Raw genomic sequence first — 47,044 nt, forward strand, 5'->3', positions numbered from 1 at the left:
AGCAGCAGGGAGGTGACCATCGCGGCCCGCTCCAGGGTGCGTTGGTCGACGGGCCCGAGTTCGGGATGGCCGCGCAGGAGCAGCGCGCCCAGGAGTTCACCGCCCGCGGTGACGGCCGCGGCCCAGGTGCCGCCCTGGCGGACGGCACGGCCGTCCTTGCGGGAGCGCGCGACGGCGTCGGCCAGTTCGCCGGGGACGGGCTCGTGGTCGTGGCCCACCACGCGGACCGTTCCGGCGAGCACGTGGGAGACCGCGTCGGCGACGTCGTCGACGCCGCCGCCGCGCAGCACGAGTTCGGTCAGCCGGTCGTGCACCTCCGAGGCGCGCTCCAGCGCCGCGCTGTGGGTGCGGATGGTCTCGTTCGCCGCGCCGAGGTCCGCGAGGGCCGAACGGGTCTCCTCCAGGAGGTTGGCCGTGTCGATGGCGACGGCCGCGAGCGAGGCGAGCGAGGCCAGCAGGGCGATCTGCTCCCGCTCGAAGACCCGGGCCCGCCGGTCGGCCGCGTACAGCACGCCGATGACCCCTGTGCCCAGCACAAGGGGTACGCCGAGGATCGCGACCAGGCCCTCGTCGTGCACCGCCGAGTCGATCGAGGAGGTGTGGCAGAACCGCTCGTCGTCGAAGTAGGACTCGGTGACGTAGGGCATGGCGGTCTGCGCGACCAGCCCGCCGAGCCCCTCCCCCATGCCGAGCCGGACACGCTGGAAGCGCGCGGAGACCGAACCCTCGGTGACCCGCATGTAGGTGTCGCCGGCCTTGCGGTCGTTCAGGCTCAGATAGGCCACGTCCGTGCCGAGCAGGGAGCGCGCCCGGTGCACGATGGCCTGCAGCACGGAGTCCAGGTCGCGCAGCCCCGCGAGGTCGCCGGCCGTCTCGAAGAGCGCCGACAGCTCGGCCTCGCGCCTTCTTCGGCCCTCCAGTTCGGCCCGCACCCGCAACGCCAGCAGCTTGGCCCGCTCCAGCTCGGCGAGCACGGTGGGGCCGGCACCCTCGGCCCGGGCGGCCAGGACCGGGCGCTCGTACTCCTCCACCGGGGCACCACGGGCCAGCAGCCGCAGGTACGGCGCGTCGGCGGGTCCGTACGCAGGCATGGGGCCGCTGGTGTCCTCGTGGTCGTCCCGGGCGGAGGAGTCGTGGTGGCCGGAGGGGTCGTCGTGGTCGGGCACGGTGTCAGGGATACCGGCAGATCAATGTGCCGTCCATCCGCCGTCCATGGTCAATGAGGCGCCGGTGACGAAGGAGGCCTGCGGGGAGCAGAGGTAGGCGGCCATCTCGGCGACCTCCTCGGGCTCCACCAGCCGCTTCACGGCGGAGTCCGCGAGCAGGATCTCGCCGACCACCCGCTCGGGGGCGATGCCGTGCGCGGCCGCCTGGTCGGCGATCTGCCGCTCCACCAGCGGGGTGCGCACATAGCCGGGGCACACGCAGTTGGAGGTCACCCCATGTGCGGCGCCTTCGAGCGCGGCGGTCTTGGAGAGTCCTTCGAGACCGTGCTTGGCCGCGACATAGGCGCTCTTGAACGGCGAGGCGCGCAATCCGTGCACCGAGGAGATGTTCACGACGCGGCCCCAGCCCTGCCCGTACATGTGCGGCAGAGCACCGCGCAGGAGCCGGAACGGGGCCTCCAGCATCACCCGCAGCACGGTGGAGAAGACCTCCGGCGGGAAGTCCTCGATGGGCCGCACCAGTTGGAGCCCCGCGTTGTTGACGAGGATGTCGGTGCCGGCCGCGGCGTGCTCAGCGGCGTCGAGGTCGGTGAGGTCCAAGGTGAGCGCCTCGACCGCACCGGGGCGACCGTCGGCCGCGGCACGTTCGACGAGGGCGGCCAGGCCCTCGGCGTCGCGGTCCACGGCACGCACCTTGGCGCCCGCGGCGGCCAGCCGCAGCACACATGCGCGGCCGATGCCGCCCGCGGCGCCGGTGACGAGAGCGGTGCGGCCGCCCAGGTCGGGGACGCCCGGCTGGGGGGTGGAGTCCGTCATGGCCACGAGGCTAGGCAACGACGGCGCCCGCACCGATGTGGGCAACGCCCACAGTCGCGTACGGGCTGGTGGGCGCACCCCACACTCACTCTTCCGGCGGCCCCGCGGGCTCGAACCAGGTGGGCCCGTCGCTGCGCGCGTGCTTGAGGCGCAACTGGCCGTGCCCGCCGAGATCGGGCAGCCCGTCCACGTCGAACCAGCCGACCTCCAGCGACTCGTCGTCCGCCACGTGGGCCCGGCCGCCGACGGCACGGCAGCGCAGGGTGATGTCCACGTACTGGCAGCGGTCGCCGTTGGGGTAGCGCACCGGCTTGATCGTCTGCACCAGGACGACGCGTTCGGCGACCGCCAGGACGCCGGTCTCCTCCAGCACCTCCCGGACGGCGGTCTCGGCGGGCTGCTCACCGGGTTCGCTGATGCCGCCGATCAGGGACCAGCGTCCGTTGTCGGAACGACGGTTGAGCAGGACGCGGTTGTCGTCGTCGAAGACGACCGCCGTGACACCGGGCAGCAGCAGCTGCCGGTGGCCGACGAGGGCGCGCAGCTCGCGGAGGAATTCGGGAATCGGCACGCCTCGAGCCTACGTGCTCGCGTGGATCATGTCCGCCGTGCCGGCCCGGACGCCGCGGGCACCCCGGTGTTACCGCGCGACATATCCACACCACCACATCACAGCGGTTACCGTGACCCCCGGGGCCCGCGCGGGGTGGCGTCAGGGGGTTCGGGGATGAGGACGACAACGGGCGACGCGGCCGGCATCGCCGGCGACGACGCCCCGCCCGACAGCCCGCGACCGGGCAGGACCGACGCCGTCGGCGCGGCGCTCCTGGTCACGAGCACGGTGTGGGCGCTGGTCTCGGCGATCGGCCGTCCCGCGCGGCCCGAGGGTTTCCTGCTCGCGGTCCTCGCGGTCGCCGCCGGGTTCGCGGCCGGACGGATCGGCGGGGCCCTGCGGCCGGTCGCCGTGCCCGCCGCGGCGGCCGTGGGCGCGATCGCGCTCACCCTGCTGCCGCCCGGACGCCTGTCGCACGGACCGCACACCCCGCCGCTGGGGTACGCCAACGCCGATGCCGCGCTCATGGTGCTGGCGACCGGCGCCGTGTGCTGCGCCGCCTGGGCCTCCCGCCCGGGCGCCGTACGGCTCGCGCTGCGGCTGCTGGGCGCGCTGGCCGCCCTGGTCGCCCTCGGACTCGGCTCCGCCGCGGGCTTCGCCGCCTCGCTCGGCGTGCTCCTGTGCTCCCTGGCCGCCGACCGCACGCCGCGGCTGATCGGGCTCGCGGGACTGGCGCTGGCCACCTGCGTGGCCGTCGGCGGCACGTACGCGGTCGCCGTGGACGCCCTGCCGCCGGGCCTGTCCGCGTCCCTGTCCGGCCAGCTCACGCCCGCACGCGTCAGGCTCTGGCACGAGGCCCTGCACACCGCGGCGACCAGCCCGGTGCGCGGGATCGGTCCCGGACGGTTCGCGGAGGTGGAGGACGGCGGCGGGGAGCCGGGGACGGACATCCCGGCCGGCAAGGGCACACCCCAGTCCGCCCCGCTCCAACTCGCCGCGGAGCAGGGTGTCCCCGGCGTCGCGCTCCTCGCCGGCTGCTACGTCTGGTTGCTGTGGGCCCTGCGCCGCTCACCGCGCGGCACACCCGTCGTCCTTACGGCGGCCGCGGCGCTGACGGGCCTGGCCATGCAGTCCGCCGTCGACCACGTCCTCAGCTACGCCGCCGTCACCGCCGGTGCGGGCCTGCTCGCCGGGCTCGCCACTTCGCGTCCCACCCGCGACGGGCCCCCGGCGGTCCGCTGACGGCCCTCGACGCCGCCGCCCGCCGCGACCGGCACCGGCTCACGCCGACGACGGCCCCCGCGGCGGGCCGAAGAGCACGTCGCGGATCTCCTCGGCCTTCAGATGGCCGCTGAGCCGCAGCTCCGCACGGAGCGCCGCGACGAGTTCGGACAGGCGCCGCTGGGCCACGGGATCGGAGCCGACGAAGCCGCCGTCCCGCTCGATCGCGGCGAGTATCCGGCCTGCCTCGGCGTTGCCGTAGGTCGCCAGGCGGGCCTTGGCGGAGGAGACGAGCACGAGGGACTCGGTGATCCGGTCCTCCAGCTCGGCCGCCCGTGCCGCCGTCACAGCGGGTCCCGCTCCGTAGAGGCGCCCCCGGTACTGGGCGTTCTCCGCGATGCCGCGCATGAAGTCGACCAGTGCGTCGCCCGCGCGCTCGGCCCGCTGGCGGCGGCTCTCGTTGTGACGGGCATGGACCGCGTTGACCGAGGCGAGCACCACACCCGCGGCGAAGCCGATCAGCGCAATGACCGCTTCCGCCGCGATGTCCGTGTCCCCGGCCGCCGACCACATCATGATCCCGCCCCCCATGGCCCGATACGTCCCACCCTAGGCGGACGACGGCCCCACGGACAGACACTTGCCGCGGGTCGCCGTGGCGGCCTACCATCACGATGTTGTCGAATCGATTCGATTCATTCGACTTGGCCTCACTCGACCGATCCACCGATCCGCCGCCGGAAGGAACCGCATGGCCACGATCAAGGACGTCGCGGAGCGCGCGGGGGTCGCGCCGAGCACCGTGTCGTACGTCCTGAGCGGGTCCCGCAAGATCTCCGAGGACACGCGCCGCGCGGTGCGTCAGGCGATCGACGAACTGGGGTACCACCCGCGGGCGAGCGCGCGGACGCTGCGCAGCACGCGCACCCAGGTCCTGGCCCTCGCGCTGCCCCGGGTCGCCGGGGGGTACCGGGCCGTCGACGGGCGGTTCGCCATCGGCATCAGCGACGCGGCCCGGGCACACGGCTACGACGTCCTGCTGACGACAGCGCGGGAGGGCGTCCCCGGGCTGCGCCGGATCGCGGGCAGCCGGCAGGCCGACGCAGCGATCCTGATGGCGGTCGAGATGGAGGACCCCCGCATCGAGGCCCTGCGCGAACTCTCCTTCCCCACCGCCCTGCTGGGACGTTCGGCCGGCGACCGCGAGCCCTGGACCGATCTGGACTGGGAGGCCGCGACCGCCCTGGCGGTACGCACGGCCGTGGCGGCCGGCCACCGCGACGTGGCGTTCCTCGCCACCACCGACCACGAACTCCGGGCCCGGCGCGGCTACGCGGTCCGCGGCGTCGCCGGTGCCCGCCGGGCCGCGGCCGAGACCGGCGCGGACGTCGCGGTCCGCGAGTCGACCGGCGACATCCCGCGGCTGCCGCAGGTGCTCCGTGCCCTGCTCTGCGGCGAACGGCCGCCGACCGCGCTGGTCGTGCAGCACGTCGCGGCGCTGCCGCACCTCCTGGCCGCCGTCACCGCCGAGGGGCTGCGCGTCCCCGAGGACCTGTCGGTCGTGGCGGTCGGCAACCTCCCGGACGACGTCGGAGGACGCGAACTGCCCCGCGTCGAACTGCCCGTGGAGGAGATGTCCGCGGAGGTCGTCCGCCTGGCCGTGGAGGCGATCGACGCCCGTGCGCAGGGCGTCCCGCCCGGTGCCGCCGCCGCTTCGCGGCTGATCGCCCCCGTCCTGCTGGCGCCGGAGCGCGTCGCACCTCCCCGCCCGCGGCCGCGCCCCGCCCGGCACTGAACCGCACGCACCCCCATCCGCACCGAGCCGAGGGAGCCCCTTCCCATGCCCGCCGAACTCCCGTCCTTCCCTCTCGGATTCGTCTTCGGCGCCGCGACCGCGGCCTACCAGATCGAGGGAGCCCACGACGAGGACGGCCGCGGGCCGTCCATCTGGGACACCTTCAGCCACACCCCCGGCAACACCGCGGACGGCGCGACCGGCGACATCGCCTGCGACCACTACCACCGCCACGCCGAGGACGTCGCACTCCTCAAGGATCTGGGCGTCGGCTCCTACCGCTTCTCCGTCGCCTGGTCGCGCGTGCTGCCGGACGGCCGGGGCCCGGTCAATGCCAAGGGCCTCGACTTCTACGACCGCCTCACCGACGACCTGCTCTCGGCCGGCATCTCCCCTGCCGTCACGCTCTACCACTGGGACCTGCCCCAGGCCCTGGAGGACGGGGGCGGCTGGCGCAGCCGCGCGACCGCCGAGCACTTCGCCGCGTACGCCGCCGTCGTCGCCGAACGGCTCGGGGACCGCGTCGGCCGCTGGATCACCCTCAACGAGCCCTATTGCTCGGCGTTCGTCGGCTACGCCGAGGGGCGGCACGCACCCGGTGCCCGCGAGGGCACGGGCGCGCTCGCCGCCGCCCACCACCTGCTGCTCGGCCACGGCCTCGCGGTGCCGGCCCTGCGCGCGGCGGGAGCGCGCGAGATCGGCATCACCCTCAACCTCGACCGCATCGAGGCCGCGAGCGACTCCGCCGCCGACCGGGGCGCGCTGAGCCGGGCCGTCACGCTGCACAACGACACATGGACGGAGCCGCTGTTCGCCGGCCGCTACCCGGCGGGCGAGACCGGGACGTGGGGCGCGCTCGCCGACGGCTCGTACCGCCGCGAGGGCGACCTCCAGGTCATCGGCGCCCCCCTGGACTTCGTGGGCCTGAACTTCTACCGCCCGCTCACCGTCGAGGACGCCCCGCACCGCGAGGCCGACCCGGCACTGCGCACGGCGGTCGACATCGGCGTGCGGGAGACCGATCCGTACGGGACGCGGCACACCACCATGGGCTGGCCGGTCGTCCCGGAGGCGTTCACGGCGCTCCTGCTGGAACTGCGCGACCGCTACCCGTCGCTGCCGCCCGTCCTGATCACGGAGAACGGTTCCGCCGAGGCCGACGTCCGCTCCGCCGACGGCGGCGTCGACGACCCGGACCGGGTTGCGTACCTGCGCGACCACCTCCACGCGCTCGCCGCCGCGATCGACGCGGGTGTGGACGTGCGCGGCTACTACGTCTGGTCGCTGCTGGACAACTTCGAGTGGGCCCGGGGGTACGGTCAGCGCTTCGGCATCGTCCACGTCGACTACGGCAACGGGGCCGAGCGGACCCCCAAGTCGAGTTACGCCTGGTACCGCGACCTGATCGCCGCCCACCGCGCGGGGACCGGGCGGCAGCGGTCCTGACGGGCGGCGGCACGCGCTGGGCCACCCGGGTGAATCCGTGGGCGGGCGGCCGTCCGCCTACGGGCGCAGGCCCAGCCGGGTGCGGATGGCCCGGACGGCGCCCTCGGCGTCGTCCACGGTGACGGTGAAGTGCCGCCCGTTGCCCAGGTCGATCACGACACCGGGGCCGCGCCGGACGACCACCGCCGTGCCCTGCTCGGGGCGCCAGCGGTACCCCCAGCCGCCCCAGTGCCGCGGGCTCACCAGAGGCGCGAGGTGGGCGTCGTTGATCTCGTGCCACGGGATGCTGCGGCGCGGCACACCGATGTGGCCGCAGCGCACCTGGAGTCCGTCCCGGTCCACCTTCACCCGCACATGGGTGAAGGCGACGGTCCCGAACAGCACCAGGAGCCCGGCCGCGATGCAGCCCACCACCGACATGATCAGCGGCGCGACGCCCGAGGTGTAGGCGGAGTCCACGGCGAGTTCGATGCCCAGCGCCATGCAGGCAGCGCCCACGCCCGCCAGCAGCCACTGGAAACGGTTGCTGGCGTGGCCCGTCCACACCTGGGGTGTACGCGCGTCGTCACGCTGCGCGTCCGTCATGTGAGCAGGGTACTCATCCGCGGGGCGGATGGCAGCCGTGCGAACGGGACCGGTGGCGGTGGACCGTCAGTGGACCCTCATAGGACCGTCAGAGGACAGGAGCCGTGCCCGGGGCGGCGGACGCGGCGGTCTCCGCGAGGAAACGGCCCTCCGGGTAGGCCAGGGCCTGCGGCGTGATCGCGCCAGGCCGGCCGCTCAGAATGACCGCGAGGCCGCCGGTCGGTGCGTTGGCCGGGGCGGGCGCCGCTCCGATCCGCCGCAGGGTCTGCGCGGCGACGGCGTCCGCGGAACCGAGCAGCGGGGCCGTGGTGCCCAGCGCCGCCCGGATGCGGTCGGCGACGAGCTCGTAGTGGGTGCAGCCGAGCACGACGGCCTCGGCGTCGGCGGGGGTGAGCGCGGCCGCGGCGGCGATCGCGGCGGCCGTGGCGGCCTCGTCGGCCCGGTCGACGGCGTCGGCGAGACCGGGGCAGGGCACCTCGGTGACGGTCGCGCCGTTGCCGAAGTCCCGGATCAGGTCGCGCTGGTAGCGGCTGCCGGTGGTCGCCGGGGTCGCCCAGATCGCGACGGTGCGGGCCCCGGCGGCGGCCGGCTTGATCGCGGGCACGGTGCCGATGACCGGAATGGCGGGCTCCAGCTCGGCGCGGAGCGCGGGCAGCGCGTGGACGGTCGCGGTGTTGCAGGCGACGATCAGTGCCTCGGGGCCGTGCGCCGCGGCGGCGCGGGCGCAGGCCAGCGCGTGCTCGGTGACGTCCTCGGGGGTGCGCGGGCCCCAGGGCATGCCGTCGGGGTCGCAGGAGAGCACGAGGTCCGCGTCGGGCCGCATCCGGCGGAGCGCGGCGGCCGCTGCGAGCAGCCCGATTCCGGAGTCCATCAGCGCGATCTTCACGGGTCACCACTTTACGTGATCCGATTGTCTGCCCGGCCGGCCCGCCGCCCGCCGGGCTGCGGGGTGCGGAGTGCGGAGTGCGCCGGCGAAATCCCGCGCGGGCGGGGGCCGTGGCGGCAGACTGCCGGGGTGACGTGGCTGACGTGGGCGACCGTGGTGTCGCTGCTGGCATGGCTCTGGCTGCTGCTGGCGCAGGGGATGTTCTGGCGAACGGACGTACGGCTGCCCCCGCTCCCCCCGGCGGACACCGGCGGGCCCGAGGAGTGGCCGGACGTGGCCGTCGTCGTACCGGCACGGGACGAGGCCGGTGTGCTGCCGCTCAGCCTGCCCAGTGTGCTGGCGCAGCGGTATCCGGGCCGCGCCGAAGTGGTGCTCGTTGACGACGGCAGTACGGACGGCACCGGCGAGCTGGCGCGGCGGCTGGCGGAGGAGACGGGCGGACTGCCGCTGCGGGTGCTCTCGCCCGGACCGCCGCCGCACGGGTGGACGGGAAAGCTGTGGGCGGTGCGGCACGGCATCGAGGTGGCCGGGCAGTCCGCCGTGGCGCCGGAGTTCCTACTGCTCACGGACGCCGACATCGCCCATGCCCCGGATTCGCTGCGGCACTTGACGGCCGCGGCGCGGGCCCATGGGCTCGACATGGTGTCGCAAATGGCGCGGCTGCGGGTGGCCACCGCCTGGGAGCGGCTGATCGTGCCCGCCTTCGTCTATTTCTTCGCCCAGTTGTATCCGTTCCGTCGGGTCAACCGCGACCGGTCCAGGACCGCGGCGGCGGCCGGCGGCTGCGTGCTGATCCGGCGCTCGGCCGTCGAGCGGGCCGGTGTCCCGGAGTCCATCCGGCACGCGGTGATCGACGACGTGGCACTGGCCAGGGCGGTGAAGGGAAGCGGCGGCCGGATCTGGCTCGGGCTGGCCGACGGGGTCGACAGCGTCCGCCCCTACCCGGGGCTGTCCGAACTGTGGCGGATGGTCTCGCGGAGCGCGTACGCCCAACTGCGGCACAGCGTCGCCCTGCTGGCGGGCACGGTGCTGGGGCTGCTGCTGATCTACGTGCTGCCCCCGGTCGCCGCCGTCGGCGGGGCGGTTGCGGGAGCGTGGTGGCTGTGTGCCGCGGGAGCCGCAGCATGGGCGGTGATGTGCGGCACCTATGTGCCGATGGTGCGCTACTACCGGCAGCCGCTGTGGCTCGTCCCGCTGCTGCCGTTCACCGCCGTGCTCTATCTGCTGATGACGGTCGACTCCGCCGTGCAGCACTACCGCGGCCGCGGGGCGGCATGGAAAGGCCGCACCTATGCGCGGCCGGACGCCTCGGCGTAGGCGACGGCAAGGCGGGCGCCGACCGCGGCCGTGCCGAACCGGCGCAGGGTGCGGTCGGCGAGGGCCACCGGCTGGTGCCGGGGCAGTGCCGCGGCGGCCTCCACCAGAGCGTGCGCGAAGGCCGCGGGGTCGCCGGGCGGTACCAGGAAGCCCCCGTCGTGGCCGACGAGTTCGGGCAGGGCACCGGTCCGCGGGCCCACCACCAGGGTGCCGCACCCCAGCGCGTCCAGAGCCCGCAGGCAGAAGCTCTCGGCGTCACCGGCGACGGCGTACAGATCGGCGTGGGCAACCGCGTGCAGCGCCTCGGCACGTCCGCGCGCCCGGCGCACGGTGACGGCCGAGTCGGCCCCGCACCGCCTCAGCAGGCCGCGCAGTTCGGTGGGGACCTCGGCATGCCCCTCCGCGATGATGTCCAGCCGCAGCCGGGGGTCCTTCAACCGGGCGGCGGCGAAGGCGTGCACGAGCGTCTCCCATCCCTCGTGCGGCCCGAAGCTCCCCGTCGCGGCCACCCGCACCGGGTCCTGGCTGATCCGCGCACGGGCCGGGACGCGGGGCAGGGTGTCGGGGCCGACGGGATGCGGCACGACACGGTGGCGCCCCGGCATCCGCTGCTCGCCGAGGCGCAGCAGGAGGGCGTCGCTCACCGCGAGCACCGAGGCGGCCTCGCGGTAGGCGCGGGCCCGCCCGCGGCGCATGCGCGAAGGGCTCTCGAACCAGCGGGCGTCGTCCTCGCTGAGCACGTACGGCAGCCCCACGGCTCGCGCGACCCACGGCAGGAGGTCGTCGGCGCCGGGGACATGACCGTGCAGGACGTCGATGCGGCCGCACTCGGCCGTCTCGTACCGCAGGACGTCCCCGATCCTCCCGACGGTGACCCGCCGGGCGGCGAGGCCGCCGAGCGGAAGGGCCACCTGGTAGTGGTGAGGCCGCTCCGGATCGCGGCCGGCACAGGGGAGCCCGCGCACGGCGGGCAGGGTCAGCTCCCGGACCGCGACCACGTCCACGACCTCGGCGACGGAGGCCGCGGCCTTGTGCCACTCCTCCGGCCTGGCCGGACGTGCCTGCCCGAAGAACATGGCGACGCGCATGGCCCACTGTGGCACACCGGGCCCCGGGCCCGGGGGAGTTCGCCGGAGTCATCCCAAGGGCTTGACAGCTCCCTCGTGCGGGTGAGCTGTTGGATCGAATGAGTGGCCGTTCCGTCACACAGGGCAATGGATGGAAACGCTTCCGGAAATGCCGTGGAGGGCCGCCCGGACCGCCGCGCGGACAACCGGTAACACCCCAGGCCCAGGGCTTTTACGCGATCGAAACGGCGACCGCGGCCCGATTTTCTCCCTTTCGATCACAATCGGCTTCACTGGTCACTCACTGCACATGAAATGACCCGCTAATCGGTCTCCCCAACCAGCACATCGTGGGCTTAACTTATGGGCTATGACCTCCCCCCGCGGTTCTTACGGCGGTGGCTACTACACGTCGCCGTTCTTTCCCGACACGCCCATCTACGACAGTCTTGTCGCGGAGCGGGGCACCCCCCAGATCGCGCCGATCCGCGTTCCGTCGGCGTACGACGTCGGCAGCAGCGTCGGCAGCAATCTCCCGGCCCTGCCGGCGGCGCCCCTCGCGCTGCCCGCCGGACCGTCCTCGTACAACCAGGCCCCGAGCGCGCCGCCCCAGAGCACGTACGCGGGCTACCAGGCGCCCGGCGGCTACCAGCAGCAGCCCCCGCTGCAGCAGGCGCCCGCCCCGTACATCCCGCAGCAGGCCACCGCTCCGCGGCCCGCGGCGTTCAACGGCGGCTACCAGCAGCAGCCGCCGGCCCCGCAGCAGTACCAGGGCCCGGCCGGCTACGAGCAGGCCCGTCCCGTGGCACCGCGCCCCGTGCCCCCGCGCCAGATGGCGCCGGGCGGCTACGACGAGCAGCAGCCCTACCAGCAGCGGCGCAACCTCGGCCAGGGCTACTACCCGGGCTGATCGGGGCGCCGGACGGCCGGTCCCCCGCCGACGGGTGGGTGACCGCGCCGGCTGGCACGATGGCGGCATGACGACGCCGACGCCGCCACCACGCCTGAGCGCACTGCACGTCTACCCGGTCAAGTCGACCGGGGGCGTGCGGCTGTCCTGGGCGACGGTGGAGCCGTGGGGGCTCGCCGGGGACCGCCGGTGGATGCTCGTGGACGCTGCGGGGAAGTTCGTCACGCAGCGGGAGCAGCCCCGGCTGGCCCTGGCACGCGCGGAGTCGCTGCCGCAGGGCGGATTGCTGCTGCACGCGCCGGGGCGGGACCCGTTGACCGTGGACGTGCCCGGGCCGGGGGCGACCGCGCCGGTGACGATCTGGCGCGACAAGGTGGAGGCCGTGACCGCGGGGGCCGCGGCCGCCGCCTGGTTCGGCGCGTACCTGGGCATGGAGGTCACCCTTGTCCATCTCGACGATCCGGCCCGCCGGCGCCCGCTCGACCCGGACTTCGCCCGTCCCGGGGAAATGGTGAGTTTCGCGGACGGGTTTCCGCTGCTGCTCACCACCGAGGCGTCACTGGACGCTCTCAACACACTGATCGCCGCGGGCGATCACGCGGGCGAGGGGCCGGTCCCGATGAACCGGTTCCGCCCCAACGCCGTCCTTGCGGGTACGGAGGCATGGGCGGAGGACACATGGCGGCGTATCCGTATCGGGGAAGTCGAATTCCGCGTCGCGAAACCGTGCGGGCGCTGTGTGGTCACCACAACGGACCAGCGGACCGCGGAGCGCGGCAAGGAGCCCCTGCGGACGCTCGCCCGGCACCGCAGGGCCCCCACGGGCCTGCTGTTCGGACAGAATGTCGTACCCCTCGGGACCGGAACACTCCGGGTCGGCGACGCGTTGACCATCATGGAGTGATGCGCGTCACGTGCCCGTGGCGCGGTCCGGGCGTCCGAGCGGACGGGCAGGGCGTGAGATGGCTCTCTCCCGCCGGTTCGGCGCCACCCATGTCCTGTGCCGTGTGCGGTACTTGGACGGTGAAGGGGGTGCGTTGCGATGGCCGTGAGCATGCTGGCATGGCGCTGGCGGCGTAATCCACTGCGCCGCCGGTCGGATGTCGTCGAGGCCTGGGCGGCGCTCGCCTCCGCGTGCGTGATCGCACTGGGCGCACCCGCCGCGGGCTGGGCCGCGGGAACAGCCGTCGGCAGCACCTTGAGGGACACCGTGCGCAGCGAGCGCGCGCAGCGCACCCAGCTCCCCGCGGTGGTGCTCAGGGCCGGTCCCCGCGCGGTGTCCGACAGCGATCCGGAGTCCGGCCAGGTGCGCGAGGAACGCCGCCCCGCCGTCGTCCGCTGGACCGCCGCCGACGGCCGGGCCCGCACCGCGCACGTACTGATCGCGGCCGACCGCGGCAAGGGCGACCGGATCACCCTGTGGACCGACCGGGCCGGGCGCGCACCGGCTCAGGCCCCGCTGGACGCCGGTACCGCCGACACCCACGCGACGCTCGCCGGGATCGGTACCTTCATCGCCGCCTGCGTTCTGGGGCTCATGGCACGCCAGGCACTCCTGTGGCACCTGATGCGACGGCGCCTGGCGGAGTGGGAACGCGAGTGGGCCGCCGCCGGACAGAGCTGGGGACGGGCCGGCGCCGGCGGCTGACATGTCCGGCAGGTGATCCATCTCCATCTCGGTGCTGACGGGCACCCGGCGCACGCTACCGTGGAGGCCCCCAGGTCGGCGCAGCGCAAGAGGACGGGGCACAGCATCTCCATGGCACAAGGCGTGGTTCAGGTGACGCATACCAGCAGCTCACGGTGGCGCCGCCGCACGGGAGAGTACGAAAGCCTGGCCGCCGCCCTGGAAGCGGCCGCCGATGGTGACGTGCTGTCGATCAACCCCGGCACCTACCGGGAAAACCTCGTCGTGGAGAAGGCCATAACGCTGCGCGGAGCCGAGGGCGCGGGATCGGTGCGCATCGCCCCGCCCTCGGGGGTCGCGCTCACCGTCTGCGCGTCGGCGACCGTCCAGGACCTGTCCGTCGAGGGCCAGGACATCTCCGCGGCCGCCCTGCTGATCGAGGGCTCCGCCACTCCCGAACTGTCCGGACTGCGCGTCAGCACCCGCTCCGCCGTGGGCATAGAGGTCCGCGGCGGCGCACGGCCGACAGTGCGCCGCTGCACCGTGGACAACCCCGCGGGTCTCGGCATCAGCGTCCTGGAGCCGGCCTCGGGCGGCCTCTTCGAGGACTGCGAGGTCGTCGCGGCCGGGCAGAGCGGCGTGTCGGTGCGCGGCGGGGCGTCCCCCCGGCTGGAGCGCTGCAGAGTCCGCAACACCTCGGGCGCGGGTCTGGCCCTCACCGGTGAGGGGACCACCGCCGAGGCGATCGGGTGCGAGATCTACGAGGTGAAGGGCACCGGCGTGCAGGTCGCCTCCCGCGCCGCCGGGCACCTCACGGACTGCCAGGTGCACCGCACCACGGGCGACGGCATCACGCTGGACACCGACGCCGTGCTCACCCTCTCCGACTGCGACATCCACGACATCCCCGAGAACGCGATCGACCTGCGCTCGCGCTCGGTGCTCACGCTCACCCGCACCACGGTGCGCCGCTTCGGCCGCAACGGCCTGTCCGTCTGGGACCCCGGCACCCGCGCCGACGCCAACCAGTGCGAGATCCACGACAGCCAGGGCGACTACCCGGCGGTCTGGGTCAGTGACGGCGCCGCGGCCGTTCTCGAGTCGTGCCGCGTCCACGACGTGCCGGACGCGCTGTTCGTCCTGGACCGGGGCTCGCGCGCCGACGTTGTCGACAGCGACATCACCCAGGTCCGCAACACGGCCGTCTCGGTCAGCGACGGCGCCACCGTGCAGCTGGACGACTGCCGCATCCGCGAAGCCTCCACCGGCGCCTGGTTCCGCGACCACGGCAGCGGCGGCACCCTCTCCGGCTGCACCATCGACGACACCGCCACGGGCGTCATCGTCACCAAGGGCGCCGACCCCTCCATCGACCGATGTGTCGTCACCAACCCCGCCGAGGCGGGCTTCTACGTCTCCGCCGGCGGACGCGGCACCTTCACCGGGTGCCGCGTCACGGGCAGCCGCGGCTACGGCTTCCACATCATCGACGGGTGCCGCTCCCTCCTCACCCGCTGCCGCACCGAACGTTGCGCACGCGGCGGTTACGAGTTCGCCGAGCCCGGCCCGGTCACCGAGGACTGCACGGGCGACCAGAGCGGCGAACTCGGCACCCCCGCCGAGCCCGCCCCCTCCGCCGGCTCCCCCGCCGCCGAACGGCAGCCCGCCACGCAGTCCTTCGGGCTGCTGGGCGGTGTGCCGGTGCAGCCCACCCTCACCACGCCCGCGTCCTCGGCGCCCACAACACCGGCCCCCGACAGCCGCCCTTCCGAGGAGGTGCTGAGCGAACTCGACGCCCTGGTCGGTCTGGACAGCGTCAAGCGCGAGGTGCGCTCGCTCATCGACCTGATCGCCGTGGGCCGTCGCCGCCAGAAGGCCGGGCTCAAGGCGCCCTCCCCGCGCCGGCATCTGGTCTTCACCGGCTCCCCCGGCACCGGCAAGACCACCGTCGCCCGTCTCTACGGGGAGATCCTTGCCGCGCTCGGCGTCCTGGAGCGCGGGCACCTGGTCGAGGTCGCCCGTGTCGACCTGGTCGGCGAGCACATCGGCTCCACCGCGATCCGCACGCAGGAGGCCTTCGACCGGGCGCGCGGCGGCGTGCTGTTCATCGACGAGGCCTACGCCCTGGCCCCCGAGGACTCCGGGCGTGACTTCGGGCGCGAGGCCATCGACACCCTGGTCAAGCTGATGGAGGACCACCGGGACGCCGTGGTGGTGATCGTGGCCGGCTACACGGCGGAGATGGAGCACTTCCTGTCCGCCAACCCCGGTGTCGCCTCCCGCTTCTCCCGCACCATCACCTTTGACGACTACACGCCCGTCGAACTCCTGCGCATCGTGCAGGCGCAGGCCGAGGAGCACGAGTACCAGCTCGCCGACGACGCCGCCGAGGCCCTGTACAAGTACTTCACCGCCATCCCCAAGGGCCCGGCGTTCGGCAACGGACGCACCGCCCGGCAGACCTTCGAGGCCATGGTGGAACGCCACGCCGGCCGTCTCGCCCAGGTGAGCGAGCCGAGCCACGAGGAACTTCAGCTGCTCTACCCGGAGGATCTGCCGCCGCTGCCCTGAGCCTGCGCGGGCACCACCTCCTTCTGATGCTCCAAAACCCACGTGAGCAGGGCGCCGCGCTCCGCGGCAAAGGCGGGATCGGCCTGGTAGTCGAAGTGCGTCAGCAGCGGTGCGGGCAGCGGATGGTGCTCCGTGCGCCCGTACGCCGCCGGGTCCGGCAGCGGCCCGCGGTCGACCGGCGGCCCGGGTTCGTCCAAGTGCACCGGCCCGCCGATCGGGTCTGTAGTGCGCCACAGGTTCCGCCACGCCTGGAGGTCGCGGTGGAGCGCGGCAAGCGCCTCGGGGCCGAAGTAGGCGGGGAACCACCGCCCGTACAGCCGTGACAGGGGCGAGCCATACGTCAGCAGGGCTATCCGCCCCCTGGTCGCCGGGTCGAGCTGCCAGACCGCGGCCGCGGCCAGCACGCTGCCCTGCGAGTGCCCGGAGAGGATGATCGGGCCGCGGTGCGCCTCGGTCCAGGTCGTCATGCGCCAGGTGAGGTCGGGGACGGCCCGCTCGGCGTAGCAGGGCGGGGAGAAGGGGTGCGCCGCACGTGGCCAGAAGGTGCCGACGTCCCACAGGATGCCGATCGTCCGGCGCGCCCCTGCGTCGCGATACGCCCTGCGGCCCAGCGCGATCAGGGCGACCACGCCGGCGCCCACCAGCCAGGAGCCCAGGGCCTGGGCGGTCTGCGCCGCCGTGCGCACCACGTCCGGGGCGCCGTGGCTCGCCTGGCCCGGGACCGCGTCGCTCAGCCATGCCCCGGCGAGCGCGCCCGCGCCGAGCAGGAAGGACACCCCTCCCGTGACCCCGATGAAGACCGAGGCCTGATCGGTGAGTTCGGCCCGGGCCCGGGCCGTGGCGATCTGCCGGGTGCGCGCCGCCTCGTGCTCCTCGCCCGGGTAGTCCGCCTCGACGTGGGGCAGCAACTCCCGTACGCGATGCCACAGACGGCGTGCGGACAGCACGACGACCACGGCCAGCACAAGGAGCAGCACCGGGATGACGGCCGCCTGCCAGGACAGCACGACCGGGGGCCCCGCGACGATGCTGCCCGCGGCGCCGGGCATCCCGCCCCGGCCGAGCCAGTCCGCCACGCGCTGGGCGATGCCGCCGCTGAGCACTCCGCCGAGCGCGCAGGCCAGCAGCGCCACAACGGGGCCCGCGAGCCCGCTCAGTTCGGCCTGTCCGCCCCCGGCCCGGTGCATCCGGTGCGAGATCGTGCCGAGGACTGCCAGCAGCAGCATCTGGAGCAGCGCCAGCCAGGCGAAGGCGTCCCCGACGGGCAGTCTGCCGGTGGAGATCCAGCACGGACGGTGCCAGCAGGCGTACAGGGCGGCGGTGAGCACCGCGGCGGCCGTGCCGCCCAGCATCGCCCGGGCCAGCCGGGGGTCCAGCGCCTCGTCCGGCGCGTGCTCACTGCGGCCCATCCCGCAGGTCACCGCGACCACGGCCACCGTCAGCCCGGCCAGGCCCCCGGTGAGCAGCCACCCCAGAGCGGCGAGGACCGGCCCGCCCCGCGGTGCCATGTCGTACTGAAGGGCGGGCACCACGAGCGCGACCGCGACCGTCAGCAGTCCCGCCGCGGTGTGCGCGGCCCGCAACCGGGCCACCAGCCGCCGCCCGTACCAGAAGCCGCGCCGGGACAGCGGGGTGACATCGGCGTCCGCCGACGGCGCCTGGGCCGTCGTCGGGAGCGGCAGCGGGCGCTGGGACTCGTACGCGTACCAGGTGTGCCGGGACAGCCACCAGAGCAGAAGCGTGAGGCCGACCGGCAGTGCGGCACCCGCCGCGACGCGCCGCCCCGGTTCACCGCCCGCGAGGAAGGACAGCCAGCTCTTCCCGTCCACGCACGCCGCGTTGCCCGCGCACTGCCAGGCCACCAGGTCCATCGCGACCTCGCAGGCGGCGGCCACGAGCAGCACGGTCAGCGACAGGGCGAGCAGCCGCATCAGCACGTCGTAGGCGCGGTCCAGCCGGCCGTGGTCGACCGGTGGCCGCATCCAGTGGGCGAGATTGACGACCATGAAGGGGAGCAGCAGCAGCCACAGGGCGCGACTGCCGTCCCCCGAGGTCAGATTGCACCAGGAGTAGGCGTCGGGGACCGGGGCGCCCGCGTAGTCGCCCGGGCGGCTCTCGGCGTCTGCGTCGTCGGCGCGGCGGTAGATCCCGGCGGTGTCGTCACCGCAGACCCGCGTGATCCGCGGGTCGTTGAGCATCGTCTGCGGCGTCGTGCCTCCGACCCCGTGCACCAGCAGTTCGAGCGAGAGCTCGGCTTTTACCGCATCCGACCGCATCGCGATCGCCTCCCCGTGTTTTCACGTACTTTCCCGTACTTTCCCCGTTATGCGTGTACGGCAACGCGCGTACTCAGAATCGGGCACGCGTACGCGAATTGGACAGGGGTATGTCCCGGTCCCACCCGATCGAGTTACGCGCGTTGTGTGTGTGACCCGTCACGCCGCGCCACTCGCCCCCACGTACCGGTGCGCGGGCGTGGAAGGATGGCGAGTCCGCCGGTGCCCGGACAGGCCGGGTGCGGACGGCGTGGGACCTCGGAGGATGGGACGGGACCTGGGGTGAGCGACAACCAGAACCTGCTCGCGGAACAGCGGCGCGCGCTGATCCTGGACGAGGTCCGGCGGCGCGGCGGGGTCCGGGTCAACGAACTGACCCGGAGACTCAACGTCTCCGACATGACCGTCCGCCGCGATCTCGACGCGCTCGCCCGTCAGGGCGTGGTGGAGAAGGTGCACGGCGGCGCCGTTCCCGTCGCGCCCGCCAGCAGCCACGAGCCCGGCTTCGAGGTCAAGGCCGGACTGGAGCTCGGGGCCAAGGAGGCCATCGCGCGCGCGGCGGCCCGGCTGGTCGTGCCCGGCAGCGCGATCGCGCTCTCCGGCGGTACGACCACGTTCGCACTGGCCCATCATCTGCTCGACGTGCCCGACCTCACCGTCGTCACCAACTCGGTGCGCGTCGCGGACGTCTTCCACTCCGCGTCCCGGGGCGCCGGAACGGCAGGGGGCACCCGCGAGGGAGCAGCGACGGTCGTGCTCACCGGAGGCGTACGCACGCCCTCCGACTCACTGGTCGGCCCGGTGGCCGACCAGGCGATCGCCTCGCTCCACTTCGACCTGCTCTTCCTCGGGGTGCACGGCATCTCCGTCGAGGCCGGCCTGTCGACGCCCAATCTCGCGGAGGCCGAGACCAACCGGCGCTTCGTGCGCTCCGCGCGCCGCGTGGTGGTCATCGCCGACCACACCAAGTGGGGCACGGTGGGCCTGAGCTCGTTCGCCACCCTGGAGGACGTGAACACCCTGGTCACCGACGCGGGCATCCCCGAGGTGCTGCGCGCCGAGATCTCGGAGCATCTCTCGCATCTGATCGTGGCCGGGGACCCCGAGGTGGCCGGCCGCCCCGCGACGGACGGTCACGGCGAGAACGCCTGACGGACGGTCGACCGCCATGCCCTCGGGGGGGGCACGATCCCCGCCGCACCAGGTGCACAGCGCTCGGCCGGGGAACCGGTGAACGGCGCGTCGTGGCGCCCACCAGCGGCCGTTCGGACGGCAGCGCCGTGGGGCGTGCGGTCTCAGGTGGCAGCGGCCCCGGGCCGGAGAGTCCGCCCCCTCAGATGTGCAGCCACGACAGCGTCGCGCCCGGGTTGAGCAGAACGAGCAGCACGGCCACCGCGACCACCACGCCGAGGATGCCGAGCCCCCTGCGCCGCCTGGGCCTGCGCACTTCCTCCGTGAACGGATCGGGACCGGCGCGCCACGGCTCGGGCTGCGCCTGCCGCGCGGCGGACTTCGCGCCGCGGCCACGACGTTTGGCCTCCCGCGCGGCCAGGACGTCCTGCTGGCGCAGCCGCTCGGTGACCATCCGGGCGCGGGCTGACGGCTCCTTGGGCGCGGAAGCCCTGATGGACGCCTCCGTGTCACCGACGAACCGGTCCCACACGTCGTCGGGCACGGAGGGTATGTCGTCGGGGTTCGGCTGGGTGGCGTTCACCGGTGCTCTTCCAAACAAGAGAAGTCGAAAGGGTCAGCAGTTTGTACCAACGAACACACGTTCCCCACAACTGCCGATGGTGGTGTTCTCCCAGGCTTCACCTGTACTCCGCCAGTCGTGGACGGACGCCCGCCAGGACAAGCACCGCGGCGAGTCCCAGCGCCCCCAGTGGGATCGCGGGCCAGCCGTCCAGCTCCGCACGGGCCTGCGAGGTGCGGGTGACGAAGTCGGCCTGCTGCGCCTGCGTGAGCCGCTCCAGGGTGGTGGCGAAGTCCCAGAAGTCAAAGCCGACGGTGTTGCCCCCGACATTGGTGAGGACTTCCACGGCACGGGGGACCTTGTTGGCGGCCATCAGGGTCCGCAGTTCCCGGTCGTCCGCCCGGAAGTGGCCGTAGCGCGTGGCGACGTCGGCATAGGCGGGCCGTTCCGCGGCCGAGGCGTACGTGCCCGGCGCCAGCAGCCCGTCCAGGTTCTTCATGAGGGCGTCAAGTTCGGTGCGCCGCACGGGATCGGCGTCATTGACCACCCAGCGGCTCTGCGCGGCGGCCGACTCGGCCGCGACAGCCCGCGCCTCGGCCAGCCGGGACCAGGGCCGGAGCCCGTCCGACACACCTGCCTCCAGGTCGTCGACGGCGGACGTGAAGGACACCACTCCGGCGAGGGTGACGGCCAGGGCCGCCGCGGTGGCGACCACGAGCGCGGGGTTGAACAGACGGCGGTGGCGGCGGGCCAGGTCGCGCTGCCACCACACCAGGATCAGCACGGCGATCAGGCCCAGCCCGCCGACGGTGAGTGCCGAGCGCAACGCCGTGTCCTTGGCCGCCCGCGCGTCGTCCCCGGCCTGCTCGTCGTAGGCCTTCGCCAACGCGGCCGCCTCGGGGAGCAGCTGACTGTGCATGATCTCGCCGGCCTCGGCGGAGAAGTCCAACGCGTCCCGCGGAGGGTAGCCGGCCTGGCGATCGGGCTTCCTCTCGTCCAGGTAGGCGGCACGACCGCTGGCGTCGTCGTAGCGGCCGAGGGCGTTCAGGAGGTCCCGCACCTGGTTCGCGTGTGCGTCGTCGCCGCCGAGCTGCCGCAGCAGGTCGCTGATCTCGGCGCGGCGCTCATGGGCGGTGATGAGGGCCACCAGGCGGTTGCCGACCACGACCTCCTTGTCGTTGGGGTCGAAGCCGGGCACCAGCTGGTTGGCCCGCTGCGCGTCCAGGTCGGCCAGGCAGAAGCGCAGTTCGGCGGCGGCGGACGCGCGCTGCGCCGAAGCGTCGCGCAACTGCTCCGCGTCGGACCGCACGGCGAGGGCTCCGATCACCGTGGCCGCGCAGAGCGCGACGAGTGCGGCCAGCGACACGCAGGCCTGCACCACGAGTCGCACCGGAGGGGGCATACGACGCCGGCCGTCGCGGGTGGCCACCGCGGGAGCCGCCCCGGGGGCGGAGGACGCCGGGACGACCGCCGGAGGTGCCGCCTGAGAGATCGTCATACACGGAAACTAAGAGCGCACGGGGAAGGGAATACGGAACTCCGGCGGCGCTCAGGTGACCACGACGTCACAGAACGGAACGGACGTAAGCCTCAGCCCCGCCAGACGCCCGTGGCGAGGAACGCTTCCATGGTGGCGGAGTACGGCGCGATGTCGAGCCCCTGTTCGGCCAACCACGCGTCGGAATAGTACTTGTCCAGGTACCGGTCGCCCGGGTCGCAGATGAGCGTGACGACGCTGCCCGTGCGGCCGGCGGCGACCATCTCGGAAACGATCTTGAAGGCGCTCCACAGTCCGGTCCCGGTCGAACCGCCCGCCTTGCGCCCGATGGCCGCCGCCAGGGTGCGCACCGCCGCGACCGATGCGGCGTCGGGCACCTTCATCATCCGGTCGATGGCACCGGGAACGAAACTCGGCTCCACCCTGGGGCGGCCGATGCCCTCGATGCGGGAACCGCGTTCACAGGCAACGGAGTCGTCGCCGCTCACCCAGCCGTCGAAGAAGACCGAGTTCTCGGGGTCGGCCACGCACACAAGGGTGTCGAGTTGCATGTAGTGGACGTACCGCGCGATGGTCGCGGAGGTGCCGCCGGTACCCGCCGTGGCCACGATCCAGGCGGGGCACGGGTTCCGTTCCATCCGCAGTTGCTGGTAGATCGACTCCGCGATGTTGTTGTTGCCGCGCCAGTCCGTGGCGCGTTCGGCGTAGGTGAACTGGTCCATGTAGTGGCCGCCGGTCTCCTGCGCCAGGCGGGCGGACACCTCGTACACCGTGCGCGGATCGTCGACCAGGTGGCACTGCCCGCCGTGGAACTCGATGAGCCGCTGCTTCTCCCAGCTCGTGGTGCGCGGGATGACCGCGATGAAGGGCACCCCGATCAGCGCGGCGAAGTACGCCTCCGACACGGCGGTCGAGCCGCTGGACGCCTCGATGACCGGCTTGCCCGGCCGGACCCAGCCGTTGCAGAGGCCGTAGAGGAACAGGGAGCGGGCGAGCCGGTGCTTGAGGCTGCCGGTCGGGTGGGTCGACTCGTCCTTGAGGTACAGATCGATGCCCCACGCCTCGGGGAGCGGGAAGCGCAGCAGATGCGTGTCGGCCGAGCGGTTGGCGTCGGCCTGTACCTTGCGCACGGCGTCTTTCAGCCAGGCGCGGTACGCGGGATCGGTGCGGTCCACGTCCAGCGTGGACGCCACCGGCACGGCCGCCCCCGCGCCCGCGCCCGTCCCGTCGTCGCCCTGCTCGATGGTGCTCACCCGCTCGCCTTCCTTCCGTCCTGTGGTGCCGATCATAGGCAGCCCCTGGTGCGCGCCGGTCCGGGCCGGGCAGACTTCCTTCGGACCGAGGAGGGGATCACCGTGGCCGAGGCGGAGTTCACCGCGACAGGAGTGCGCATCGGACGGCGCCTGCGCTCGCTGACCCGCGGCGGGCAGGTCCTGATCCGCGACGGCCGGCTGGTGCTGCTCACCAGCCGCGGCCGGGAGATCGACAGCGCCCCGGTGGAGGACGTACGGGCGCTGACCACGCGCTTCGCCGTGAAGCGGCGGACCCTGGCCAGGCTGAACGGAACCGGATACCTGCTCACTCTGCGCCAGCAGGGCGCCACTTCGGCGAGCCGCTTCATGGAAGCACTGCACACGGCCCGACAAAAGGTCACCAATCACCACTGACCCGGAACGGAATGGGACTCTCCGCGTACACGGAGTTGCGGACCGCATCCATCGGGGTGACCCTGTAGGGGCATCACGGAGTCACTGCAGCAGTCACTCACAGCAATCCCGCAAAGGTGTTCCCATTCCATGCGGGGCGGGGCACGGCCCCGGTCAAAGGGGTCGCGCTCTCCCGCGGAGGGAGTCGCAGCCGTGATCAGCACCGAAGGAAACCACCGGCAGTGCGCTCTGGAGCTGGAGGCACTGCCATCCCGGATCCAGCAGGTCCGCCGTATCGTGGCCGCTCAGCTGCGGTACTGGCGGTTGCATCCCCTGATAGACCCCACCCTGGTGGGTATCACCGAACTGCTCGCGAACGTCCACCGGCACGCCCGGCCGGACAAGCGCTGTTCCGTCGAGCTGAGCTTTGCGTCGGGGTGGCTCACCGTCGCCGTCTCGGACAACGATCCGCGTCTGCCGCGCGTCCGTGACTTCGAACCGCTGGCCACCTGCGGCCGCGGCCTGGCCATGGTCGTCTCGATGAGTGACAGCTGGGGGACCGAGTCGCTGCCCGACGGCGGCAAGGTGGTGTGGTTCACCCTGCGCGCGGAGACCACGGTCCCGGCGCGGCAGCACGCCGAGCCGACGGCGATGGCCGCGCGCAAGCTCTCGCCGCGTGCGGAGACCGCCCTGCCGGAGCCGTCCGAGGGCTGGACCCCCGAGGCCGGGCGCGAGGCCGCGGACGCCGTACCGCTGCTGGTGTGACCCACGCGGCCGCCGCACCCCGGGTGGGGCACGGCGGCCGTGGACCACGAGGCCGTCGCCCGCGGAGTCACTCCGCGGCGATGGCCCGGAGTACGTCCAGACGGGCGGCCCGGCGGGCCGGACGCCAGCCGGCCAGGACGCCGGCCACCAACCCGACCAGGAGGACGACGGCGAGCTGCACCGGGGGCACCGCGAAGGCCCCGGTGCCGGCGCTGTCCGAGGCCCGCACCAGGGCCCAGCCGAGGAACGCGCCGAGGCCCAGTCCGCCCGCGGTGCCGAAGGCCGCGACGAGCACGCTCTCCCAGCGCACCATGGCGCGCAGTTGTGCCCGCGTCTGGCCCACCGCCCGCAACAGCCCGAGCTCACGGGTGCGTTCGTGGACGGCGAGGGTGAGCGTGTTGGCGATGCCGAGCAGGGCGATCAGCACCGCCAGCGCAAGCAGTGCGTAGACCAGGGTGAGCATGATGTCGACGCCCGAGGCGGCGGAGTCCGCGTACTCCGCTCGGGTCTGCACCCGCGGGTTGCCGTAGCGGGCGGCGGCCTTCGCGACCGCGGCCTTGCCCTCGTCCGTGGTGACGCCGTCCTTGAAGGCGACCGCGACGAGGTTGTCGGAATCCCGCACCTTGTGCGGCGCCCAAGCGGCGCGCGTGATGACGTAGTCGCCGGTGAGCCCTGCCTCCTGGTAGACCGCGCGCACGGTGAACGTCTGCCGGTCGCCGTCGGCGAACGCGAGCACCGTGGTGCTGCCCCGCGTCCAGCCGCGCCTGTCGGCCTCGTGACGGGAGACCGCGATGCCGTCGCGTCCCAGGGCACGAAGCGAGCCGTCGACAGCGCCGAGGTCCAGGACCCGGGAGAGCGCCCCCGGGTCGGTGACGGTCAGCTGCCGCCCACCGCCGTCGACTTCGGCGACACCCTTGCCGAGCCCGACCGCGGTCGCGACTTCGGGGAGCGCGGCCACCGCCGGGGCGAGCCCCGGGCTCAGACCGTTGGCCCCCGCTCCGAAGCCGGACGCCGTCACCGCGACATCGCCCGCGAAGGTGCGGGCGACGGTCTGGTCCATGGTCGCCTTGAGCGAGGCGCCGAACACGGTGAAGAGGGACACCACAGCGACGCCGATCATGAGCGCGGTCGCCGTGGCCGCCGTGCGCTTCGGACTGCGCAGGGCGTTGCGGCGTGCCAACGCGCCCGTCACCCCCCTCAGCCGGGCCACCGGCGCTCCCAGGACCCGTACGGCGTAGGAGGAGGCGACCGGGCCGAGCACCACGAACGCCACGACGACCGAGGCCGCGCCCGCGGCCGTGAGCCACACGTTCGGACCCGTCGCTCCCGCGACCGTCAGCGCGGCACCGGCGGCGCCGAGCAGTGCGCCCAGCACGGCCCGGCCCCGGGAAGCGCCGGAGTGGTCCACCGCGGTCTCCCGCAGTGCCGCGAGCGGGGCGGTGCGGCCCGCGCGGACGGCCGGCACCAGTGCCGAGCCGGCGCACACGACCAGCCCGACGGCGAACGGCACGGCCAGCGCGGCGGCGTGGACGACCAGCCCTCCGTCGGGGAACGGGAAGCCGACCGCGGGGAACAGCGCCTGAAGTCCGGCGGCGATGCCGATCCCCCCGAGCAGCCCGGCCAGGGAGGAGACACAGGCAACGGCGACGGCTTCCGTGAGCGTCGCGCCGACCACTTGGCGGCGGGAGGCCCCGAGCGCCCGCAGGAGGGCGTTCTCGCGGGTGCGCTGGGCCACGACGATCGCGAAGGTGTTGTGGATGCTGAAGGTCGCCACCAGGAGCGCGATACCGGCGAACACCGTGAGCAGCGTGGTGAACAGCGACAGGAAGCGGCCGGAGACCTGGTCGAGGTTCTCGTCGGTCGCCTGCTGTCCCGTGACGGCCTCCACCCCGGCGGGCAGCGAGCGCGTCACCCGGTCGGCGAGCTGCCGCTGGCCGACCCCCGGTCCGCCACGCACCTTGATGGCGGACGCCTTGCCGGGCCCGGGCATCAGATACCGCTCGGCGTCGGCCCGGGCGAGACCGGTGAAGGTGGTCTGCCCCATGCCGTCCTCACCGCCGAACGTCACCAGGCCCACGATCTTCACCCGAACGGGGTCCGGTGTGCGCAGCACCGTGGTGTCACCGATGTGCAGGCCGCCCGTCCTGGCGGCTCCGCGGTTGACCACGGCCTCCCCGGCCGCCCCGGGGGCCCTGCCCTCGGCCAGGGCGTACGGGTTGAGCTCCGGGTCGTCGATCCAGTTCCCGGCGAGGGTGGGCGGTCCCTGTCCCCCGATCGGCTCCCCGTCGCCCCCGATGAGCTGCCCCGCGCCCTCGATGTCGGGGGCGGCGGCCGCCACGCCGGGTACGCCGAGCAGCCGCGCGGTGAGGGAGGTGTCGACGGGCTCCCGGGTGCCCAGCCCCTCCCCCGGGACGGTCACGACGTCCGCGCTGCGCACGACGACGGAGACACCGGTGTTGGCATTCGTGAACAGGCTGTTGAAACTCGCCTTCAGGGTGTCGCCCATGACCATGGTGCCCGCCAGGAAGGCGACGCCGAGGAACACCGCCGCGAAGGTGCCCGCGAAGCGCCGTTTGTGGGCCCGCAGGGACGACAGGCTCAGGCGCAGCGAAGCGCGTGCGGAACCGCTCACGACCCCGCCCCCTGGGCCATGGGCAGGCGGGAGTCCGGGCTCCTGGTGCCGTCGAAGGCCTTCATCCGGTCCAGCACCTTCTGCGCGGTGGGGTCGGGCATCCGGTCCACCAGGCGCCCGTCCGCGAGGAAGACCACCTCGTCGGCGTGGCCCGCGGCGACCGGGTCGTGGGTGACCATGACGACCGTGCGGCCCATCTCGTGGACGGCGCGGCCCAACAGCCGCAGCACCTCCTCCCCGGAGCGCGAGTCGAGGTTCCCGGTCGGCTCGTCGGCGAAGACCACGTCGGGGCGGCCGGCCAGCGCCCTGGCGACGGCGACCCGCTGCTGCTGGCCGCCGGAGAGCTCGGCCGGGCGGTGGCGCAGGCGGTCGCCCAGGCCCACGACGTCGATGAGCGCGTCCACCCAGGCGCGGTCGGGCCGGGCACCGGCCAGGTCCAGTGGGAGCGTGATGTTCTCCGCGACGTCGAGCGTCGGCACCAGGTTGAACGCCTGGAAGACGAAGCCGATCCGTGCCCGGCGCAGCAACGTCAACTGCCGGTCGCCCAAGGTGCCGAGTTCCGTGTCACCGATGAAGGCGCTGCCGGAGCTGAGGGTGTCGAGCCCCGCCGCGCAGTGCATCAGCGTGGACTTGCCGGATCCGGACGGCCCCATGATTGCCGTAAAGCGCCCCGCGGGGAAGTCGACGGTGACGCCGTCGAGCGCCCGGACCTGCGCGTCGCCCGTTCCGTACGTCTTGACCGCGTCGACGACGCGGGCGGCGCTCATCGGTCGCCGCCCTTGGCTCCGCGGCCGAACTGCTCGTCCAGGACGGACAGACGGCGCCAGTACTCGTCCTCGTCGATCTCCCCGGAGGCGAACCGGCGGCCCAGGATCGCGATGGGCGAGTGCTCGGTGAGTGCGGCGCGGGTGTGCCACGGGCCGCTCCCGCGCCCGGCCGTGCGCCAGAGGGTACGGCGCAGCAGGATGACCCCCGCGATGACGGCGGCCCAGATCAGCGGGAAGAACAGGATCCAGGGGCCGGGGCCGCCGCCGTCCCAGTGGTCGGCGAGCGTGATCAGTGCGGTGGTGTCCATGCGGACTCATCTCCTTGGTGACGGCGGATCGTGTGCCGTCACCGAGCCTGGTCGCCGGGGGCCGCCGGGTCGTCGTACGGCCAGCGGCACCGGGGCTACCCCCTGGGGAGTACGCGGGCTGTCAGTGGCTGCGCCTAGCATGCGGATCATGTGGCGGTGCACTGGTCTGCGATGGCGGTCCGACGGCCCGGCCTGGGCATGGTGGCACCCCGGGCACGGCGACCGGAGCAGTCCCGTGCGCCTGGGCGAGCCGCTGGCCCTCGCCGTGGAACCGGACGCGGAACGGCTGTGCCTGGGGGTGTGGCGGTCCGGCCGGTGGACGCCGTGCCCGCGGGCACGGACGCTGCCGCCGCAGGCCCGGCGCGACCAGTGCGAGGAGTGCGCGGCCCTGGACCGCTCGCGGTCGGTGGCGGCCGACACCCGGCTGGACGACCCGCGGCCCTATGCGCTGTATCTGGCCTGGTTCGGGTCCGGGTTGTGCAAGGTCGGCATCACCGCCGCCGAGCGCGGCTCCGCCCGCCTGCTCGAACAGGCCGCCGTGTGCTTCTCGTTCCTCGGCCGGGGACCGCTGATCGCTGCCCGGCGCGCGGAGTCCGTACTCGGCACGGCCCTCGGCGTGCCCGACCGGGTGAGCACCGCCGCGAAGCGCGCTGCCCGTGACACGCCGTCACCGCCGGACGTACGGCACGCGGAGCTGCGCGCGGTGCGCGACGCCGCCTTCGCCGTGCCCGACTGGCGCGACACACTGGCCCCGTGCCCGTTCGAAGTAGTTGACCACGCCGCCGTGTTCGGGCTGGAACCACGTCCACCGCGCGCCTCAGCCGCGGTGTCCGGCCTCCGCCCCGGCACCGCCCTCGGCGGCACCGTGGAGGCGGTGGCGGGGGCCGACCTCTACGTACGGCTGCCGGAAGCCGCCGGTGACGTGGTGCTCCTGGACGCCCACTTGGCCGCGGGCTGGCCCCTCACGGCCGCGGCCCAGGGTCGTCCCACGCCGCCTATGCGGCCCTTGAGCCGGACGGACACGCCCCCTGAGCCGCTCTTCTGACGGCTGCTCCGGCGGGACTAGACGCCCAGAGCCGTCAGCGGGTCGTCGAGAACCGGCTGCCAGGCCAGTTCCGCCGCGCCGACAAGGCTGTTGTGGTCCAGGGCGCACGCGAGCACCGGCACGCTGCCGCTGCGTCCCCACAGGCTGCGGTCGGCGATGACGGCCCGCAGCCGTTCCGGGTCGGCGTCGAGCAGCGAGCGGTGGAGGCCGCCCAGCAGGATCCGGTCGGGGTTGAGGACGTTGACCAGTCCGGCCAGGCCCAGGCCCAGACGGTCGATCAGAATGTGCGCGGCCCGGCGGACGGCCGGGTGCTCGTACTCCTCGCGGAGCAGCGTGACCGACTGCTCGAGGAGCGAGACCTCCGGCCCGGGAGCACGGCCGGCCTCCTCCAGGAAGGCCAGCGGGTCGACCTCGACGTCGAGGCAGCCCCGGCTGCCGCAATGGCAGGCGCGCCCTTCGGGGTTGACCGTGAGGTGACCGACCTCCAAGGCGAGCCCCGAACTGCCGGTGTGCAGTTTGCCGTGCAGCACCAGGGCGCCGCCGACGCCGCGGTGCCCGGTGGCGACCACCAGAAGGTGCTCGGCGCCGCTCCCCGCTCCATGGCGGTGCTCGGCAAGGGCGGCGACGTTGACGTCGTTGCCGACGAAGCAGAGTGGCGGCGTGCCCGTCGGCGCCGTGATGCCGCCGCGGGCGACCTGCTCCCGGAAGATTTCCAGCACCGGGGCGCCGGCCGGCCACTCCAGGTGCAGCGGGTTGAGCGCGGTGCCTTCGGGCTCGGCGACCGCCGAGGGCACGGCGAGGCCGGCCCCGACGCAGACCCGCCCGTGTTCGCTCAACAGCCGTGCGCCGGCCGCGACCACGTCGGCGAGCACATGGGCGGGATCGGCGGGCACGGCCATGGTGACCGGCGCCGTCGCGACGATGTGACCACCCAGCCCGACGAGCGCGGCCCGGAAGCCATCGGTGTGGATCTGCGCGGCGAGCACGACCGGGCCCTCGGGATTGACCGCCAATCGGTGCGAGGGACGCCCCTGGGCACCCACCGGGCCGCCCGGCCGGGTATCGACCTGGATCAGCCGCAGTGCCTCGAGTTCGGAGGCGACGGCACCCGCGGTCGCCCGGGTCACGCCGAGTTCGGCGGTGAGCACGGCGCGGGTGGGCGCGCGTCCCGTGTGCACGAGCGCCAGCGCGGGGCCGAGCGCGCCCCGGCCTCTCTCCAACCTTGTCCGAGTCTGGGTCACAGTCCTATTCTCACTTTGTGCCGAGCGTAAACAAAATACGGAGCGTACTCGCCGGGCAAGATCACATATCCACCCCGGCCCCTCTTCGGCGGCTGCGCATCGCGCTGACGGCCTTCTTCGCCCTCGACGGCTTCGTCTTCGCCGGCTGGGTGGTGCGCATCCCGGCGGTCAAGGAGCAGGTGGGCGCGTCCGCGGGCGCGCTCGGACTGGCGCTGCTCGGCGTGTCGGCGGGCGCCCTGGGCACGATGATCCCTAGTGGGCGGCTGTGCCGGCGCTTCGGCGCGGGCCCGGTCACGATCGCCACGGCCGTCGTTCTGTCACTGAGCGTGGCGCTGCCCCCGATGACCCACTCCCCTCTGGCCCTGGGCCTGGTGCTGCTGCTCCTCGGCGTGGGCTTCGGCGGCATGAATGTGGCGATGAACAGCCTCGCGGTCGACGTGGTGGCCGCGTTGCGGCGCCCCATCATGCCCGGTTTCCACGCGGCGTACAGCCTGGGCGGGTTGATCGGCGCCTCCGTGGGCGGCCCGCTGGCCACTCATCTGACGCCGACGCAGCACCTGTACGCGGTCGCGGCGTTCGGCTTGGTGGCGACGGTGATCCTCGGTCGGGCGCTGCTCGCGTACACCCCGGTGGGACCTGCGGACACCCCCGCGGGCGGAACGGGGACGGGCACACGCGACACTCCTGGCGAGAAGGGGTCCCGCGCACGCACGGCGTGGCCGGTCGCGGTGTTCGGGCTGATCGCCCTCTGCACGGCCTACGGCGAGGGCGCGCTCGCCGAGTGGGGCCCGCTGCACCTTCAGGACGATCTGCACACCGGACCCGCCCTGGCCGCGGCGGGCTACGCGGCGGTGACGCTCGCCATGACGGTCGGCCGCCTGTCGGGAACGGCCCTGCTGATGCGTCTCGGACCGACGCGCGCGGTCGTCATGGGCGGGCTGACGGCCTGCGCCGGCATGCTGGTTGCGGCGCTGGCACCGGCGGTGTGGCTGGTGCTGACGGGGTTCGCGCTGACCGGTCTCGGCCTGGCCAACATCTTCCCCGTGGCGATCGCCCGGGCAGGCGCCCTGGGCGGCCCGAGCGGCGTGGCGACGGCCTCGACCCTGGGGTACGGCGGTTTTCTGCTGGGGCCGCCGGCGATCGGCTTCCTCACCGACGCCTTCGGTCTGCCCGTCGCGCTGACCACGGTCGCCGCGCTCGCCGCGGCGGCCGCCGCCATCGCGGGCGCGGCACGGCACCTCGCGGGATCCGACGGGAACTGACGCATCGTCTCCACCCACGGGCCCGGTGACAGGGCCATGGTGGTGGGCGGCTCTGTGGATCGCGCGCAGCCGCTGGAGGAGACATGTCGATTCCTCACCGGCTCCGGGCAGCGGCCCGGTCGGTGTACCGAGAGCGCCTCTCGCGTGTGTACCTGGGCCTGGTGACCGCGGCCCTGGTGTTCCTGCTGGTCGACACGGCCTTCGTCTCGCACGAGGACGCGACGCTGTCCGGCGTCTGGCTCGTGCTGCTGACCCTGCCCTGGATGCCCATGTTCTGGCGGTTGCTCGCCGCCGCCGGCGGGCAGGACGCGGCCGACGCGGCGTACGGCTGGGGCGGTTGGTGGACCGCCGTCCTCGCCGCGCTGCTCGCGGCCGTGCTGAACGCCGCGGTGCTGGGGATGGTCGCGCGGGCCAGGAGGCGACGTCCGCAGCCGCGCTGACCGCCCTGCGGCGCCCGGTTGTCCGACCCCGGTGCCACAATCGCGTCATGGAGACTGCCGAGTTCATCGAGACGCTCCGGCGGAACGGCACGCTGCTGGCGGACGCGGCCGAGCGGGCCGGTCTGGACGCCGCCGTGCCGCCGTGCCCGGACTGGCGGGTGCGCGACCTGGTCCGCCATCAGGGGACCGTGCACCGCTGGGCGACCCGGTTCGTCGCCGAGGGACGGATGCGGCCGGAGCCGATCACGGCCGAGACCCCGGCGGACGACCGGGAGTTGCTCGGCTGGTTCCGGGACGGGCACGAGCGGCTCGTGAACGCGCTGGAGACCGCCCCGGAGGACCTGGAGTGCTGGTACTTCCTGCGGGCCGATTCCCCGCTCGGCTTCTGGGCGCGGCGGCAGGCGCACGAGACGGCCGTGCACCGCGTCGACGCGGAGATCGCGGCGGGCCGCGGCCCCTCCCCCGTCGACCCCGCCTTCGCGGCGGACGGCATCGACGAGTTGCTGTCGGGCTTCCACACGCGGCCGAAGAGCCGGGTACGCACCGAGGCCCCGGGGACGCTCCGGGTCCGCGCCGTCGACCTGCCGGCCGGGCGAGCGGACTGGCTGGCCCGCCTCTCCGCGGATCCCCTGGTGGTCGAGCACGCGGGCGAGGGGGCCGCGGACTGCACGGTGAGCGGCACCGCCGGCGACCTGTATCTCGCCCTGTGGAACCGGGCTCCGTACGAGAAGCTCCAGGTCAGCGGCGACATTTCGCTGGTGGAGCTGTGGCGGCGCACGGGGGCCGTCACCTGACCGACGTCGGCGGGCGTCGCATTACCGGTGAGTAACTTCGCGTACTACCGTCACCCTCATGGCACGACGCCCCCTCGCACCCGGGACCCTTCGCCGCGCGATCAACTGGTGGCCGCCCTATCTCTTCGCGGGCATCCGGGTGCTCGACATCGCCGACGACTGGAGTTCGGCCCGGGTGCGCCTGCGCCTGCACCGGTTCAACCGCAACTACGTGGGCACCCATTTCGGCGGCTCGCTCTTCTCGATGGCCGACCCGTTCTGGATGCTGCTGACGATGAACCGCCTCGGCCGGGACTACCTGGTGTGGGACCGCGCCGCCGAGATCGACTTCCTCTCACCCGGGCGCGGTGACGTGTTCGCCGACTTCAAGCTCACCGAGGGCCGGCTGGAGGAGATGCGCGCCCTCACCGCGGGAGGCGACAAGGCGCTGGTGTGGTTCGAGAACGACGTCGTCGCCGCCGACGGCACGACCGTCGCCAAGGTGCGCAAGCAGCTTTACGTACGCCGCAAGCCCGCCGCCCGCTGAGCGCCGGGCAACAGCCCCGGCAGACCCCGCCGAAGGTCAGGACGCGCCGAGGATCCGCTCCAGGACGGCACGCTGGAGAGGCCTGGCCTCTTCGTGGCGCACGCGCCCGGCGTCCGTCAGCCCGACCCGGACGCCCCGCCGGTCCTCACTGCAGATCCCCCGGCTGACCAGCCCTTCCTTCTCCAGCCGGCCGACCAGGCGGGACAGTGCGCTCTGGCTCAGGTGAACGCGGTCGGCGAGCTCCTGGACGCGGAAAGTGCAGTCCTCCTCCGGGCCGCCCTCCGCGAGGATGTCGAGCACCTCGAAATCGCTCGCGCCGAGGCCGAGCTGGTGCAGTTCGCGGTCGAGCTCGCACGCGGTCCGCGCGTGCAGGGCAAGGACCTCCCGCCACCGCTCCACGAGCACATGCTCACTTTTCACGCCGGTCATGCGCGCAGGATAGCAGAATTCCATCATTTGATGTACACACATTAAATGCATTTGCATTTGATGCACGTGCATGTAGTCTCCTCGGCATGACCTCTCCCGACACCACCGTCCCCGGTACGGAAGGCCGCTGGAGCGCTCGTCAGTGGGGCACCCTGCTCGTGCTCTGCGCCGCGCTCTTCCTCGACGCCCTGGACGTCTCGATGGTCGGCGTGGCGCTGCCGTCGATCGCCAAGGACCTCGACCTGACCACCTCGTCCCTGCAGTGGGTCGTCAGCGGCTACATCCTCGGCTACGGGGGCCTGCTGCTCCTCGGCGGCCGTGCCGCCGACCTGCTCGGCCGGCGCCGGGTCTTCCTGATCGCGCTGGGCGTCTTCGCCGCCGCCTCACTGCTGGGCGGCCTCGTCGACTCCGGCGAACTGCTCATCGCCACCCGGTTCATCAAGGGCCTGAGCGCCGCGTTCACCGCCCCCGCCGGACTGTCGATCATCACCACGACGTTCCCGGAGGGCCCCGTCCGCAACCGGGCCCTCAGCATCTACACCACCTGCGGCGCGACCGGCTTCTCGATGGGCCTGGTGCTCTCCGGGCTGCTCACCGAGGTGGGCTGGCGCTGGACCATGCTGCTGCCCGCCCCCGTCGCGATCCTGGCGCTGGTCGCGGGACTGCGCCTGATCCCGTCGAGTCCGCGCGAGAAGGGCGCGGGCCGGGGATACGACCTGCCCGGCGCTCTCACCGGCACCACCTCGATGCTGCTCCTCGTCTACACGGTCGTGTCCGCCCCCGAGGCGGGCTGGGGTTCGGCGCGCACCCTGTTGTCCTTCGCCGCCGTCGCCGTCCTGCTCACCGCGTTCGCCGTCATCGAGCACCGCAGCAGCCACCCGCTGATCCGGCTGGGCGTCCTGCGCTCGCCCCAGCAGATCCGCGCCAACCTCGGAGGCGCCGCGTTCTTCGGCTCCTACGTGGGCTTCCAGTTCCTCGTCACGCAGTACATGCAGTCGCTGCTCGGATGGTCCGCGCTGCAGACGGCGCTCGCCTTCCTTCCCGCGGGCGGCCTCGTCGCTCTCGCCTCGACGCGCATCGGGCCGCTGGTGGACCGCTTCGGCACGCCCCGCGTGATCGCCACGGGGTTCACCCTGCTGTTCGTCGGCTACGTGCTCTTCCTGCGGATCGACCTGTCGCCGGACTACGCCGCCGTCATCCTGCCCTCGATGCTGCTGCTCGGCGCGGCCTGCGCCCTGGTCTTCCCGTCGCTCAACATCCAGGCCACCAACGGCGTGCGCGACGAGGAGCAGGGCATGGTCTCCGGACTGCTCAACACCTCGTTCCAGGTGGGTGGCGCGATCTTCCTGGCCGTCGTGACGGCGGCGATCACCGCGGGCGGCGGGCACGACCCCGCCACTCCGCAGGCGGTGCTCGACAGCTTCCGGCCCGGACTGGTCGTCGTCAGCGTCATCGCGCTGGCCGGTCTGCTGATCACGCTGACCGGGCTGCGCCGCCGGGCCTCGTACGGGTTCGTCGTCGCCTCCTCCGACGGCTCGCGGAAGGCCGCCGAGGCCGAGCGGGTCTCCGTGGGCGACTGAGGCCCGGACCGCCGTCCGGACCCGCGCGGCGAACGGGGGGCGCGGGTCCGGACGGCCTAACCGAGCCAGCCGGGCCGCACCAGGCCGGACTCGTAGGCCAGGACCACCAGTTGGGCCCGGTCGCGGGCGCCGAGCTTGACCATGGTCCGGCTGACGTGCGTCTTGGCGGTCAGCGGGCTGACCACCAGGCGGCGGGCGATCTCCTCGTTCGACAGCCCGATCCCCACCAGGGCCATCACCTCGCGTTCGCGCTCGGTGAGCCGTTCCAGCTCCGTCGCGGCCGCGGGTGCCTTGGAGCGGGCCGCGAACTCCGCGATCAGGCGTCGGGTCACGCCCGGCGAGAGCAGGGCGTCGCCGTCCACCACTGCCCGGACCGCGCGCACCAGTTCCTCGGGCTCGGTGTCCTTGACCAGGAAGCCCGAGGCACCGGCGCGGATGGCCTCGAAGACGTACTCGTCCAGCTCGAAGGTGGTGAGGATGACCACCTTGACCCCCGCGAGCGCCCGGTCCTCGGTGATCCGGCGGGTGGCCTCCAGACCGTCCATGACCGGCATGCGGATGTCCATCAGCACCGCATCCGGGGCCAGTTCGCGCACCAGGCGTACGGCCTCCGATCCGTCGGGGGCCTCCCCGACGACCTCGATGTCGGGCTGGGCGTCCAGCAGCGCGGCGAATCCGGCGCGCACCAGCACCTGGTCGTCGGCGAGCACCACCCGGATCATCGGATCTCCTTGTCGGGGACGGCCGTCGCCGCGACGGTGTCGAAGGGCAGCCGGGCCAGCACCCGGAAGCCACCGCCCGGACGCGGGCCCGCCACCACGTGGCCGCCCAGCGCGGCGGCGCGTTCCCGCATCCCGAGCAGCCCGTTGCCACCGTCGGCATCCGGGGACTGCGCGGCGGTCGCCGTGGCGGGGCCCTCGTCGTCGACGCACAGTTCGATCTCCCGCGCGCGATGGACGATCCTCAGGCTCGCCCTGCGCGACCCCGAGTGCCGGATGATGTTGGTCAGCGCCTCCTGCACGATACGGAAGGCCGCGAGGTCGACGCCGGGAGGCAGGGGGACGGCGGTTCCCTCGCGGGTCACCTCGACGCCGAGTCCGGCGCCGGCGGCCTGTTCGAGCAGTTCCGGCAGGCGGTCCAGGCCCGGCGCCGGCGACCGGGGCGCCTCGCCCGGTGCCCGGAGCGTGCCGAGGACCTGGCGGACCTCGCCGAGCGCCTCCTTGCTGGCGGCCTTGATGGTCGTGAGAGCCTGCCGGGCCTGTTCGGGACGTTCGTCCATGAGCGCGAGGGCGACACCCGCCTGCACATTGATCACCGAGATGCTGTGCGCGAGGACGTCGTGCAGTTCGCGCGCGATCCGCAACCGCTCCTCGTCGGCCCGCCGGCGCGCCTCCTCGGCCCGCTCCCGCCGCTCGCGCACATAGCTCTCGCGACGCAGCCGCCACAGTTCGGCCACGGCGAGGATGGCCAGCAGCCATGCCGCCGCGCCGGACACCTGCGCCCATGAGGCCCGGTGGTCCCCAGTGGGCGGGAGATAGCGGTAGAGCCACAACGTGACCAGCACGTAGGCCGTGTACAGGCAGGCCGCCACGACGAAGACGGACCGGCGCCGCCCTGCGGCCACAGCGGAGAAGTAGGCGGCGACGACGCTGAGAAAGACCGGACCGTAGGCGTAGCCCGCGGCGAGATAGACCAGTGTCACCGCGGACACCACGGCGGCGACCACGACGGGCGCGCGCCGGCGCCACAGCAGGGCGACAGGGCCCGCGAGGAGCAGCAGGTAGCCGAAGTGGTCGAGCGGGACATGACCGGTGCCGTTGTGCGAAGCAGCGGTCGTGCCCACCACCTGGACGAACGCGAGGACGACCGAAGCGATCCAGGGGCGGCGCGGCAGGCCGTCCCCGCCGCCGCGCCCCGGCTCGTCGTGGCGGGCCCACGGCGGACGCCGGCGGAGGCTGCCGCCGGACGGCGCGAGTCCGGCTTCGTCGTCGCTCATGACGCCACGCTAGAACGGCGGGCCGGGAGCCTGCGTCCGATCACGGCGGTGACCTCGCCTACTCCCCCGGGAGTACGGGGTCGCTGCACAGACCGGCCTGGTGGGCCAGAGCCGCCATCGCGTGGTCGAAGAACTCGTCCCGGGCCTCCACCACATTGTTGAACTGGCCGAAGAGCTCGAAGCCGATGAGGCCGAAGAGCTGGGCCCATGCGGCGATCAGCGCCGGGAGCGCCTGCGGTGGCAGGTCCTGGTCCAGGTCCTTGACGAGCCGCCAGGCGTCGGCGCGCACCCCTTCGCTGATCGGCGCGTCCGGCGCGGGCAGGGCGAGCCGGCCGGTGGCGTGCGCCCTTTCCGCCACCGTGAGGAGCACGAGCGCGACCCGGGAGGCCGGGCCGATGGTGTCGAGCGGGGCGCTGTAGCCGGGCACCGGCGAGCCGTAGATCAGGGCGTACTCATGGGGATGTTCCAGTGCCCAGCCGCGCACGGCACGGCCGACGACGGCCCAGCTCGTGACGGGGTCGGCGTCCCCCACGCCCTCGAACGCGGTCTCGGCGGCAGCGCCGACGGCGTCGTAGGCGTCGACGATCAGCGCGGTGAGCAGCACGTCCCGATTGGGGAAGTAGCGGTAGAGGGCCGAGGAGACCATGCCCAGCTCCCGGGCCACCGAGCGGAGCGACAGACGCGCGGCCCCTTCGTCGGCGAGTTGCCGGCGCGCTTCTTCCTTGATGGCGGCGGTCACTTCGCCGCGAGCCCGTTCCCTGGCCGTTTTGATCACACCCATGCGGATCAGTGTAAACGGATCGGAGAGATCGACCAAGATTCAGAGCAGTGCTCTTGCTTTTGCCTCACCGACTGCTGCACACTGTTCTCAGACGAGAGCACCGCTCACACTTTTCGGAGGAGTCACCGTGTCCGAGCACGTCATGAAGCCGGGTTGGTTCACCGTCCACGTCTTCAACCGCTTCGTCGCCTGGCTCACCCGGCGCGGTCTGAGCGTGTGGGGCTCGCGCGTGCTGGCGGTCAAGGGGCGCAAGAGCGGGGAATGGCGCCGTACGCCGGTGAACCTGCTCACTGTGGACGGGGAGCGCTTCCTCGTCGCTCCCCGCGGCCACGTCCAGTGGACCCACAACATGCGGGCCGCCGGTGGCGGTCAACTCCTGCTGGGCAAGCGCGTGGAGGAGTTCACCGCCACCGAGGTGGCCGACGATGTCAAGCCCGAGGTGCTGCGTGCCTACCTCAAGCGCTGGAAGGCGGAGGTCGGCGTGTTCTTCGGAGGCGTCGGACCCGATTCCACCGACGAGGAGCTGCGCGCGATAGCCCCGAAACACCCCGTCTTCCGGATCACGGCCGTCAGCTGAACCGGACCTCCACCTTCTCGAAGCCGAGCGAGATCAGCAGACGCTCCAGCATGGCGCGGGTGTTGGTCTCTGCCCGCTTCGCCAGCTCCGTCTGCTTGGCCGCGTCCTGGATCTTCTTCGCTGCCAGCTGCTGGATCTGCTGCTCGTCGTTGGGGTGCGAGGAGAAGAAGTCGCCGAGCCGGTCGAAGAAGCCCCGCTCCTCGGCGACGATGTAGGAGCGGTCGGGGTCGAGCGAGGTGCGCTCCAGCTGGGCGTGCGGCAGGGTCAGCACTGCCGACTTGCGGTCGTCGGTGATCTCGACGCCCTTCGGGCCCACATCCCCGAGGTCCACATAGGCGTCGACGCTGCCGGCGCCGACGTAGAGCGTGCGCCGGCCGCGCACCGCGTCGGGGAGGAACTTGGCGTCCTTCTCCAGGTCGACGACGACCTGGAAGTCGCCGCTGGCTCCCTCGAAGCGGTTCATGTCCTGGATCGCCTTGAGCACCACGGGGCCGGTCCGGTCGTGGGTCTCCTCGGCGAAGGGGTTGGGCAGGCCGGGTATCAGGTCGGCTTTGGCGACCAGCAGCAGCAGGCCCGCCACCACTATGAGCCCGGTCAACCACCGGGCCCACCAGGGCAGTCGGCCATCTTCACTTTTCAACGGCATGTCAGGGCTACCTCCAAGAAGGTGTCTGCCCCTCAACACCCTCTTTAAGGCAGGCAGTAGATGGACAGATGAAGATCAGGAGCGGTCGAAAGACTCTAGCGCACGACGGGCCAGCGGATGGGTGCGAACGATCTCGGCGAGCGAGGTCGAACCTCGGGTGATCCGGGCGAAGGTGTTCCACGCCGGCGGAAGGGTGGTGAGGGCGGCATGCAGCAGACCGGGGCGCTTCTCGAAGATGCCGAGCATGCGGCGGCCCACCCCCATCTCCACCCCGAGTCCGGCCTTGACCGCGAACGCGTAGTTGAGCGCCTGGCGCCGGGCGTCGACCGCGTCGTGCGACTCGGAGATGCGCACCGCCCACTCGCCCGCGAGGCGACCCGACCGCAGGGCGAAGGAAATGCCCTCACGGGTCCACGGCTCCAGCAGGCCCGCGGCGTCGCCGCAGACCACCACCCGGCCGCGGGAGAGCGGGGAGTCGTCGGCACGGCAGCGCGTCAGATGCCCGGAGGAGATGCTCGGTTCGAACCCGGCCAGACCGAGCCGGCCGATGAAGTCCTCGAGATAGCGCTTGGTGGCACCGCCGTCACCGCGCGCGGAGATCACACCGACCGTCAGGGTCTCGCCCTTCGGGAAGACCCAGCCGTAACTGCCGGGCAGCGGGCCCCAGTCGATCAGCACCCGGCCCGCCCAGTCCTCGGCAACCTCCGGAGGGACCGGGATCTCGGCCTCGAGGCCCAGGTCGACCTGGTCCATCTTGACGCCGACATGGGCGCCTATGCGGCTGGCGGAGCCGTCGGCGCCGACGACCGCCCGCGCGAGCACCGTCTCGCCGCCTGCGAGCACCACCGCGACCGTGCGCCGGTCGGGGACGGAGGTGCCGTGCTGCTCGACCCGCGAGACGGCGGCACCGGTGCGCAGCTCGGCGCCCGCGGCGACCGCCGCCTCGACGAGCTGGGCGTCGAACTCGGGCCGGTTGATCAGCCCGAAGAGCATGTGCCGGGACCGGCGGGTCCGGGTCAGGCGGCCGTTGAGGCTGAAGGTGACCGCGTGCACACGATCCTGCAGCGGAAGTTCGAAGCCCGGCGGAAGAGCGTCGCGCGAGGGCCCGATGATGCCGCCACCGCAGGTCTTGTAGCGGGGCAGTTCGGCCTTCTCCAACAGCAGGACGCGGCGTCCGGCCGTGGCCGCGGCATAGGCCGCGGACGCCCCGGCGGGCCCCGCCCCGACCACGACGACGTCCCACACCGATGCGTCCTCGGCGCCGTCCGCCGAACCGCCGTCCTGCGCCTGGTACTCGCTGCTCACGTGCTCCCGCTCCCGTCCGACCCGCAGGCTGCTGTCACCCCTGCTCAGCGCATCCTAATCCGCGGGTGCCCGGGCACGACTGTGGCACCATCGATCCCGAGCACCTGTACACGATCCACGCGTTCGACCGAACACGCACCCACAAGGAGCGCCCATGTCCGCCGCACCACTCGCCGCAACCGTCGCCGCCCTCATGCCGCGGGCCCGGACCGAGCTGGCCGAGCTGGTGGCGTTCCGCTCGGTGGCCGACCCGAGGCAGTTCCCGAAGAGCGAGTGCGAGCGGGCCGCGCAGTGGATCGCGGACGCCCTGACCGAGGACGGTTTCCAGGACGTCGCGCTGCTGGACACCCCCGACGGCACGCAGTCGGTCTACGGCTACCTGCCCGGCCCCGAGGGCGCGCCCACCGTGCTGCTCTACGCGCACTACGACGTGCAGCCGCCGCTGGACGAGGCCGGCTGGCTGTCCCCGCCGTTCGAGCTGACCGAGCGCGACGGCAGGTGGTACGGGCGCGGCGCGGCCGACTGCAAGGGCGGCCTGATCATGCACCTCATGGCCCTGCGCGCGCTGCGCGACAACGGCGGGGTGCCGGTCGGCGTGAAGATCATCGCCGAGGGGTCCGAGGAGCAGGGCACGGGCGGCCTCGAGCGCTACGCGGAGGAGCACCCCGAGCTGCTCGCCGCCGACGCGATCGTCATCGGCGACACCGGCAACTTCCGCTGCGGACTGCCCACCGTCACGGCCACGCTGCGCGGTATGGCGCTCGTCGAGGTCAAGGTCAGCACGCTCAAGGGCAACCTGCACTCCGGTCAGTTCGGCGGCGCCGCGCCCGACGCACTCAGCGCCCTGATCCGCATCCTGCACACCCTGCACGACGAGACCGGTGCCGCGACGGTCCAGGGGCTCGCCATGGACGCCTCGTGGGACGGGCTGCAGTACCCGGAGGAGGACTTCCGCGGCGACGCCAAGGTCCTCGACGGTGTCTCCCTCGTGGGCGGCGGCACGGTCGCCGACCGCGTCTGGGCCCGCCCCTCGGTCACCGTGCTCGGCATCGACGCCCCGCCCGTCGTGGGTGCCACCCCGTCCGTCCAGGCCACGGCGGCGGCCAAGGTCAGCCTGCGGGTTCCGCCGGGCGTGGACGCCCAGGAGGCCGCCGACCTCCTCATCGCCCACCTCAAGGCGGCCGCCCCCTGGGGCGCCCACGTCGAGGTCACGCAGACCGGCAGCGGTCAGGCGTTCAGCGCGGACACCTCCAGCCCGGCGTACTCGGCCATGGCCGAGGCCATGCGCACCGCCTACGGCAAGGACCTCGAGATCGCCGGCATGGGCGGCTCCATCCCGCTGTGCAACACCCTCGCCACGCTCTACCCCGAGGCGGAGATGCTGCTCATCGGTCTCAGCGAGCCCGAGGCGCAGATCCACGCGGTCAACGAGAGCGTCTCCCCGGAGGAGCTGGAGAAGCTCTCGCTCGCCGAGGCGCTGTTCCTGCGCGGCTACGCCGAGAGCAAGGCCGTCTGACAACCGTCCCGGTCAGGTCCGGCCGGGCACCGGCGCGCTCTCGCGTCGGGTGCCCGGCCGGACCTCGGGCGGCAGGTCGGCAGGTCGGCCCCCCGCCGTCCCGGGTCAGGCACCCACGGGCACTCCCGCCTCCAGGTTGAGCACGGTGGCCCGCTCACGGGCCCGCAGTGCCCAGCGAAGACGCGTCAGGCGGACGGGCGGGAGCATGGCGGCGGCCTCGTCCTCGGTGGCGAAGCGCCAGCCGCGCAGTTCCGCCCCCGGCAGAAGCAGCCGTTCGGCCTCGGCCGCGCCGAGGCGACCGCCGTCGAAGAGCAGCCGCAGGCCCCCGTAGCCGGGCGGCAGGGGCGGTTCCCAGTCGACCACGAGCAGGCGGGGAACCGTGGGCAGGTGCAGGCCGAGCTCCTCCGCGACCTCGCGCATCCCGGCCCGGGCGGGGGCCTCGCCGGGCTCGACGACACCACCGGGGAACTCCCAGCCGGGCTTGTAGGTGGGGTCGACCAGCAGCACGCGGTCCTGCTCGTCGAAGAGGAGCACGCCCGCGGCGAGCGTCTCCGACGTGGGCTCCGGGGTCTGCACGATGTCGCAGACGCCCTCGCCCTCGCGTATCGCCTCGGCGACGCGCTCCGCGGTGCTCCGCGGGTTCAGGCCGTCGGTGTCGACGACATGGGCGTCCGCGGTGAGCCAGGGCAGCGCCTCTCGATAGGCGGCGAGCTGGTCCAGGCACCAGACGCGCACCTCGGCGCTCGCCCCGGGGTCGCCGGGGATCTCCGCGCGTTGCTCGATGCGCTCGCGCAGAACCGTTTCCTCAGCATCGAGCACAAAGTGCCGCACCTCGATTCTGCGGGCGGCCAGGCCCCCGAAGATCTCGTCCCGGTACTCCTGCCGCAGCAGCGTCATCGGGACGACCAGCGGCCCGCCGCCGATCTCGCTCAGCAGCGCGGCGGCCGTGTCGACCACCAGCCGCCGCCAGCAGGGCAGGTCCTGGTAGTCGGAGACCTCGCCCAACCGCTTCTCGGGGAGCATGAGCCGCAGCCCTGTGCCGATGAGTTCCGGGTCGTAGAGCACGCTTCCCGGCAGCAGATCGAGCAGTTCGCGTGCCGCAGTGGTCTTGCCCGCGCCGAACGTGCCGTTGAGCCAGACGATCACGGTGCCCCCTCTTCCGTAGCCCGGTAGCCCCCTACGAATTGCCCGGATCATCGGCGTCGGCAAACGCGCAGACCCGGCCATCGGCGCATACCGGCGGCCTCAGAACCCGCGTACCCCGAGCTCAGCCCTTGTCGGCCTCCAGGTCGAATCGGGCCATGAACCGCCGACGCGGTGCCAGAAGACCGCGGGGCGGCGAACGGCAGTGCAGGGAACGCCCCTGCGGGTGGCGGATGCGCGCGCCTCGCCCTCAGCCTGCCTCGGAACTCGCACGGGCCTCCCCCGCGAAGGGACGGCGCCCCTGGCACCCCGGACGAACCGCCGCCGGGAGGGGGTCGGCGTCCGCCCGTTCATCGGCCCGGTGGCGGGCACGAGCCGACAACTGGGGCTGCGCGTGCGCGCGGCGGGATGCCCCCAGCGGGGGCACCTCCTGGCCACAACTGGCGGACGGTACTAGCGCACCGCGCCGAACGCCTCCAGTCCCAGCGCCTCGCCGGCCGCCGCGGCGGCGCCCACCAGGCCCGCGTCCGTGCCGAGCACCGCGGGGACGACCTTCACGCCGGCCGCGAACGAGAGCGTGGCGTACCGGCGCAGATGGGTGCGCAGGGGGTCGAACAGCAGCGCCCCCGAGCCGGCGACGCCTCCGCCGATCACGGCGATGTCGATCTCCACCAGGGTCGCGGTCGCGGCGATGCCGGCCGCCAGCGCCTGTGCGGCGCGGTCGAAGGACGCCAGCGCCACCGCGTCCCCGGCGCGGGCGGCACGGGCCACGGCGGCGGCGTCGGCCGCCTCTCCCGCCGCCGGGAGCCAGCCGGCCTCCTGGGCGCGGCGCACGATGTTGGGCCCGCTCGCCAGCCGCTCGACACAGCCACGGCCGCCGCAGGGGCACAGGTCGCCGTCGAGATCGACGCTGATGTGACCGATGTGGCCCGCGTTGCCGGTCGGGCCGGGGTGCAGCGCCCCACCGAGGACCAGGCCGCCGCCGACCCCGGTGGAGACCACCATGCACAGGGCGTTGTCGTGGCCGCGCGCCGCACCCTGCCAGTGCTCGGCGGCGGTGATCGCCATGCCGTCGCCGGTCAGCACGACCGGCAGCCCGTCCACGCGCGCGGCGACCTCCGCCACCAGCGGGTAGTCGCGCCAGGAGCCGATGTTGACCGGGCTGACCGTCCCGCGTGAGGCGTCGATCGGGCCGGCGCTGCCGATGCCGACGGCGACGACGCGCGGCCACTCGGCGGCCGCGCGCAGCTCGTCCAGCACCTCGGCGACCGATCCCATCACGGTCTCCGCGTCCCGGTCGGCTCTCGTCGGACGCAGGGCGCGCAGCAGCAGCCGCCCATGGGGATCCACCAGGGCGCCCGCGATCTTCGTGCCCCCGACGTCGACGGCGGCGACCAGCGGACCCCGGTCGGCGGCGTGCAACGGCGGTGCGGTGGGTTCAGCTGTGCTCTCGAACGGCATGGGCGTAGTGTCGCCCTTTGTTGACAACGTTGTCCAGCCCATAGGATCCGGGCGTGACCGATATTCCGCGAACCGCCCGGCCCACCATGAAGGACGTCGCCGCTCGGGCCGGTGTCGGCCTGAAGACCGTCTCCCGCGTCGTCAACGAGGAGCCGGGGGTCACCGACGACACGATCGCCCGCGTGCAGGCCGCCATCGACGCCCTCGGCTTCCGCCGCAACGACAGCGCGCGCCTGCTGCGCAAGGGCCGGACCGCCAGTATCGGTCTCGTCCTGGAAGACCTCGCGGACCCCTTCTACTCGCCGCTCAGCCGCGCCGTCGAGGACCTCGCCCGCGCGCACGGGACGCTGCTGTTCACGGGGTCCAGCGCGGAGGACGCCGAACGCGAGCAGGAACTGGTGCTGGCGTTCTGCGCCCGGCGCGTCGACGGGCTGGTCATCGTCCCGGCGAGCGAGGACCACCGCTACCTGGAGCCGGAGATAGCGGCAGGCGTCGCCACGGTCTTCGTCGACCGGCCCGCCGGCGGCATCAACGCGGACGTGGTCGTCAGCGACAACGCCGGGGGCACCCGCGAAGGCGTCGCGCACCTCATCGCCCACGGGCACCGGCGCATCGGCTTCATCGGCGACCTCCCCCGTATCCACACGGCCGCGGAGCGCCTGCGCGGCTACCGCGAGGCCATGGCGGACGCCGGGCTCCCCGTCCACGACGGCTGGGTCTCCTGCGGCACGACGGCGCCGGAGCGCGTGCGCTCGGAACTCGACCGGATGCTGGCCGGGCCGGAGCCCGTCACGGCGATCTTCGCGGGCAACAACCGGATCACCGTGACCGCGGTACGCGTGCTGGCCGACCGCCCGCAGCTCGTCGCGCTCGTCGGCTTCGACGACTTCGAGCTCGCGGACCTCCTCCGGCCCGCGATCACCGTCATCGCCCAGGACCCTGCACAACTCGGCCGCACGGCCGCACGGTTGCTCTTCCAGCGGCTCGACGGCGCCGCGGGGGCGCCCGACCGCCTGGAACTCCCCTGCCGGCTCATCGCCCGCGGCTCGGGCGAACTCCCGCCCATGGTCTGACGGGGTCCGCCCCGCCCCGGCGGCTGTCCGGGGCGGCACGGCCACCGTGCCGCTCACCGGCCTGCGCGGCTCAGGATCCTGCGCCGCCGTCAGCGCGCGCGTCCCGCCAGTACGTCGAGGTCGCGCCGCGAGAGTCGCGCGGCGGCGGTGACCTCGTCCGGGTCGACGGCGCCGCAGTCGAGGCCGCGGAGGAGGTAGCCGCTCAGGGCCCTGGCGGTGGCGGGCTCGTCCATGATGTCGCCGCCGGCCCGGGCCACGTACGCCGCGAGGCGGGCGGCCGCCGCGGGGAGGCCCTCGCGGTAGAAGGCGTAGACGGCGGCGTAACGGGTGGGAAGGTGCCCAGGGTGCATGTCCCAGCCCTGGTAGTAGGCGCGGGCGAGGGAGCGGCGGACGAGTCCGTAGTGCAGGCGCCAGGCGTCGTGGACCTGCGCGGTGGGCCCGACCGGGAGGACGTTCGTCGCGCCGTCGGAGAGCCGGACGCCTGTCCCCGCGGCGGCCACCTGCATGACGGCCTTGGCGTGGTCCGCGACCGGGTGGTCCAGCGACTGGTGGGCGGCGCTGACCCCGCAGGCGGCGCTGTAGTCGAAGGTGCCGTAGTGCAGTCCGGTGAGCCGGCCCTCGGCCGCGTCGATGAACCGGGCGACGGTGGCGGTGCCGTCGGGGCCCAGGACGGACTGCGTCGTCTCGATCTGGATCTCGAAGCGGATCCGCCCCGCTTCGAGCCCGCGGGCCTTCTCGAACTCCTCCACCAGCCGCACCATCGCCGTGACCTGCTGAGGGAACGTCACCTTCGGCAGGGTGAGCACGAGCCCCCGCGGCAGTTCCCCGGCGTCCATGAGGCCGGTGAGGAAGACGTCCAGGGTGCGGATCCCCCGGTCCCGTACGGCCGCCTCCAGGCACTTCATACGGATGCCGACGTACGGGGGCGCGCTGCCGTCCGCCACGGCGGCGTTGACGAGGCGTGCCGCGGCGGCCGCGTCGGCGTCCTCCTCCGCGTCGGGCCGGGGGCCGTAGCCGTCCTCGAAGTCGATGCGCAGATCCTCGACGGGTTCGCGCCGCAGCTTGGCGCGGACGCGGTCGTGCACGTCGGCAGCGGACTCGGGCGGCAGGGCGAGGACCGCGGCGAAGGAGTCCGCGTCCGGCGCGTGCTCGTCGAGGGCGGCGACGGCGCGGTCCCCCCAGGTCCGCACGGTGTCCGCGGCGAAGACGTCGGCGGGGACGTAGACGGTGTGCACGGGCTGCCGGGTGCCCGGGTCCCCGGGGTAGCGGCGGGCGAGTTCGGCGTCGACACCGGCCAGGGACGCGCCGATGTCCTGGCGTACCGCGTCGCCGAGCGAGGTGCGGACCGTCCCGTCCTGCGTCATCTGCCGCCCTCCAACGCTTCAACAATTCGTTGAAACAACGCTAGGTGTGCCTCGCCGGGCCGTCAATGACATGCGGAGCCCCGTGGTGCCGGGTGGCGCCACGGGGCCCGGTCGCGGGGGCCGTGAGGGAGCCACCCGCGGGGAAACGAAGATCAGCCCTTACGGGCAGTGACCTCCTCGGTCAACTGCGGCACCACCTGGAACAGGTCACCCACCACCCCGAAATCCACCAACTCGAAGATCGGCGCCTCCGGATCCTTGTTCACCGCCACGATCGTCTTCGACGTCTGCATCCCCGCACGATGCTGAATCGCACCCGA

44 protein-coding genes and 1 pseudogene (1 of these 45 cut by a window edge) are annotated in these 47,044 nt (G+C 73.3%); 20 read left to right on the forward strand and 25 right to left on the reverse strand.

Annotated features, from left to right (window positions below; all coding sequences use genetic code 11):
* The 3 genes from ABZ883_RS30605 to ABZ883_RS30615 form a co-directional block, all read right to left on the reverse strand.
* On the reverse strand, positions 1–1,091 hold the 5' portion of the coding sequence (locus tag ABZ883_RS30605; protein WP_360911893.1) for a helix-turn-helix domain-containing protein. The gene continues 826 nt to the left of window position 1, outside the view; only the first 1,091 of its 1,917 coding nucleotides appear in the window; its start codon is at positions 1,089–1,091; its stop codon lies beyond the left edge, outside the window.
* Between the two features lie 96 nt (positions 1,092–1,187).
* Complete coding sequence (locus ABZ883_RS30610; protein WP_360911804.1) at positions 1,188–1,982, reverse strand: 3-hydroxybutyrate dehydrogenase; 795 nt, start codon at positions 1,980–1,982, stop codon at positions 1,188–1,190.
* Positions 1,983–2,067: 85 nt separating this feature from the next.
* Positions 2,068–2,553, reverse strand: coding sequence for an NUDIX domain-containing protein (locus tag ABZ883_RS30615; RefSeq protein ID WP_360911806.1), 486 nt, complete (start codon positions 2,551–2,553; stop codon positions 2,068–2,070).
* Between the two features lie 156 nt (positions 2,554–2,709).
* Between ABZ883_RS30615 and ABZ883_RS30620 the strand changes: the two genes are divergently transcribed.
* On the forward strand, positions 2,710–3,777 hold the full coding sequence (locus ABZ883_RS30620; RefSeq protein WP_360911808.1) for an O-antigen ligase family protein: 1,068 nt from the start codon (positions 2,710–2,712) through the stop codon (positions 3,775–3,777).
* Between the two features lie 39 nt (positions 3,778–3,816).
* Here the strand turns inward: ABZ883_RS30620 and ABZ883_RS30625 are convergent, their stop codons facing one another.
* Entirely contained in the window at positions 3,817–4,347 is a 531-nt protein-coding gene (locus ABZ883_RS30625) for a hypothetical protein (protein ID WP_360911810.1), read from the reverse strand.
* A gap of 160 nt (positions 4,348–4,507) precedes the next feature.
* On the opposite strand from ABZ883_RS30625, the gene ABZ883_RS30630 reads away from it, so the two are divergent.
* Positions 4,508–5,551, forward strand: coding sequence for a LacI family DNA-binding transcriptional regulator (locus ABZ883_RS30630; protein ID WP_360911812.1), 1,044 nt, complete (start codon positions 4,508–4,510; stop codon positions 5,549–5,551).
* A 45-nt stretch (positions 5,552–5,596) separates the two neighbouring features.
* Positions 5,597–6,997, forward strand: coding sequence for a GH1 family beta-glucosidase (locus ABZ883_RS30635; RefSeq protein ID WP_360911814.1), 1,401 nt, complete (start codon positions 5,597–5,599; stop codon positions 6,995–6,997).
* Positions 6,998–7,054: 57 nt separating this feature from the next.
* Here the strand turns inward: ABZ883_RS30635 and ABZ883_RS30640 are convergent, their stop codons facing one another.
* Positions 7,055–7,582 (reverse strand): hypothetical protein, encoded by a 528-nt coding sequence (locus tag ABZ883_RS30640; RefSeq protein WP_360911816.1) that lies wholly within the window; start codon positions 7,580–7,582, stop codon positions 7,055–7,057.
* An 88-nt stretch (positions 7,583–7,670) separates the two neighbouring features.
* Complete coding sequence (locus tag ABZ883_RS30645) at positions 7,671–8,468, reverse strand: aspartate/glutamate racemase family protein (protein WP_360911818.1); 798 nt, start codon at positions 8,466–8,468, stop codon at positions 7,671–7,673.
* Positions 8,469–8,666: 198 nt separating this feature from the next.
* Here ABZ883_RS30645 and ABZ883_RS30650 point away from each other — a divergent pair, with 198 nt between their 5' ends.
* Positions 8,667–9,785 (forward strand): glycosyltransferase, encoded by a 1,119-nt coding sequence (locus tag ABZ883_RS30650; protein ID WP_360911895.1) that lies wholly within the window; start codon positions 8,667–8,669, stop codon positions 9,783–9,785.
* Here the strand turns inward: ABZ883_RS30650 and ABZ883_RS30655 are convergent.
* The gene (locus tag ABZ883_RS30655) at positions 9,758–10,873 is read right to left on the reverse strand and encodes a glycosyltransferase (protein ID WP_360911820.1); all 1,116 of its coding nucleotides are present in this window, start codon (positions 10,871–10,873) and stop codon (positions 9,758–9,760) included. The two genes, ABZ883_RS30650 and ABZ883_RS30655, sit on opposite strands and share 28 nt — an antisense overlap.
* 349 nt (positions 10,874–11,222) lie before the next feature.
* On the opposite strand from ABZ883_RS30655, the gene ABZ883_RS30660 reads away from it, so the two are divergent.
* The 4 genes from ABZ883_RS30660 (at position 11,223) to ABZ883_RS30675 (ending at position 15,960) form a co-directional block, all read left to right on the forward strand.
* Positions 11,223–11,762 carry a DUF6643 family protein gene (locus ABZ883_RS30660; RefSeq protein WP_360911822.1) on the forward strand — a complete coding sequence of 180 codons (540 nt, stop codon included), beginning with the start codon at positions 11,223–11,225 and terminating at the stop codon, positions 11,760–11,762.
* 67 nt (positions 11,763–11,829) lie between these two features.
* A complete protein-coding gene (locus tag ABZ883_RS30665; RefSeq protein WP_360911824.1) occupies positions 11,830–12,666 on the forward strand; it encodes an MOSC N-terminal beta barrel domain-containing protein in 837 nt (278 codons plus the stop codon).
* A gap of 138 nt (positions 12,667–12,804) precedes the next feature.
* A complete protein-coding gene (locus ABZ883_RS30670; protein WP_360911826.1) occupies positions 12,805–13,410 on the forward strand; it encodes a hypothetical protein in 606 nt (201 codons plus the stop codon).
* Positions 13,411–13,521: 111 nt separating this feature from the next.
* Positions 13,522–15,960, forward strand: a complete 2,439-nt coding sequence (locus ABZ883_RS30675) for a right-handed parallel beta-helix repeat-containing protein (RefSeq protein ID WP_360911828.1) — start codon at positions 13,522–13,524, stop codon at positions 15,958–15,960.
* On the opposite strand, the gene ABZ883_RS30680 is transcribed toward ABZ883_RS30675, so the two are convergent.
* A complete protein-coding gene (locus ABZ883_RS30680) occupies positions 15,930–18,236 on the reverse strand; it encodes a hypothetical protein (protein ID WP_360911830.1) in 2,307 nt (768 codons plus the stop codon). The genes ABZ883_RS30675 and ABZ883_RS30680 overlap by 31 nt on opposite strands.
* Before the next feature lie 282 nt (positions 18,237–18,518).
* Here ABZ883_RS30680 and ABZ883_RS30685 point away from each other — a divergent pair, with 282 nt between their 5' ends.
* Complete coding sequence (locus ABZ883_RS30685) at positions 18,519–19,388, forward strand: DeoR/GlpR family DNA-binding transcription regulator (RefSeq protein ID WP_360911832.1); 870 nt, start codon at positions 18,519–18,521, stop codon at positions 19,386–19,388.
* A 181-nt stretch (positions 19,389–19,569) separates the two neighbouring features.
* Here ABZ883_RS30685 and ABZ883_RS30690 read toward each other — a convergent pair whose 3' ends face one another.
* The 3 genes from ABZ883_RS30690 to ABZ883_RS30700 all read right to left on the reverse strand — a co-directional run bounded on the left by ABZ883_RS30690 (position 19,570) and on the right by ABZ883_RS30700 (position 22,680).
* The gene (locus tag ABZ883_RS30690; protein WP_360911834.1) at positions 19,570–19,950 is read right to left on the reverse strand and encodes a hypothetical protein; all 381 of its coding nucleotides are present in this window, start codon (positions 19,948–19,950) and stop codon (positions 19,570–19,572) included.
* 97 nt (positions 19,951–20,047) lie between these two features.
* Positions 20,048–21,427 carry a hypothetical protein gene (locus ABZ883_RS30695; RefSeq protein ID WP_360911836.1) on the reverse strand — a complete coding sequence of 460 codons (1,380 nt, stop codon included), beginning with the start codon at positions 21,425–21,427 and terminating at the stop codon, positions 20,048–20,050.
* A 92-nt stretch (positions 21,428–21,519) separates the two neighbouring features.
* Positions 21,520–22,680: a PLP-dependent cysteine synthase family protein gene (locus tag ABZ883_RS30700; RefSeq protein WP_360911838.1), complete on the reverse strand. Its 1,161-nt coding sequence runs from the start codon at positions 22,678–22,680 to the stop codon at positions 21,520–21,522.
* A gap of 102 nt (positions 22,681–22,782) precedes the next feature.
* On the opposite strand from ABZ883_RS30700, the gene ABZ883_RS30705 reads away from it, so the two are divergent.
* Together ABZ883_RS30705 and ABZ883_RS30710 are read left to right on the forward strand one after the other, a co-directional pair.
* Positions 22,783–23,094, forward strand: a complete 312-nt coding sequence (locus ABZ883_RS30705; protein ID WP_360911841.1) for a hypothetical protein — start codon at positions 22,783–22,785, stop codon at positions 23,092–23,094.
* Between the two features lie 192 nt (positions 23,095–23,286).
* Positions 23,287–23,838, forward strand: coding sequence for an ATP-binding protein (locus ABZ883_RS30710; protein ID WP_360911843.1), 552 nt, complete (start codon positions 23,287–23,289; stop codon positions 23,836–23,838).
* A 67-nt stretch (positions 23,839–23,905) separates the two neighbouring features.
* On the opposite strand, the gene ABZ883_RS30715 is transcribed toward ABZ883_RS30710, so the two are convergent.
* From ABZ883_RS30715 to ABZ883_RS30725, 3 genes are read right to left on the reverse strand one after another with little or no spacing between them, the layout of a single operon-like run.
* Positions 23,906–26,470 carry an ABC transporter permease gene (locus ABZ883_RS30715; protein WP_360911845.1) on the reverse strand — a complete coding sequence of 855 codons (2,565 nt, stop codon included), beginning with the start codon at positions 26,468–26,470 and terminating at the stop codon, positions 23,906–23,908.
* Entirely contained in the window at positions 26,467–27,237 is a 771-nt protein-coding gene (locus tag ABZ883_RS30720) for an ABC transporter ATP-binding protein (protein ID WP_360911847.1), read from the reverse strand. Before ABZ883_RS30720 ends, ABZ883_RS30715 begins: the two co-directional genes overlap by 4 nt.
* Positions 27,234–27,530 carry an SHOCT domain-containing protein gene (locus ABZ883_RS30725; RefSeq protein ID WP_360911897.1) on the reverse strand — a complete coding sequence of 99 codons (297 nt, stop codon included), beginning with the start codon at positions 27,528–27,530 and terminating at the stop codon, positions 27,234–27,236. Before ABZ883_RS30725 ends, ABZ883_RS30720 begins: the two co-directional genes overlap by 4 nt.
* A gap of 163 nt (positions 27,531–27,693) precedes the next feature.
* Between ABZ883_RS30725 and ABZ883_RS30730 the strand changes: the two genes are divergently transcribed.
* On the forward strand, positions 27,694–28,590 hold the full coding sequence (locus ABZ883_RS30730) for a DUF2797 domain-containing protein (protein ID WP_360911849.1): 897 nt from the start codon (positions 27,694–27,696) through the stop codon (positions 28,588–28,590).
* 17 nt (positions 28,591–28,607) lie between these two features.
* On the opposite strand, the gene ABZ883_RS30735 is transcribed toward ABZ883_RS30730, so the two are convergent.
* On the reverse strand, positions 28,608–29,831 hold the full coding sequence (locus tag ABZ883_RS30735; RefSeq protein ID WP_360911851.1) for an ROK family protein: 1,224 nt from the start codon (positions 29,829–29,831) through the stop codon (positions 28,608–28,610).
* 17 nt (positions 29,832–29,848) lie between these two features.
* On the opposite strand from ABZ883_RS30735, the gene ABZ883_RS30740 reads away from it, so the two are divergent.
* The 4 genes from ABZ883_RS30740 (at position 29,849) to ABZ883_RS30755 (ending at position 32,853) form a co-directional block, all read left to right on the forward strand.
* Positions 29,849–31,093, forward strand: a complete 1,245-nt coding sequence (locus ABZ883_RS30740) for an MFS transporter (protein ID WP_360911852.1) — start codon at positions 29,849–29,851, stop codon at positions 31,091–31,093.
* Between the two features lie 83 nt (positions 31,094–31,176).
* Positions 31,177–31,533, forward strand: coding sequence for a hypothetical protein (locus ABZ883_RS30745; protein ID WP_360911854.1), 357 nt, complete (start codon positions 31,177–31,179; stop codon positions 31,531–31,533).
* Between the two features lie 47 nt (positions 31,534–31,580).
* Complete coding sequence (locus tag ABZ883_RS30750; protein ID WP_360911856.1) at positions 31,581–32,327, forward strand: maleylpyruvate isomerase family mycothiol-dependent enzyme; 747 nt, start codon at positions 31,581–31,583, stop codon at positions 32,325–32,327.
* Positions 32,328–32,385: 58 nt separating this feature from the next.
* Positions 32,386–32,853, forward strand: a complete 468-nt coding sequence (locus tag ABZ883_RS30755; RefSeq protein WP_360911859.1) for a DUF4442 domain-containing protein — start codon at positions 32,386–32,388, stop codon at positions 32,851–32,853.
* A gap of 36 nt (positions 32,854–32,889) precedes the next feature.
* Here the strand turns inward: ABZ883_RS30755 and ABZ883_RS30760 are convergent, their stop codons facing one another.
* Positions 32,890–33,282 (reverse strand): MarR family transcriptional regulator, encoded by a 393-nt coding sequence (locus ABZ883_RS30760; protein ID WP_360911861.1) that lies wholly within the window; start codon positions 33,280–33,282, stop codon positions 32,890–32,892.
* A gap of 86 nt (positions 33,283–33,368) precedes the next feature.
* Between ABZ883_RS30760 and ABZ883_RS30765 the strand changes: the two genes are divergently transcribed.
* Entirely contained in the window at positions 33,369–34,862 is a 1,494-nt protein-coding gene (locus tag ABZ883_RS30765) for an MFS transporter (RefSeq protein ID WP_360911863.1), read from the forward strand.
* Positions 34,863–34,918: 56 nt separating this feature from the next.
* On the opposite strand, the gene ABZ883_RS30770 is transcribed toward ABZ883_RS30765, so the two are convergent.
* The 3 genes from ABZ883_RS30770 to ABZ883_RS30780 are packed head-to-tail and all read right to left on the reverse strand — an operon-like array spanning position 34,919 to position 37,639.
* Positions 34,919–35,584, reverse strand: a complete 666-nt coding sequence (locus ABZ883_RS30770) for a response regulator transcription factor (RefSeq protein ID WP_360911865.1) — start codon at positions 35,582–35,584, stop codon at positions 34,919–34,921.
* Positions 35,581–36,858 carry a sensor histidine kinase gene (locus tag ABZ883_RS30775; RefSeq protein ID WP_360911867.1) on the reverse strand — a complete coding sequence of 426 codons (1,278 nt, stop codon included), beginning with the start codon at positions 36,856–36,858 and terminating at the stop codon, positions 35,581–35,583. Before ABZ883_RS30775 ends, ABZ883_RS30770 begins: the two co-directional genes overlap by 4 nt.
* Before the next feature lie 58 nt (positions 36,859–36,916).
* The gene (locus ABZ883_RS30780; protein ID WP_360911869.1) at positions 36,917–37,639 is read right to left on the reverse strand and encodes a TetR/AcrR family transcriptional regulator; all 723 of its coding nucleotides are present in this window, start codon (positions 37,637–37,639) and stop codon (positions 36,917–36,919) included.
* A gap of 127 nt (positions 37,640–37,766) precedes the next feature.
* Here ABZ883_RS30780 and ABZ883_RS30785 point away from each other — a divergent pair, with 127 nt between their 5' ends.
* Entirely contained in the window at positions 37,767–38,216 is a 450-nt protein-coding gene (locus ABZ883_RS30785) for a nitroreductase family deazaflavin-dependent oxidoreductase (protein WP_360911871.1), read from the forward strand.
* Here the strand turns inward: ABZ883_RS30785 and ABZ883_RS30790 are convergent.
* Both ABZ883_RS30790 and ABZ883_RS30795 read right to left on the reverse strand, forming a co-directional pair.
* Positions 38,209–38,862, reverse strand: a complete 654-nt coding sequence (locus ABZ883_RS30790; RefSeq protein WP_360911873.1) for a DUF4230 domain-containing protein — start codon at positions 38,860–38,862, stop codon at positions 38,209–38,211. The genes ABZ883_RS30785 and ABZ883_RS30790 overlap by 8 nt on opposite strands.
* A gap of 75 nt (positions 38,863–38,937) precedes the next feature.
* A complete protein-coding gene (locus ABZ883_RS30795; protein ID WP_360911875.1) occupies positions 38,938–40,167 on the reverse strand; it encodes a geranylgeranyl reductase family protein in 1,230 nt (409 codons plus the stop codon).
* A 154-nt stretch (positions 40,168–40,321) separates the two neighbouring features.
* On the opposite strand from ABZ883_RS30795, the gene ABZ883_RS30800 reads away from it, so the two are divergent.
* On the forward strand, positions 40,322–41,683 hold the full coding sequence (locus tag ABZ883_RS30800) for a dipeptidase (RefSeq protein ID WP_360911877.1): 1,362 nt from the start codon (positions 40,322–40,324) through the stop codon (positions 41,681–41,683).
* Positions 41,684–41,788: 105 nt separating this feature from the next.
* Here ABZ883_RS30800 and ABZ883_RS30805 read toward each other — a convergent pair whose 3' ends face one another.
* Both ABZ883_RS30805 and ABZ883_RS30810 read right to left on the reverse strand, forming a co-directional pair.
* Positions 41,789–42,829: an NUDIX domain-containing protein gene (locus ABZ883_RS30805; RefSeq protein ID WP_360911879.1), complete on the reverse strand. Its 1,041-nt coding sequence runs from the start codon at positions 42,827–42,829 to the stop codon at positions 41,789–41,791.
* A gap of 450 nt (positions 42,830–43,279) precedes the next feature.
* The gene (locus tag ABZ883_RS30810) at positions 43,280–44,287 is read right to left on the reverse strand and encodes an ROK family protein (RefSeq protein WP_360911881.1); all 1,008 of its coding nucleotides are present in this window, start codon (positions 44,285–44,287) and stop codon (positions 43,280–43,282) included.
* An 86-nt stretch (positions 44,288–44,373) separates the two neighbouring features.
* On the opposite strand from ABZ883_RS30810, the gene ABZ883_RS30815 reads away from it, so the two are divergent.
* Positions 44,374–45,360, forward strand: coding sequence for a LacI family DNA-binding transcriptional regulator (locus ABZ883_RS30815; protein WP_360911898.1), 987 nt, complete (start codon positions 44,374–44,376; stop codon positions 45,358–45,360).
* An 89-nt stretch (positions 45,361–45,449) separates the two neighbouring features.
* On the opposite strand, the gene ABZ883_RS30820 is transcribed toward ABZ883_RS30815, so the two are convergent.
* Complete coding sequence (locus ABZ883_RS30820; RefSeq protein WP_360911883.1) at positions 45,450–46,724, reverse strand: aldolase/citrate lyase family protein; 1,275 nt, start codon at positions 46,722–46,724, stop codon at positions 45,450–45,452.
* Between the two features lie 152 nt (positions 46,725–46,876).
* Positions 46,877–47,044: pseudogene (locus tag ABZ883_RS30825) on the reverse strand (electron transfer flavoprotein subunit alpha/FixB family protein); the annotation flags it as partial.

Origin of the sequence: Streptomyces sp. NPDC046977, assembly GCF_040644455.1 — a bacterium.
GTDB lineage: Bacteria > Actinomycetota > Actinomycetes > Streptomycetales > Streptomycetaceae > Actinacidiphila.

Coding starts and splice junctions, on each gene's coding strand:
- ABZ883_RS30770 (WP_360911865.1), bottom strand. CDS start 35,584: ATGATCCGGGTGGTGCTCGCCGACGACCAGGTGCTGGTGCGCGCCGGA.
- ABZ883_RS30625 (WP_360911810.1), bottom strand. CDS start 4,347: ATGGGGGGCGGGATCATGATGTGGTCGGCGGCCGGGGACACGGACATC.
- ABZ883_RS30660 (WP_360911822.1), top strand. CDS start 11,223: ATGACCTCCCCCCGCGGTTCTTACGGCGGTGGCTACTACACGTCGCCG.
- ABZ883_RS30650 (WP_360911895.1), top strand. CDS start 8,667: ATGTTCTGGCGAACGGACGTACGGCTGCCCCCGCTCCCCCCGGCGGAC.
- ABZ883_RS30640 (WP_360911816.1), bottom strand. CDS start 7,582: ATGACGGACGCGCAGCGTGACGACGCGCGTACACCCCAGGTGTGGACG.
- ABZ883_RS30755 (WP_360911859.1), top strand. CDS start 32,386: ATGGCACGACGCCCCCTCGCACCCGGGACCCTTCGCCGCGCGATCAAC.
- ABZ883_RS30750 (WP_360911856.1), top strand. CDS start 31,581: ATGGAGACTGCCGAGTTCATCGAGACGCTCCGGCGGAACGGCACGCTG.
- ABZ883_RS30635 (WP_360911814.1), top strand. CDS start 5,597: ATGCCCGCCGAACTCCCGTCCTTCCCTCTCGGATTCGTCTTCGGCGCC.
- ABZ883_RS30610 (WP_360911804.1), bottom strand. CDS start 1,982: ATGACGGACTCCACCCCCCAGCCGGGCGTCCCCGACCTGGGCGGCCGC.
- ABZ883_RS30775 (WP_360911867.1), bottom strand. CDS start 36,858: ATGAGCGACGACGAAGCCGGACTCGCGCCGTCCGGCGGCAGCCTCCGC.
- ABZ883_RS30620 (WP_360911808.1), top strand. CDS start 2,710: ATGAGGACGACAACGGGCGACGCGGCCGGCATCGCCGGCGACGACGCC.
- ABZ883_RS30760 (WP_360911861.1), bottom strand. CDS start 33,282: ATGACCGGCGTGAAAAGTGAGCATGTGCTCGTGGAGCGGTGGCGGGAG.
- ABZ883_RS30790 (WP_360911873.1), bottom strand. CDS start 38,862: ATGCCGTTGAAAAGTGAAGATGGCCGACTGCCCTGGTGGGCCCGGTGG.
- ABZ883_RS30765 (WP_360911863.1), top strand. CDS start 33,369: ATGACCTCTCCCGACACCACCGTCCCCGGTACGGAAGGCCGCTGGAGC.
- ABZ883_RS30655 (WP_360911820.1), bottom strand. CDS start 10,873: ATGCGCGTCGCCATGTTCTTCGGGCAGGCACGTCCGGCCAGGCCGGAG.
- ABZ883_RS30800 (WP_360911877.1), top strand. CDS start 40,322: ATGTCCGCCGCACCACTCGCCGCAACCGTCGCCGCCCTCATGCCGCGG.
- ABZ883_RS30730 (WP_360911849.1), top strand. CDS start 27,694: ATGTGGCGGTGCACTGGTCTGCGATGGCGGTCCGACGGCCCGGCCTGG.
- ABZ883_RS30680 (WP_360911830.1), bottom strand. CDS start 18,236: ATGCGGTCGGATGCGGTAAAAGCCGAGCTCTCGCTCGAACTGCTGGTG.
- ABZ883_RS30810 (WP_360911881.1), bottom strand. CDS start 44,287: ATGCCGTTCGAGAGCACAGCTGAACCCACCGCACCGCCGTTGCACGCC.
- ABZ883_RS30665 (WP_360911824.1), top strand. CDS start 11,830: ATGACGACGCCGACGCCGCCACCACGCCTGAGCGCACTGCACGTCTAC.
- ABZ883_RS30780 (WP_360911869.1), bottom strand. CDS start 37,639: ATGGGTGTGATCAAAACGGCCAGGGAACGGGCTCGCGGCGAAGTGACC.
- ABZ883_RS30815 (WP_360911898.1), top strand. CDS start 44,374: ATGAAGGACGTCGCCGCTCGGGCCGGTGTCGGCCTGAAGACCGTCTCC.
- ABZ883_RS30820 (WP_360911883.1), bottom strand. CDS start 46,724: ATGACGCAGGACGGGACGGTCCGCACCTCGCTCGGCGACGCGGTACGC.
- ABZ883_RS30745 (WP_360911854.1), top strand. CDS start 31,177: ATGTCGATTCCTCACCGGCTCCGGGCAGCGGCCCGGTCGGTGTACCGA.
- ABZ883_RS30695 (WP_360911836.1), bottom strand. CDS start 21,427: ATGACGATCTCTCAGGCGGCACCTCCGGCGGTCGTCCCGGCGTCCTCC.
- ABZ883_RS30720 (WP_360911847.1), bottom strand. CDS start 27,237: ATGAGCGCCGCCCGCGTCGTCGACGCGGTCAAGACGTACGGAACGGGC.
- ABZ883_RS30675 (WP_360911828.1), top strand. CDS start 13,522: ATGGCACAAGGCGTGGTTCAGGTGACGCATACCAGCAGCTCACGGTGG.
- ABZ883_RS30630 (WP_360911812.1), top strand. CDS start 4,508: ATGGCCACGATCAAGGACGTCGCGGAGCGCGCGGGGGTCGCGCCGAGC.
- ABZ883_RS30670 (WP_360911826.1), top strand. CDS start 12,805: ATGGCCGTGAGCATGCTGGCATGGCGCTGGCGGCGTAATCCACTGCGC.